47 protein-coding genes and 1 pseudogene (1 of these 48 running past the window's edge) are annotated in these 57671 nt (G+C 33.1%); 17 read left to right on the top strand and 31 right to left on the bottom strand.

All coding sequences use genetic code 11. The annotated features are described in order from the left end of the window. Window positions 1–75: 75 nt before the first annotated feature. The gene (locus B3I31_RS04890) at window positions 76–2055 is read left to right on the top strand and encodes a urocanate hydratase (RefSeq protein WP_291049617.1); all 1980 of its coding nucleotides are present in this window, start codon (window positions 76–78) and stop codon (window positions 2053–2055) included. 50 nt (window positions 2056–2105) lie between these two features. On the opposite strand, the gene B3I31_RS04895 is transcribed toward B3I31_RS04890, so the two are convergent. Then, a complete protein-coding gene (locus tag B3I31_RS04895) occupies window positions 2106–2831 on the bottom strand; it encodes a hypothetical protein (RefSeq protein ID WP_219033831.1) in 726 nt (241 codons plus the stop codon). A 241-nt stretch (window positions 2832–3072) separates the two neighbouring features. Between B3I31_RS04895 and B3I31_RS04900 the strand changes: the two genes are divergently transcribed. Together B3I31_RS04900 and B3I31_RS04905 are read left to right on the top strand one after the other, a co-directional pair. Continuing rightward, entirely contained in the window at window positions 3073–3945 is an 873-nt protein-coding gene (locus B3I31_RS04900) for a pirin family protein (protein WP_291059691.1), read from the top strand. A 24-nt stretch (window positions 3946–3969) separates the two neighbouring features. After that, window positions 3970–4251: a GNAT family N-acetyltransferase gene (locus B3I31_RS04905; RefSeq protein ID WP_286495294.1), complete on the top strand. Its 282-nt coding sequence runs from the start codon at window positions 3970–3972 to the stop codon at window positions 4249–4251. A gap of 53 nt (window positions 4252–4304) precedes the next feature. Here the strand turns inward: B3I31_RS04905 and ggt are convergent, their stop codons facing one another. From ggt to B3I31_RS04935, 6 genes are all read right to left on the bottom strand, one after another. Beyond that, window positions 4305–5972, bottom strand: coding sequence for a gamma-glutamyltransferase (ggt, locus tag B3I31_RS04910; RefSeq protein WP_286495295.1), 1668 nt, complete (start codon window positions 5970–5972; stop codon window positions 4305–4307). A 75-nt stretch (window positions 5973–6047) separates the two neighbouring features. Next, complete coding sequence (locus tag B3I31_RS04915) at window positions 6048–8849, bottom strand: TonB-dependent receptor (protein WP_291072429.1); 2802 nt, start codon at window positions 8847–8849, stop codon at window positions 6048–6050. Window positions 8850–9087: 238 nt separating this feature from the next. Then, window positions 9088–12141 (bottom strand): translation initiation factor IF-2, encoded by a 3054-nt coding sequence (gene infB / locus B3I31_RS04920; protein ID WP_291059686.1) that lies wholly within the window; start codon window positions 12139–12141, stop codon window positions 9088–9090. A gap of 63 nt (window positions 12142–12204) precedes the next feature. After that, entirely contained in the window at window positions 12205–13440 is a 1236-nt protein-coding gene (gene nusA, locus B3I31_RS04925; protein ID WP_280037281.1) for a transcription termination factor NusA, read from the bottom strand. Between the two features lie 15 nt (window positions 13441–13455). Beyond that, window positions 13456–13917 (bottom strand): ribosome assembly cofactor RimP, encoded by a 462-nt coding sequence (gene rimP / locus B3I31_RS04930; RefSeq protein ID WP_291049648.1) that lies wholly within the window; start codon window positions 13915–13917, stop codon window positions 13456–13458. 110 nt (window positions 13918–14027) lie between these two features. Further along, window positions 14028–14513, bottom strand: a complete 486-nt coding sequence (locus B3I31_RS04935; RefSeq protein WP_125350498.1) for a DUF456 domain-containing protein — start codon at window positions 14511–14513, stop codon at window positions 14028–14030. A gap of 65 nt (window positions 14514–14578) precedes the next feature. Here B3I31_RS04935 and B3I31_RS04940 point away from each other — a divergent pair, with 65 nt between their 5' ends. From B3I31_RS04940 to B3I31_RS04950, 3 genes are read left to right on the top strand one after another with little or no spacing between them, the layout of a single operon-like run. Continuing rightward, window positions 14579–15838, top strand: a complete 1260-nt coding sequence (locus B3I31_RS04940; RefSeq protein ID WP_291049651.1) for a mechanosensitive ion channel family protein — start codon at window positions 14579–14581, stop codon at window positions 15836–15838. A 9-nt stretch (window positions 15839–15847) separates the two neighbouring features. After that, complete coding sequence (locus B3I31_RS04945; protein ID WP_291049654.1) at window positions 15848–16573, top strand: pyridoxine 5'-phosphate synthase; 726 nt, start codon at window positions 15848–15850, stop codon at window positions 16571–16573. Between the two features lie 3 nt (window positions 16574–16576). Then, window positions 16577–17353, top strand: coding sequence for an alpha/beta fold hydrolase (locus B3I31_RS04950; RefSeq protein ID WP_291059685.1), 777 nt, complete (start codon window positions 16577–16579; stop codon window positions 17351–17353). Between the two features lie 83 nt (window positions 17354–17436). Here B3I31_RS04950 and B3I31_RS04955 read toward each other — a convergent pair whose 3' ends face one another. Together B3I31_RS04955 and B3I31_RS04960 are read right to left on the bottom strand one after the other, a co-directional pair. Continuing rightward, a complete protein-coding gene (locus tag B3I31_RS04955) occupies window positions 17437–17976 on the bottom strand; it encodes a GNAT family N-acetyltransferase (protein WP_180905287.1) in 540 nt (179 codons plus the stop codon). Further along, on the bottom strand, window positions 17967–18980 hold the full coding sequence (locus B3I31_RS04960; RefSeq protein ID WP_291087677.1) for an ABC transporter ATP-binding protein: 1014 nt from the start codon (window positions 18978–18980) through the stop codon (window positions 17967–17969). Before B3I31_RS04960 ends, B3I31_RS04955 begins: the two co-directional genes overlap by 10 nt. Before the next feature lie 100 nt (window positions 18981–19080). Here B3I31_RS04960 and B3I31_RS04965 point away from each other — a divergent pair, with 100 nt between their 5' ends. From B3I31_RS04965 to B3I31_RS04975, 3 genes are all read left to right on the top strand, one after another. Next, entirely contained in the window at window positions 19081–19767 is a 687-nt protein-coding gene (locus tag B3I31_RS04965; protein ID WP_291059683.1) for a YceI family protein, read from the top strand. Between the two features lie 161 nt (window positions 19768–19928). Then, on the top strand, window positions 19929–20429 hold the full coding sequence (locus B3I31_RS04970) for a hypothetical protein (RefSeq protein ID WP_038335039.1): 501 nt from the start codon (window positions 19929–19931) through the stop codon (window positions 20427–20429). Window positions 20430–20485: 56 nt separating this feature from the next. Next, window positions 20486–21046, top strand: coding sequence for a cytochrome b/b6 domain-containing protein (locus B3I31_RS04975; protein ID WP_221854255.1), 561 nt, complete (start codon window positions 20486–20488; stop codon window positions 21044–21046). Window positions 21047–21079: 33 nt separating this feature from the next. Here the strand turns inward: B3I31_RS04975 and B3I31_RS04980 are convergent, their stop codons facing one another. From B3I31_RS04980 to B3I31_RS05010, 7 genes are all read right to left on the bottom strand, one after another. Beyond that, complete coding sequence (locus B3I31_RS04980; protein WP_286495306.1) at window positions 21080–21601, bottom strand: hypothetical protein; 522 nt, start codon at window positions 21599–21601, stop codon at window positions 21080–21082. A 35-nt stretch (window positions 21602–21636) separates the two neighbouring features. Then, window positions 21637–22020 (bottom strand): DUF423 domain-containing protein, encoded by a 384-nt coding sequence (locus B3I31_RS04985; RefSeq protein ID WP_286495307.1) that lies wholly within the window; start codon window positions 22018–22020, stop codon window positions 21637–21639. A gap of 18 nt (window positions 22021–22038) precedes the next feature. Beyond that, a complete protein-coding gene (tsaB, locus tag B3I31_RS04990) occupies window positions 22039–22710 on the bottom strand; it encodes a tRNA (adenosine(37)-N6)-threonylcarbamoyltransferase complex dimerization subunit type 1 TsaB (protein ID WP_221854258.1) in 672 nt (223 codons plus the stop codon). Window positions 22711–22779: 69 nt separating this feature from the next. Then, window positions 22780–23349 carry a hypothetical protein gene (locus B3I31_RS04995; protein ID WP_291059682.1) on the bottom strand — a complete coding sequence of 190 codons (570 nt, stop codon included), beginning with the start codon at window positions 23347–23349 and terminating at the stop codon, window positions 22780–22782. Window positions 23350–23365: 16 nt separating this feature from the next. Beyond that, window positions 23366–24688, bottom strand: coding sequence for a TolC family protein (locus B3I31_RS05000; RefSeq protein ID WP_219033844.1), 1323 nt, complete (start codon window positions 24686–24688; stop codon window positions 23366–23368). A gap of 97 nt (window positions 24689–24785) precedes the next feature. Further along, on the bottom strand, window positions 24786–25112 hold the full coding sequence (gene gldC, locus B3I31_RS05005; protein WP_038335027.1) for a gliding motility protein GldC: 327 nt from the start codon (window positions 25110–25112) through the stop codon (window positions 24786–24788). A 17-nt stretch (window positions 25113–25129) separates the two neighbouring features. Next, window positions 25130–26179 carry a gliding motility protein, GldB gene (locus tag B3I31_RS05010; protein ID WP_219033845.1) on the bottom strand — a complete coding sequence of 350 codons (1050 nt, stop codon included), beginning with the start codon at window positions 26177–26179 and terminating at the stop codon, window positions 25130–25132. 100 nt (window positions 26180–26279) lie between these two features. On the opposite strand from B3I31_RS05010, the gene nadE reads away from it, so the two are divergent. Then, window positions 26280–27074 (top strand): NAD(+) synthase, encoded by a 795-nt coding sequence (gene nadE / locus B3I31_RS05015; protein WP_286495309.1) that lies wholly within the window; start codon window positions 26280–26282, stop codon window positions 27072–27074. Between the two features lie 228 nt (window positions 27075–27302). Here the strand turns inward: nadE and B3I31_RS05020 are convergent, their stop codons facing one another. From B3I31_RS05020 to B3I31_RS05080, 13 genes are all read right to left on the bottom strand, one after another. Next, the gene (locus B3I31_RS05020; protein WP_291059681.1) at window positions 27303–27683 is read right to left on the bottom strand and encodes a VanZ family protein; all 381 of its coding nucleotides are present in this window, start codon (window positions 27681–27683) and stop codon (window positions 27303–27305) included. After that, window positions 27676–28056 (bottom strand): glycine cleavage system protein GcvH, encoded by a 381-nt coding sequence (gene gcvH / locus B3I31_RS05025; RefSeq protein WP_038335019.1) that lies wholly within the window; start codon window positions 28054–28056, stop codon window positions 27676–27678. The genes B3I31_RS05020 and gcvH overlap by 8 nt, the downstream gene beginning before the upstream one ends. A gap of 21 nt (window positions 28057–28077) precedes the next feature. Beyond that, on the bottom strand, window positions 28078–35271 hold the full coding sequence (sprA, locus tag B3I31_RS05030; RefSeq protein ID WP_286495311.1) for a cell surface protein SprA: 7194 nt from the start codon (window positions 35269–35271) through the stop codon (window positions 28078–28080). Continuing rightward, on the bottom strand, window positions 35271–35852 hold the full coding sequence (gene ruvA / locus B3I31_RS05035) for a Holliday junction branch migration protein RuvA (RefSeq protein WP_219033851.1): 582 nt from the start codon (window positions 35850–35852) through the stop codon (window positions 35271–35273). Before ruvA ends, sprA begins: the two co-directional genes overlap by 1 nt. A 158-nt stretch (window positions 35853–36010) precedes the next feature. Next, window positions 36011–37273 carry a serine hydrolase gene (locus B3I31_RS05040; RefSeq protein WP_291049691.1) on the bottom strand — a complete coding sequence of 421 codons (1263 nt, stop codon included), beginning with the start codon at window positions 37271–37273 and terminating at the stop codon, window positions 36011–36013. Window positions 37274–37513: 240 nt separating this feature from the next. After that, window positions 37514–38650 (bottom strand): helix-turn-helix domain-containing protein, encoded by a 1137-nt coding sequence (locus B3I31_RS05045; RefSeq protein WP_286495313.1) that lies wholly within the window; start codon window positions 38648–38650, stop codon window positions 37514–37516. A 145-nt stretch (window positions 38651–38795) separates the two neighbouring features. Continuing rightward, a complete protein-coding gene (locus B3I31_RS05050; RefSeq protein WP_280051212.1) occupies window positions 38796–39512 on the bottom strand; it encodes a sulfite exporter TauE/SafE family protein in 717 nt (238 codons plus the stop codon). Then, window positions 39497–39940 carry a FixH family protein gene (locus tag B3I31_RS05055; protein ID WP_286495315.1) on the bottom strand — a complete coding sequence of 148 codons (444 nt, stop codon included), beginning with the start codon at window positions 39938–39940 and terminating at the stop codon, window positions 39497–39499. The genes B3I31_RS05050 and B3I31_RS05055 overlap by 16 nt, the downstream gene beginning before the upstream one ends. A 4-nt stretch (window positions 39941–39944) precedes the next feature. Next, window positions 39945–41426, bottom strand: a complete 1482-nt coding sequence (gene ccoG, locus B3I31_RS05060; RefSeq protein WP_221854265.1) for a cytochrome c oxidase accessory protein CcoG — start codon at window positions 41424–41426, stop codon at window positions 39945–39947. A gap of 103 nt (window positions 41427–41529) precedes the next feature. Next, window positions 41530–42477 carry a cbb3-type cytochrome c oxidase N-terminal domain-containing protein gene (locus B3I31_RS05065; protein ID WP_286495316.1) on the bottom strand — a complete coding sequence of 316 codons (948 nt, stop codon included), beginning with the start codon at window positions 42475–42477 and terminating at the stop codon, window positions 41530–41532. A 196-nt stretch (window positions 42478–42673) separates the two neighbouring features. Further along, entirely contained in the window at window positions 42674–44941 is a 2268-nt protein-coding gene (gene ccoO, locus B3I31_RS05070; RefSeq protein ID WP_221854267.1) for a cytochrome-c oxidase, cbb3-type subunit II, read from the bottom strand. Then, window positions 44941–45105: a cbb3-type cytochrome oxidase assembly protein CcoS gene (gene ccoS, locus B3I31_RS05075; protein WP_019974626.1), complete on the bottom strand. Its 165-nt coding sequence runs from the start codon at window positions 45103–45105 to the stop codon at window positions 44941–44943. Before ccoS ends, ccoO begins: the two co-directional genes overlap by 1 nt. Window positions 45106–45184: 79 nt before the next feature. Then, on the bottom strand, window positions 45185–47581 hold the full coding sequence (locus tag B3I31_RS05080; RefSeq protein ID WP_286495317.1) for a heavy metal translocating P-type ATPase: 2397 nt from the start codon (window positions 47579–47581) through the stop codon (window positions 45185–45187). A gap of 75 nt (window positions 47582–47656) precedes the next feature. Here B3I31_RS05080 and B3I31_RS05085 point away from each other — a divergent pair, with 75 nt between their 5' ends. Then, window positions 47657–48364 (top strand): Crp/Fnr family transcriptional regulator, encoded by a 708-nt coding sequence (locus B3I31_RS05085; protein WP_125349884.1) that lies wholly within the window; start codon window positions 47657–47659, stop codon window positions 48362–48364. Window positions 48365–48422: 58 nt separating this feature from the next. Here B3I31_RS05085 and B3I31_RS14610 read toward each other — a convergent pair. Then, window positions 48423–49129: pseudogene (locus tag B3I31_RS14610) on the bottom strand (DNA alkylation repair protein). Window positions 49130–49422: 293 nt separating this feature from the next. Continuing rightward, complete coding sequence (hflX, locus tag B3I31_RS05095; protein ID WP_221854272.1) at window positions 49423–50646, bottom strand: GTPase HflX; 1224 nt, start codon at window positions 50644–50646, stop codon at window positions 49423–49425. A gap of 404 nt (window positions 50647–51050) precedes the next feature. On the opposite strand from hflX, the gene hisG reads away from it, so the two are divergent. The 6 genes from hisG to B3I31_RS05125 form a co-directional block, all read left to right on the top strand. Further along, a complete protein-coding gene (gene hisG / locus B3I31_RS05100; RefSeq protein WP_291059680.1) occupies window positions 51051–51908 on the top strand; it encodes an ATP phosphoribosyltransferase in 858 nt (285 codons plus the stop codon). A 71-nt stretch (window positions 51909–51979) separates the two neighbouring features. Beyond that, window positions 51980–53266 carry a histidinol dehydrogenase gene (hisD, locus tag B3I31_RS05105; RefSeq protein ID WP_291059679.1) on the top strand — a complete coding sequence of 429 codons (1287 nt, stop codon included), beginning with the start codon at window positions 51980–51982 and terminating at the stop codon, window positions 53264–53266. 14 nt (window positions 53267–53280) lie between these two features. Beyond that, a complete protein-coding gene (gene hisC, locus B3I31_RS05110) occupies window positions 53281–54327 on the top strand; it encodes a histidinol-phosphate transaminase (RefSeq protein WP_291059677.1) in 1047 nt (348 codons plus the stop codon). An 84-nt stretch (window positions 54328–54411) separates the two neighbouring features. Beyond that, window positions 54412–55545, top strand: coding sequence for a bifunctional histidinol-phosphatase/imidazoleglycerol-phosphate dehydratase HisB (gene hisB, locus B3I31_RS05115; protein WP_286495321.1), 1134 nt, complete (start codon window positions 54412–54414; stop codon window positions 55543–55545). A gap of 61 nt (window positions 55546–55606) precedes the next feature. Further along, window positions 55607–56185 (top strand): imidazole glycerol phosphate synthase subunit HisH, encoded by a 579-nt coding sequence (gene hisH, locus B3I31_RS05120; RefSeq protein WP_286495322.1) that lies wholly within the window; start codon window positions 55607–55609, stop codon window positions 56183–56185. Window positions 56186–56204: 19 nt separating this feature from the next. Then, window positions 56205–57671: the start of a S41 family peptidase gene (locus B3I31_RS05125; protein ID WP_291059675.1), read on the top strand. The gene runs 1653 nt beyond the window's last position; the window shows 1467 of its 3120 coding nt (coding positions 1–1467); the start codon lies at window positions 56205–56207; the stop codon falls past the right edge of the window.

Here is a 57671-nt window from a genome sequence, read left to right on the forward strand (position 1 = left end):
TGTCATAGAAATCAGTATGACAACAAAAAATCGTAAAACTTATAACGTTTAACCTAAAACATAAAACACAAAAAAATGACTTTTCAAGAACAAATAAAACAAGGTATTCCTTCTGTTTTGCCTCAAAAAAAAGACAGAGATCCTAACGTAAGTCACGCACCAAAACGTAAAGAAATATTATCGGAAGACGAAAAAAAGTTAGCATTGAAAAATGCATTGCGTTATTTCGAGCCAAAAGATCATGCTGAATTAATTCCAGAATTTAAACAAGAATTGGAAAATTTTGGACGTATTTACATGTATCGTTTGATGCCTGATTATAAAATTTTCGCTCGACCAATTACAGATTACCCAGGAAATTCAGAACAAGCAAAAGCAATTCAGTTAATGATTCAAAATAACTTGGATCACGCAGTTGCACAACATCCTGAAGAGTTGATTACTTACGGAGGAAATGGCGCAGTTTTCCAGAACTGGGCGCAATATTTATTAACAATGAAATATTTGTCTGAAATGACAGACGAACAAACATTGGTGATGTATTCTGGTCATCCGATGGGTTTATTTCCTTCTCACAAAAACGCTCCACGTGTTGTTGTAACGAATGGAATGGTAATTCCGAATTATTCGAAACCAGATGATTGGGAAAAAATGAATGCTTTAGGCGTTTCTCAATACGGACAAATGACAGCTGGAAGTTATATGTACATTGGTCCGCAAGGAATTGTACATGGAACTACTATCACAGTTTTAAACGGATCTCGTAAAATAGATGATAACGGAACAGCAGGAAAATTATTTGTTACGGCTGGTTTAGGCGGAATGTCAGGTGCGCAACCAAAAGCGGGAAATATAGCAGGTGTTGTTTCTGTTACTGCCGAAGTGAATCCTGCTGCGACATACAAACGTCATGAACAAGGTTGGGTGGACGAAGTAATTACAGATTTAGATAAATTGGTTGCTCGTGTTCGCGAAGCCAAAGAAAATAAAGAAGTTGTTTCCATTGCTTATGATGGAAATGTAGTGGATGTTTGGGAAAAATTTGATCAAGAAAATGTTTACGTTGACTTAGGATCAGATCAAACCTCTTTGCATAATCCATGGGCTGGCGGTTATTATCCTGTTGGATTATCATTTGATGAAGCCAACGATATGATGGCAAACAATCCTGAATTATTCAAAGAAAAAGTTCAAGAATCGCTGCGTCGTCATGCAGATTCTGTAAATAAACACACAGCAAAAGGAACGTATTTCTTCGATTATGGAAATGCCTTTTTATTAGAAGCTTCTCGAGCTGGTGCAGATGTAATGGCAGAAAACGAAATTGATTTCAAATATCCATCTTATGTACAAGATATTATGGGACCAATGTGTTTCGATTTTGGATTTGGACCTTTCCGTTGGGTTTGTACTTCAGGAAAACCAGAAGATTTACAAACAACAGATGAAATTGCTTGTCAAGTTTTAGAAGAAATCATGCAACATTCTCCAAAGGAAATTCAGCAACAAATGCAAGATAATATCACATGGATAAAAGGTGCACAAGAAAACAAATTAGTTGTAGGTTCGCAAGCTCGTATTTTATATGCAGATGCAGAAGGACGAATTAAAATTGCGAAAGCGTTTAACGATGCAATTGCGAAAGGTGAAATCGGACCAGTTGTTTTAGGTCGTGATCATCATGATGTTTCTGGAACAGATTCTCCATTCCGCGAAACTTCTAATATTTACGATGGTTCAAAATTCACAGCAGATATGGCGATTCACAATGTTATTGGAGATAGTTTCCGTGGCGCAACTTGGGTTTCTATTCACAACGGTGGCGGCGTTGGTTGGGGAGAAGTTATTAACGGTGGATTCGGAATGTTATTAGATGGATCTTCCGATGCTGAAAATCGTTTAAAATCAATGTTACATTGGGATGTGAACAACGGAATTGCTCGTAGATCTTGGGCAAGAAACGAAGAAGCTATTTTTGCTATAAAACGTGCAATGGAAGATGAACCTTTGTTAAAGGTTACATTACCAAATATAGTGGATGAAGAATTATTGTAAATAATATATCAAATTAAAAAAGCATCTCAATTGAGATGCTTTTTTAATTATTATTTCTCTACTTCATTATTTTGACTCATCTGATTAATTTTATCAATTTTCTCTTGAAGTTCTTTTGGAGTAAGTACTTTTTTAGGAATTAATTTAATAAAATCTGTAGACTTTTTCTCTTGACTAATCTCTTTCAAAAAATATCTTTTTTCCATCTTTCCACCACCCTCTTCAACTTTTTTAAACTTCTTAAATAATTCTACTACAACAAAGTTTTTGAACTGAAAATAATAAGGGCTTACCGTAATTCCATTCATTTTTGCTAACCAGATTTCGTAGTAAAACTCATCATTTTCGAAGATAAATTTCTTAGCTTGTAAACCTAAAATTTCTTTCATTTCCTTTGTAGGTTTCAAACCTTCTATCTTAATAGAATCCACCACATACGTATCACCATATTCAGCAAACTCATATGATTTATTATGTTCAAAATCGTTTAGTAACCAATTTGGTTCTGGATAAATTCGAACCGCATCATTCTGAGAGTTCTTTACTTTCTCTATTAATTTGACAAAAGAATAATTTTTAGAAGCTAACACTTCAAACTCATAAGATTCATTAAACGCGTTTACTATTTCTGGCAAAAAGTCTTTTGGTGTATTTTTCTTCATTTCATCATTGAAAATTGTTTCTTGGTGGATATCATACAAAAAACGATACGTATTTTCTTGTCCAAATAAATAAAAACTAATTCCAAAAAGAATGATGAATAAATGTTTTCTCATATTACTATTAATTTCCAAACAATTATATAAATAATAAGTATTTAACTCTTATAACAAAATCACAACTATGTATTAAAGTTTTAAATATAAATTTAACATTCAATCAATAATAAAAATTTACAAAACATTATTAATCTATGTTAATTAATACGTTACCAACTTCTTAACCTACATCAATATAATCAACTATTTAGCTTCGTAAATTTGTATAACAAAAATAAAAACATATAAAAAAATCATTATGAATACAAAAAATATAGAAATAGTTATCGCTCCAAGAGAACCTCACTTCGTTGGAGATGGGTTTAGAGTTCACAATTTTATTCCAAGTGGTTATCATTTAGATATGAGAAGAATGGATCCATTTATTATGTTAGATTACAATTCAAAATTTCATTTTCCAGCAACAGACAAACCAAAAGGTGTTGGTGTGCATCCACACCGTGGTTTCGAAACGGTTACTATTGCTTATCAAGGAAGCGTTTCTCATCATGATAGTTCTGGTGGAGGAGGAACAATTCATCAAGGAGATGTACAATGGATGACAGCAGCTTCTGGTGTTTTACACAAAGAATATCATGCAGAAGAATTTTATAAACAAGGTGGAATTTTTCAAATGGTTCAATTATGGGTAAACCTTCCTGCAAAGGATAAAATGAGCACTCCAAAATATCAGGCGATCGAACATAAAGATATTCCTACTGTAGAAGTTGAAAATGGTTTTATCGAAGTTATTGCTGGGGAATACAACCAAACAAAAGGTGCTGCATCTACCTTTTCTCCTGTTAATATGCTGAATGCAAAATTGAATGAAGGCGGAAAAGCGAATTTTAGTTTTCCTGCAAATTACAATACCGTTTTATTGGTTATTGAAGGTGAGGTGAAAGTAAATGAACAAGAAATTGTTCCAACAGATCATTTATTATTATTTACTAACGAAGGAGAAGATTTTACAATCGAAGCAACTGAAAATAGCATTGTACTAATTTTGAGTGGAGAACCTCTAAATGAACCAATCGCTTCTTATGGTCCTTTTGTGATGAATACACAAGAGCAAATTCGCGAAGCTTTTGAGGATTTTAATAACGGAAAATTTGGTACTTTAGAAGATTAATAAACAACTTCAAAAATAAAACTGATGGAAATTAAACAAATTGATGATAAAAAAAATGGAGCTTTTGTCGTTTTAGATGGCGATAAAAAAGCTGGAGAAATGACATATGTTTGGGCTGGTGATGATAAAATTATTATCGATCATACAGAAGTTGACGAAGCTTATGGCGGACAAGGTTTAGGAAAAAAAGCTTTATTAGCCTTGGTTGAATGGACAAGAAATAATAATATAAAAGTAATTCCTTTATGTCCTTTCGCAAAAGCGCAGTTTGATAAAAATCCAGAAATTAAAGACGTTTTATCATAAAGTTTTCTCTTAAAAATACAAAAGGAACTCGAATCGAGTTCCTTTTGTATTTCTTAATATCCCACTGCTTTGTCATCTCCTCTTGGATCTGCACCAGCTTGATATGTTCCGTTAGTGTTGACCAAAATTCCTTCCACACGCCCGTAAGGTTTACGTTCTTTCAATGTATAACCTTTTTGTTTTAACGATTCACGAACGTTTTCTGAAATTGCATTTGGCTCATAATCGATTTGGTCTGGCAACCATTGATGATGAAATCTTGGTGCTGCAACAGCTTCTTGCATCGTCATTCCGAAATCAACAACATTCAAGATGGCTTGAAAAACTGACGTTATAATTGTAGAGCCACCTGGCGTTCCCACAACCATAAACAATTTACCATCTTTCTCTAAAATAGAAGGCGTCATCGAACTTAACATTCTTTTCGAAGGTTCAATCGCATTAGCTTTTCCTCCAACTAAACCATATAAATTTGGTGTACCTGGTTTTACAGAAAAATCATCCATTTCATCATTCAACAAAAATCCTGCACCTTCTACTACAACCAAAGATCCATAGGAATTATTCAAAGTAGTCGTTACAGAAGCCGCATTTCCATCTTTGTCAACAATTACATAATGCGTTGTTTCCATTGACTCTTTACCAATTATTTCTCCCGCTTTAATTGCTGAACTTGGTGTTGCTTTATCAAACGAAAAATCTTTCATTCGATTTACATTATAACTTTTATCCAACAATTGTTTTTGCGGAACTTTTATAAAATCTGGATCACCTAAATGCTCTGCGCGATCAGCATAAACGCGACGCTCTGCTTCTACCATCACTTGAATTGTAGAATCTGCTTGAAATCCCCATTTGTTGATTGGATAATCTTCGATTGATTGAAATAACGAAACCAATGCAATTCCTCCACTTGAAGGCGGCGGCATCGAAATTACTTTAAGACCTTTATAATTTCCCGAAACTGGCGTTCTCCAAACCGATTGATATTGTTTTAAATCTTCGTGCGAAATAATTCCGTTTCCGCGTTTCATTTCTTTCACTATTAAATCAGCCGTTTTTCCTTCATAAAAACCAGCACGACCTTTTTGTTGAATTAATTTTAATGTATTTGCTAATTCTTTTTGAACCAACAAATCTCCTTCTTTCCAAGATGATTTAGACGTTAAAGCATTCGTTTTTGAATTATATTTTACAAAATCATTATGCTTATTTGTCAGTTCGCTCGCTTGTTGTTTTGTTATTTTAAATCCTTTTTGAGCTAAACTAATAGCCGGCTGAACTAATTCTTTCCAATTTAATTTCCCATATTTTTCGTGCGCTTTCACCATTCCATCTACAGTTCCAGGTACTCCTGCAGCAAATTGTCCATACAAACTAAGATCAGTAATTGCATTGCCATTTTTGTCCCAATACATATCTTCACTTGCTTTTAAAGGTGCTTTTTCACGATAATCTAACGCATCTGTTTTTCCTTTTGCATCACGATAAACCAAAAATCCACCGCCACCAATATTTCCTGCATTTGGATAAACAACCGCCAACGCAAACTGAACTGCAATAGCAGCATCAATCGCATTTCCACCTTTTTTCAGAATTTCAACTCCAACTTTTGAAGCTTCGGGATGAGCTGTTACAACAGCTCCATTTTTGTAAGATTCTTGCGCATTCAACTGAATAATCGCGAAGAATGAAACTATAATAAATGATATTTTTTTCATAAAATCGATTTAAACAAAATACCAAACCTTCATCAATTACGACAAAGATTTGGTAAAACATATAAACTATTTAAATTATAAACTTAATGATAAACGAGCGAAAGCAAAACGTCCTCCAGTTCCGAATTGTTGTCCAGTACGTGAATACACGAAATATCCTGCTCCTCTATTTCCTCCAATTTTCGTTTCATCAGGATAGATATCAAACAAATTATTTGCACCAATTGTTAACGAAATATTTTTGTTGAAAGCATAACCAAAACTCAAATCTGTTACAACTTTTCCGCTAAATGTTTGCGAATCTGCCACCGTATTTGTCGCTGCATCAACTTCTCCAAAATACACGTTTCTTAAGTAAACATTCCATTTATCCAATGAATAATTCAAGGATAAATTAATTTTTGTACGAGGTATAGCCGATTCTAAATAAATACGACTTGAACGATCAAAATAAGTAGACTCTTTTCCTTTTAATAAATCCGAAGCATGAACGTCGCCCACAACATTTGTTTTACTAAAAGTCGCCGATAAATCTCCACGTAATTTCCCTGCTCCCAAACGATCTTGATACGTCAAAACTACATCTATTCCTTTGGTTTCAGTATCAATTGCATTTGCGAAGAAACGCGCCGAAGTTGCATTTGCTTGTTGCAATAATTCGTAAATCTCTTTGTCTTGAGCTGATGCATTTGCTGCATTGCTTCCTGTGAAAGATCCTGTGTAAATGATTCGGTCATCAATTCTGATAAAATATCCATCAACACTCAATTTGAATTTTCCCCAATTTGCCGTTGCTCCAGCCGAAACTGATTTCGATTTTTCTTCGTTCAATTGTGGAATTCCTAATAATTTTGCAGCACGACTATCATTTGTAAAAGTTCCTGAATTAGAAATTGCTCCATCTAAGAATAAACTTGAAGTTGCGCTAAAGTATAATTGATGCAAAGATGGTGCTCTAAATCCTGTACTTGCAGCGGCTCTCAACACATAGTTTCCTAATTTGTATCGAGTCGAAATTTTTCCATTTAACGTTGATCCAAAATCTGAATAATCTTCGTAACGTAACGCAGCAGCTACTAAGAAATCTTTCGTAAAATTGAATTCAGTATCTAAATACCCCGCAACAGAATGACGATTTGCATTGACTTCGTTCGCTGGTAAAAATCCAGGAAAAGCTTGCGCTCCGCCTGCTAAAGCAGTACCATTTGCAGCAAATAAAGTATTGATATTTCCGTTAAAATCTTGAACATAAATTGGCTTTCCATTTCCGTCTACGCCAATTTGACGAACTTTACCATAATTCGCATAAGATGATTCTTCACCTCCTACAATTTGATAATTCTCATAACGAAATTCTGCACCAAACGCGACATTAATTCCAGCTAAAACATCATCAAAAAAACGCGTAAAATCTAGGTTGGTTGTATTCTGCGTAAAACGATATCCACCAGCTTCAAAAGATGTTGGCGAAGATTCTTTCATCGATGCGTTAACTGTATTTTTGACTCCAAAATCGATGGTATTATTTCCGTATGTGTTCGAAAAATCAACTTTCCAACCATTAATTTCACTACGAATTCCCGCTGCTAAAGAGCGATCGTAATTATTAGTTTGAATTAATGGTAAAAATCCATTTGGATAAATTGACGCTACTGTTTGATGTAACTGAGCAGGCTGACGACGAAAAGCCGCCGATTCACCCAAACGATAATTTAATCCTCCAAATGCATAAATTTCGGTTTTATCTGAAACTGGAAAAAGTGAATTAATAAAAATTGATCCTCCTTCATTTTTTGATTGTCCAATGCGCGAAACATAATCAGCACGCGTTTCTCCACGACGCGCTAATTCTTCCTCTGTAATATCTTTTCCAGTTGGATTTGGGTATAAATCTGGTCGATTATAATCTGAGAAAATTGTTCCTGTAAATTCTTTTTGACGATTGAATGGTTGACGCTTGTCGTAAGAACCTGCAACATTTACAAATCCTCCTTTTTCACCCACTTTTACACCATAATTTACATTCGCTTGAAAAGTTTCACCATCAAAATTATCTTCTGCATTTTTCGAAAGATTTCCTCCATACGAAATTGACGCACGTAGTTTATCTGTCGAATCTTCCAAGACAATATTAATCACACCTGCAATCGCATCAGAACCATATTGAGCAGCTGCTCCATCTCGAAGAATTTCAATTCTTTTAATTGCAGAAGTTGGAATTGCATTCAAATCTGTACCAACAGAACCTTTACCAAACGAACCATTAATATTAACCAATGATGTTGTATGACGACGCTTTCCGTTAATCAAAACCAATACTTGATCTGGTCCTAAACCACGCAAAGAAGCAGGATCTATATGATCTGTTCCGTCAGAAATAACTTGCGTATTCGAGCTAAAAGATGGCGCAACATAATTTAAGATTTGATTCAACGAAACTTGTCCTACATCTTTTGTCACCTCTTTAATATCTATCACATCAACTGGTGTTGAAGAATCTAATTGTGTACGTCCAACTGCACGTGAACCAATCAAAACGACTTCGCTAAGATCAGTATCCGAATTGATTGATTGCAAAAAGAAATCTAAAGAAATTTCATTTTCATCAAGTACATTAATCGTTTGCGTCGTTGTTGGCTCACCTATTTTTGAAACAATAATTTCATACTTCCCAGGCTCTAACGTTAATTGATATAAACCATCTGCATCTGTTGTCGTCGTTATATTCGTTCCTTTTACATTAACCGTTGCTTGATCGATTGGTCCATTTACATCTTCAACCGTACCTGTGACTTTAGTTTGAGCGAATAAAAATGTTCCGCCGAAAAGAGCAGTGAGAAAAAATATTTTTTTGAGTGAGTATAATTTCTTATTCATATTTACAATTTTAAAGTCTAGCAAATTTATAGATTTTATAGAATATAAAACAATCGTTTTTAAATAAAATAAAAGAAAAATTTAAATTAATGTTAAATAAAGATTCTATTCTAAAAATAAGATGAACAATAGAATATAGTTCTATATAACAAGTAGAGTATTGATTTTTATTAAATAAAATTTCATAAAAAAAGGAGCTCAAATTGAGCTCCTTTTTAAAATATTTGTTGAGAATTGATTATTTCAATTTCTTTTTAACCTCTACAGTTTCGTAAGCTTCGATAATATCACCTACTTGAATATCGTTGAAGTTTTTGATATTAAGACCACATTCGTAACCTTTACTAACTTCTTTCACGTCATCTTTGAAACGTTTCAATGAAGCTAATTCACCATCGTGGATCACAACTCCGTCTCGAATGATACGAATACTAGAGTTTCTGTAAACTTTACCGTCTAAGACCATACATCCAGCAATAGTACCAACTTTCGTTACTTTGAATGTTTCACGAACTTCAATATTACCTGTTACTTGCTCTTTCAACTCTGGAGATAACATACCTTCCATCGCTTCTTTAATCTCTTCGATCGCAGCATAGATAATTGAGTAAGTTCTAATTTCAACTTCTTCTTTTTCTGCAATATCACGAGCAGATCCACCAGGACGAACATTAAATCCGATAATAATCGCATCTGAAGCAGAAGCTAATAATACGTCAGATTCTGTAATTTGTCCAACTCCTTTGTGTAAGATGTTAACAATAATTTCTTCTGTCGAAAGTTTTTGTAAAGAGTCTGTTAATGCTTCTACAGAACCATCCACGTCCCCTTTCAAGATAATATTCAACTCTTTGAAATCTCCTAAAGCGATACGACGTCCAATCTCATCAAGTGTGATGTGTTTTTGTGTACGAATAGTTTGCTCACGTTGTAATTGATCTCTACGAGTTGCAATTTGTTTCGCTTCGCGTTCGTCTTCGTAAACTTTGAACTTATCACCTGCAGTTGGCGCGCCTGCTAATCCTAATATTGTAACTGGTGTTGATGGTCCAGCAACTTTGATATTGTTACCACGCTCATCTAACATTGCACGAACTTTACCATGATGAGATCCTGCTAATACATAATCTCCGATGTGTAATGTACCTGTTTGTACAATAATTGTCGAAACATATCCGCGTCCTTTGTCTAATGCAGCTTCTACAACTGTACCAGATGCTTTACGTTTTGGATTTGCTTTAAGGTCTAATACCTCAGCTTCTAATAATACTTTTTCTAATAAATCTTCTACTCCTAAACCAGATTTAGCCGAGATTTCTTGAGATTGGTAAGTCCCACCCCAGTCTTCAACTAATAAGTTCATTTGAGCTAATTGCTCTTTTACTTTTTCTGGATTAGCTGCTGGTTTATCAACTTTGTTGATTGCGAATACCATTGGTACTCCAGCTGCTTGAGCGTGAGAAATTGCTTCACGCGTTTGTGGCATGATTTGGTCATCGGCTGCAATCACAATAATTGCAATATCCGTTACCTGAGCACCACGAGCACGCATCGCTGTAAAAGCCTCGTGACCTGGTGTATCTAAGAATGCTACACGTTTACCACTAGGCAATGTTACGTTGTACGCACCAATATGTTGTGTAATACCTCCAGACTCACCAGCAATTACATTTGCTTTACGAATATAATCTAATAAAGATGTTTTACCGTGGTCAACGTGTCCCATTACAGTTACAATTGGCGCACGAGTTACTAAATCTTCTTCGTTATCGATTTCTTCTTCTTCAGTTGAGATTTCTTCTTCAGCATTAGCAAATACTGCTTCGAATCCAAAATCATCTGCAACTAATTGAATTGTATCCGCTTCAAGACGTTGGTTCATGGTAACCATGATTCCTAATGACATACATGCAGAGATAACTTCTGTAACAGAAACATCCATTAACGAAGCTAATTCGTTAACCGTTACAAATTCTGTTACGTGTAAAGTTTTGTCCATGTCCATTGCTTCTTGCTCTTGCTCAGCAAACTCACGTCTTTCTTTACGTTTATCTCTTCTGTGTTTAGCCCCTTTAGATCCTTTACCTTTGTTCGTAAGTTTATCTAAAGTGTCTTTAATTTGTTTTTTAACATCTTCGTCAGAAAGTTCTACTTGAGGAACTCTTGGCCCACGGTTGTTTCCACCTCTAAAGTTTCCACCACCTTGACGATTACCACCTTGGCGATTTCCACCTTGTCCTTGACCTCCTTGACGGTTGTTATTATTTCCTCCTCCGTGGTTGTTATTACCACCTTGGCGGTTATTATTATTTCCTCCTCCGTGATTGTTGTTACCACCTTGACGGTTGTTATTGTTTCCTCCGTTTTCTCCAGCTTTTGCTACATCTTCTGGTTTAACGTTTTTCTGGATACGTTTGCGCTTTTTCTTGTCAGCAGCGTTATTAGCACCTTTTTGATTCCCTTTTTTATCGTCAGTTTTTTTCTTATCAAATTTAGATAAGTCAATCTTTGCACCTGTAAAATTAGGTCCATCTAATTTTGTGTAGACAGTTTCAATTTTTTGAGGTTCAACTGCTGCTACTTCTTCAATTTCTTCTTTCTTCACTTCAGGCTTCGCTTCCGTTTTTATTTCAGGCTTTCTAACCTCTTCCACCTTTTTAGGTTCTTCTTTCTTCACCTCTTTTTTAACTTCCGCCTTCGGTGCTTCCGCCTTTTTAGGTTCTGCTTGCTCTTTTTTAGGAGCTGGAGAATCTTGCTTTTTAGGTTTACCTGTATTATTTATTTTATCAAGATCAATAACTTTTATCACTTTCGGTCCTTTCGGTTCCTCTTTTGATTCAGTTTTAGGTTCAGCTTTTGGTGCCTCCTCTTTCTTGATTTCTTCTTTCTTCACCTCTTCTTTTGCCGCAGATTTTTCTACTTTGGCTTTAGGTTTCAAAGCATCTAAGTCTATTTTTCCAACAGTCTTTGGTCCTTCCAATTCAACTTTCGTCGTTTCAATGATTTCAGGTTTCTTTTCTACTGGTTTTTCAGTTGCAGCTTTTGCCTCTGCTTCTTTTTTCTCAGCGGCTTTGATATCTGAAATTTTGTTAATGACTACTTCACCGGAAGCTTGCTTTTGTTTAGCATCAGATCGGAACTCATTAACTAAAATATCGTAAGTTGGCACGTCGATTTTAGAGTTCGGATTTTTTTCTACTGTTGTACCCTTCCCTTCTAAAAAATCAACAGCTCTATCTATTGATATATTTAATTCTTTTAATACTTTACTTAATCTTATTGTTTCCGACATATGAAGCTAATCTCTTATTTTAATGTTTGCAAATGTATGAATTGTTTATGACTTGAGTATGAATTAATCTTCAAACTCTTCTTTTAACACACGGATTACGTCTAAGATCGTCTCTTCTTCTAAATCCGTACGTTTAATTAAATCATCAACATCTTGTTCTAAAATACTTTTGGCAGTATCTAACCCGATAGCACTAAATGCATCGATTACCCATGCATCGATTTCGTCTGAGAATTCTGATAATTCTACGTCTTCGTCTTGGGCTCCTTCTCTGAAGATATCAATTTCCATTCCAACTAATTTAGAAGCTAAACGAACATTGTAACCTCCTTTACCAATTGCTTTCGAAACTTCGTCTGCATTTACGTAAACTAAGGCTTTGTTTTCTTCTTCATTAATTTCGATATTCGAAATTTTAGCTGGGCTTAAAGCACGTTGAATAAACAAACTCATGTTATTTGTGTAGTTAATTACGTCGATATTCTCGTTACGTAATTCGCGTACAATTGAATGGATACGAGATCCTTTCATTCCGACACAAGCTCCTACTGGATCGATACGATCATCGTAAGATTCTACTGCAACTTTTGCTTTGTCTCCAGGGATACGAACTACATTTTTGATTGTAATTAATCCGTCTAAAATTTCTGGAATTTCTTGTTCAAATAATTTCTCTAAGAATTTTGGTGATGTTCTAGATAAAATAATTTGAGGTTTTGCTCCTCTTAATTTTACGTCATCTACAACTGCACGTAATGTATCTCCTTTTCTGAAAAAATCTGATGGTATTTGATTTTCTTTTGGTAAAATCATTTCGTTTTGTTCATCATCCATAATAATCACTTGTTTGTGACGTACATAGTGGATTTCTCCCGAAACTACTTCTCCAATTAAACCTTTAAATTTCTCGTATAAATTAGAGTTATCATGCTCCATTACTTTAGAAACCAATGTTTGGCGTAATGTTAAAATCGCACGACGACCTAATGCTTCGATCGGAATTTTTTCCGATACTTCTTCACCTACTTCAAAATCTGGCTCAATTTTACGTGCTTCAGATAATTCGATATCTGTTGCGTCGTCTTCTGAGAAACCGTCTTCTACAACGATACGGTTGTGCCAAATCTCTAAGTCTCCTTTATCAGGATTTACAATAATATCAAAGTTATCATCTGTACCATATTTCTTTTTCAAAACACTTTTCAGGGTTTCTTCTAAGATTGCCATCAGCGTAATACGGTCGATGTTCTTATCGTCTTTAAAATCTCCAAAAGATTCAATTAATGCAAGATTGTCCATTAAACTTTAATTTTTTTAAAAGGTGACTTTTATAATCGCTTTCTTAATGTCAGCGTAATTTATTTTTTCTTCGTGTTCTACTGTAATTTTTCCTTTTCCTACAGGTTTTGGTTCGCGTGCTTCCCAAAAAATTGTAACACCTTCTTCATCGGCTTCTACAATTTCGCCTTCCATCACTTTGTCATTTAATGTAGCTTCTAAAGTTCTTCCTACATTTTTAGCAAATTGACGTGGCATGGTTAGGTTACTTCCTACACCAGGAGAGTAAACCTCTAATGCAAAATCACATTCTTCTCTATCAAGATTATGCTCTACATGTCGGCTTATTCTTACAATTTCTTCGACTGAAAGACCTTCGTCTCCATCTGCTAAAATTACAATTTTATCATCTGGAGTGATTTTCCAATCGATAAGAAACAATGACGGATTTTCCGCAATTGCTTCGTCTATCAGCTGTTTTACTTTACTTGAATCCATATACAACGAAAAAGAGAGCTATAACCAGCCCTCCTCCATTTATTCCTTTAAATTCTTTGCAAATATAGGTCATTTTTTTTTATTGACCTAATTTCAACCATTTAATCTGATTAATTCATCAATTGATATACAAATATTCCGATAAATATTAACGTTAATATAATGTCGTAACCTGTTGTTAAAATAAATCCTACAAAAGATCCGAAAGCAGATTTTAATGCAACTTTAGGCGAAGCCGCAGTAAAAATTAATTCGCCTAATAATGCTCCCAAAAAAGGACCTACGATAAAACCAATTGGTGGAAAAAATAATCCGATAATTAATCCGATAATAGATCCCCAAATTCCATATTTTGTTCCACCTAATTTTTTGGTCATGTAAGCTGGTAATAAATAATCTAAAAGCGCACCTAATAACACAAAAAGTCCTGCAATAATTATCGTTCCCCAATTGTAACTACAATCCCCACTGAATTTGAAAACCAATAATCCGACCAATGCCAAAGGTGCTCCTGGTAAAACTGGCAAAACAGTTCCGACCAAACCAACAACCAATAAAATTCCACTAATAAGATTTAGTATACTATCGTTATCCATTATTTTAGTATTTTTAAAACTGTAACTTTGCACAAACAAATCTATTTAAACTCAATTAACAGCTTATGCAAGATAAATCTTTTTATGAAGAATTTTCTGATGGTGTAAAATTTTTTTTCAATCAATATTTCAAAATTGATTTGTCTGAAAATCTTTTTAATTTCTTAGAAATTGTCTCTTGGATAGCTATTCTTTTTGTGTTAGATTTTGTGCTAAGAGCTATTATTCTTCCGCTTCTAAAAAAACTGAAAAATTTCACCGAAAACGATTGGTTGAAGTTTTTGTACAAAAACAAAGTCTTTGTTTCAGCTATTCATCTCATTCCAATCAGTTTTGCATTAAGCATGAATGTTATTTTGTTCAAGAATGAAGGAAATATTTTTCATGTTGTTCAACGCATTACACAACTTATTTCATTAATCGTTTTTACGCAACTTATTTTCCGAGTTATCAATACAATTATTGATGTGTACAACGAAGAAAATAGTTATACAACAATTGGAGTGCGAACTTTTGGACAAATGTTGAAGTTTATTATCACATTTTTTGCGATTATTTCTGGAATAATGATTTTGTTTACGGTTGATAAAAACACAATTATTACCGTTCTCGGAGCTTTAACCGCAGCTGTTTTATTGATTTTTCGTGATGCAATTTTCGGATTTGTTTCTGGTTTGCAAATCTCCTATTCTAAAATTGTAAAAGTTGGCGATTGGATTACCGTTTCCAAAGGCGATATTGAAGGAACAGTAAAAGAAATTAACATCAATTTGGTGAAAATTGAGAAGTTTGATAAATCTATTGCAACGGTTCCAACTGTAGATTTGGTATCGTCTCAGGTAACCAATCATATGGCGATGTTGGCAACTGAAACACGTCAAATAAAACGTTCTGTTTCGTTTAATGTAAATTCGTTTCAGTTTTGTAACGAAGAAATGTTAAATCGTTTCAAAAATATTACTTTAATTCATCATTATATTCAACAAAAACGTCACGAAATCTCTATCTATAATCAAAACATTGAAAATTCTGATTTAGATATTAATGGTAAAAACTTAACCAATATTGGTGTTTTTAGAATTTATGTTGAACATTATTTAAAAAGTTTGAAAACAGTTTCGCAAAATGATCCAATTATCGTAAAACAATTACCTGTTTCTCCGCTTGGAATGCCCTTAGAAATTGGATGTTTTACAACTTCGGCAAGCAATTTGGAGTTTGAAAGAATTCAGTCTGATATTTTCGATCATTTGTTAACAGCTTGTCGTAAATTTGACTTAGAAATTATGCAAAGCATTTCGCTTTCTGATATAAAAAAATTATAATATAAAATCATGACTAAATTAAGTGTTAATATAAATAAAATTGCTACAATTCGTAATGCGCGTGGTGGAAATACGCCAAATCTTGTAGAAGCGGCAATCAAAATTCAGGAATTCGGAGGACAAGGAATTACGATTCATCCGCGTCCAGACGAACGTCATATTCGTTACCAAGATGTCTACGATTTGAAACCTGTTGTAACAACTGAATTTAATATTGAAGGAAAACCGATTGATAGTTTTATGGAATTGGTTTTAAACTCAAAACCAGAACAAGTTACCTTGGTTCCTGATGCAGAAGATGCGATTACATCAAACGCTGGTTGGGATACAATCAAACATTTTGATTATTTAACAGATGTGATTAAAACGTTTAAAGATGCTGGAATCAGAACTTCTATTTTCTTAGATCCAAATCCTGCTTTAATTGAAAGTGCTGCGAAAACTGGTGCTAATCGAATCGAGTTGTACACAGAAGAATTTGCGACGCAATACGGTTTAGGAAATCTTGACGCAATTCTTCCTTATAAAGAAACGGCAAAATTAGCAATCGAAAATGGATTGGCTGTAAATGCTGGACACGATTTGAGTTTAGATAATATTGAATATTTTATTCGCGAAATTCCAACAATTGCAGAAGTTTCTATTGGTCACGCGTTAATTTCTGAAGCTCTATATTTAGGTTTAGAAAATACGATACAAGCGTATTTACGTAAAATTGAATTAGCAAATTTGTAAAAAATGGCAGAAATCTTACATAGTAAAATTGTTGGTTCTGGTGAAAAACATTTATTGGTTTTTCATGGATTATTCGGGCAATTGGATAATTGGAGCACATTAGGAAAACATTTTGGTGAATATTTTACGACACATTTGATTGATTTGCGCAATCATGGACGTAGCTTTCATAGCGAAGATTCTTCTTTGGAAGCGATGACGCAAGATATCGTGAATTATATGGATGCAAATTCTATCGAAAAAGCACATTTGTTGGGACATTCTCTTGGCGGAAGAATTGTGATTGATTTTGCAATGACTCATCAAAATAGATTAGATCATTTGATTGTTGCGGATATGGCGCCTAAAGCTTATCAACCTCATCATAATGCAATTTTCAAAGCATTGAAATCTGTCAATTTTGATCAAGTTGAAACTCGAAAAGATGTAGAAACGACTTTAGAACAATATATTCCTGAAATTGGTGTGCGACAATTTTTGTTGAAAAACGTGTATCATGCCGAGAATGGAAAATATGCTTTTCGATTCAATTTAGCTATTTTGGAGAAATTTTACCAAGAGATGATTGGTTCTGAATTGTTAAAAGGCAAATTTGATGGTCCAACTTTATTTTTGGGTGGTGCAAATTCTAATTACATTATGCCAGAAGATGAAATGATTATCAAAGAGCGTTTTCCAAATGCGGAAATCAAGAAAATTGCAAATGCAGGACATTGGTTACATGCCGAAAATCCGAAAGATTTTACAGCAGAAGTTTTAGATTTCTTGTTGAATAAATAAAAACAAAAAAGCGAAATTCTAAATTTGAATTTCGCTTTTTTTATATCAGATTATCATTCCAAGTTTATCGAGAAATCTATTCTTTAAATCAATTTATTTTCTCTCAACAACGACCAATAAATCATAGTTGAATCTCGACTCAATTCAGTGAAATTTAGTTTTGTCAAAAGTTTCGTTGAACCAATATTTTCTATCAAACAACAAGCGGTTACTTCTTCCAAAGTTTCTTTTGTAAATGCCCAATTTATCAATTCCGCAGCTGCTTCAACGGCAAAACCTTGTTTTCTTTCTGCTTCGATAATTCCATAACCAATATCACAACTTCTTCCAACAAAATTATAACCTTTAAAACCAATGTCACCAATTATTTCTCGTGTTGATTTCTTGATAATCATCCACGATTCGAAACCTGTTGGTGCGTCAACTTTAGACAAGTTTACAATAATTCGAGGCAATGTTTCGATTACATCTGCATCTGGCCAACCTTTTCCTCTAACTAAATTTAATTGCTCTAATTCGGTATAATTATTCTGTAATATATTTTCGCAAATGGAAATCGTGAACGGCATCAAAATTAATCGTTCGCTACACAATTCCGTTACTTGTAAACTTTCTAAATGCATAATTGATGAAATTTTATAACTTCAAAATGTATCAACTCATCTTTCATTAATTTTTGAGAAGAATAAATCAACAATTCAATGTTTTTGAATGTAAATCTTACCAAATAATCTCTTCCCTGAAATTTTGATGAAATTACTTTTCCTTCAAATTTTCCATTTTCAGAAATTGTAATTTCTTCTGGATAAATCACAATTTTAGACGAATCAATTCCTAAATCTTGCGAATCATCCAACACATTTACATAACCAAAAAGTTTGGCCACATAAGCTGTTGCAGGAGAATTTCGCACATTCTCGACCTCATCAAACTGAATCATTTTTCCGTTTTGCAAAACTAAAATTTTATCCGAAGTATAAAAAGCATCATTCAAATCATGCGTTGTAAAAATCACTGTAATTTGATGCACCTTGCACCAATCCATAATTTTTTCTCGAATGGTTAATTTTAATGTTTGATCTAAATTAGAAAAAGGTTCATCCAACAACAAAATTTCGGGTTGTTGTGCCAAAGCTCGCGCAATAGACACACGCTGTCGTTGACCTCCACTCAGTTTATTTGGAAAAATATGTTTAAAGTCTAACATTTCAACCACCATTAACGCTTCGTCAATTTGTTGTTGCTTAAGTTCTAAATCAAAATTGCTTAAGAATTTTCCGACATTTTCACCAACAGTCACAAAATCTAACAAATCATAATCTTGCGCTACGTATTTCATCATTTTATGACCTGGAATCAAATTATAAGCAGGACCACGTAATATCTTAGTATGATAGTAAATTTCTCCTTCTTTAAAATCTAGCAAACCATAAATCAATTTCAGTAAAGTTGATTTTCCACTTCCACTTTCCCCAATAATACTTATCACTTCGCCTTTGTTAACTGCAAAATTGATGTTATCGAGTACTTTTTCTTCGAAATCTGGATAATTATAACTGAGTTGTTTTACGTTTAGCACGATTGAATAATTTTTCTTATGTTTGGCTAAGGTATTAGATTTATTCAATATGAAATAATTGTTTAATTATTTCATTTATTGATATAAATCAATATCAACTATTAATTTATATTATAGTTTTGTAAAAGAAAAAATTAAAAAAAGCAATATGAAAAAATTATTCTTAGGATTGGCTGTTGTTTCTGCTGTTACATTAACTTCTTGTGGAGGAAAAACTGAAACTAAAGCTGCAACTGAAGCTCAAGAAGGAGCAACATCAACTGAAGGAGCTGCAGAATATGCTGTTGATACGACTGCATCTGTTGTAAATTGGAAAGGTGGAAAAACTTTTGACGATATCAACAAACCAGAAGAAGGTCACTACGGAGTTGTAAAATTAAAAGAAGGTTCTGTAAAAGTACACGATGGAGTTTTAGAATCAGGGAAATTTGTTGCTGATTTTGCTTCTTTCGAATCTAAAGATTTAGATGCTGATGCAGAAAGCAAAGGAAAATTAGACGGACACTTAAAATCTGCTGATTTCTTAGACGTTGAAAAATTCCCAACTGCAACTTTCGAAATTACAGGAGTTAAAGCTTTAGAAGGTGGAGATTACAATTCAGAAATTTCTGGAAACTTAGATTTCCGTGGAGTTCCTAAAAATGTTACTTTCAAAGCTAATGTAACTGTTGATGCGAATGGTGTAACAATCAAATCTGAAGAATTCGGAATTAACCGTAAAGATTTCGGAATTGCATTCGTAGGTGCTGGAGGTTCTATCATAAAAGACGAAGTTTTATTACAAGTAGATTTATCAGCTAAACCAGCTGCTGCAACTGAAGAAGCTGCAAAATAATCGAATTGAATATTCATAAAATAATAGAAGCCATTTATCTTAGATAGATGGCTTTTTTGTTTTAGAGGCGAAAAAATATAATTTCTCTCATTTTTTTTGTGATAATTAATTGAACTTAATTATATTCGTACTCATAATTAATAACATACATTAACAAAACAATGAAAACAATTAAGTTCTTCCATCCGGATGAAACATTTAATTATAATATTGAAAAATCGTTATGCAAAGTCGTTTTTCAAGGAAATAAAAAATGTTTGTTGGTCGAAATACATTCGACTGATGACTTAGAACACGTAGAAGGCGATTCGTTACAAAACGATTTTCCTCAACTTTCTTTATTTATTGATGATTTTCCTTTGGACGTAGAATCTGTAGAAGAATTAAACGGTAAAAAAGTTTCTATTCCTTACGGTTTTGCCGAGGAAGAAGACGAAGAAGGTGAAACTGTGGAAGTATATTACACAACGTTGAATGTTTCGGAAGAAGATTACGAAACAGTAAACAACGAATTAACTTTTAGTGTAAACGATAAAGGAATTTTGACCTTGAACTGGAAAGGTGAAGTGCAAGATTTTGTAGAAGAATCTGAAAAAGATATTCCTTTCGAAATAGAATGTACATTTGAAGAATTCGAATTCACAGAAGACGATTTTGAATAAAAAAAATACAACAAAAACCTCTCAATTTAGAGAGGTTTTTTTAATCACTATAAATTATGAAAAAGTTTACTTTAACTCATCGATTATTACATTGGACAATCGGAATATCGATGATAATGCTTTTCTTAACTGGTTTTTTGAGAATGGAATGGATGAGCAAGAAAAATCTTTCTGCTTTAATTACCAATGAAGTTTCAAAAGAAGGTTTAAACATTTCTGACGCTACTTTAAAAACAATTGGAAGAAGTTCTTTAGAACCAATGTGGCAATGGCACGAAATATTTGCTTATATCGCTTTAGGTCTTTTTGCTGCCCGAATTGTTTATATGCTGATAAAGGGAATCCGATTTCCTAATCCCTTGAAAAGTCATTCAACATCCGAAAAGTTTCAGGGAATAATTTATATGATTTTCTATTTATTAATGCTAATTAATATTGTGACAGGATTTTATTTAATGTGGGGAAATGGAACTTACAAAGACCCAATGGAAGAACTGCATAAAACTGCAATTTATTGGTTTCCTATCTTTTTTCTTATTCATCTCATTGGAGTTATTATCGATGAAGTCAATAAAAATTCTGGAATTGTTTCTAAAATGATAAATGGTAAAGATTAAAAATAGAAAAAGACACTTTATAAAGTGTCTTTTTTATTTAAACATTTGATATATTTTATCTTTTTCGTAACCTTCGATAGTTACTTTTTGATCAGTACTATAAAATGTATATTCTCTACGATTATCCGTATCTATAATATAATTCGGAAAAGATTTATTTGGTCTTTGCATTCTTGCTTCTTTGAGATTTTTTCGATCTTTGTTAGAAATCAAAAAAGTCTTTTTATCAAGAATCAAAAAGTAATATTCTTTTTCTAAGGAATAATAGCTGCTTGATGATTTTACAGTTAAGATTAATTTATTATCCATTACTTGATAAGTTCCTTCAGCAAAATCATAATTAGCATTATTGATTTCTTTACCGTTTTTATCTAACTCTACAATACAGTTATAAAAAACCGACTTGTATTTGAATTGTTGATTATTAAACAATTTCAATTCAAAGTTGCTATGTTTAAAGATTAAAGGAGTGGTCAATACTAATTTATCTTGCGCTTTTGTACTAATTGCAAGGAAAAATAATAATCCAACCAATAATTTATTCCACAAATTCATATAACTGATTAACAATTATATAAATTTAAAGAAAATTATCTTCCTTTCATAAAAATCCAAGCTAATAAACCCCAACCGATAATCATGAATAATCCTCCAAGTGGCGTAATTGGTCCTAAAAATTTAAGGTTTGCATTCCAATGTTCTGCGAATGACAACAAATAGATACTTACAGAAAAAACAAATGTTCCGGCAATTAAACACCAAGCAGCAGAACGTTCTAATAAATTATTAAATTGAAAATACATTCCAACAGCTAACAAAACAATTGCGTGATACATTTGGTAACGTACCCCAACTTCAAAACTTGCTAATTTTTCTGCAGGCAAAATTTTCTTGAACGCATGAGCTCCGAAAGCACCTAATATAACCGCCGTCATTCCGTATAATGAAGCGATTGTCAACACAAGATTTTTCATAAATTATCTCTTTTTATTTTATTCAGATTTCTTTTTTCCTGCCACAAAATCTTTCAAATAATATGGCTCGAAATACGCAACATCTTCAAATGATTTTTGATTAAACTTTTCTTCCGCAACACGAATCATATCTTTTGCCGATGGAAAAGTTTGTATAAACGTAGCATCTAAATGCGCTAAAACTTCTTGACATTTTTCTGCTCCATCACCCACAAAAATAATTTTATTTCCTTTCAATTCTTCAAAAGAAGTTTCATCGATTACTTTAGCTTCTGTTTCTGTTAACTGATTTCCTTGCTTATCAAACAAAGCTGTATAGACTTCCATTCGTCTTGCATCAATCATCGGAATGATATAATCGACCTCTTGATTCAATTGTGATTCCGCCAAAATTTGCAACGAATTAATCGCCATCAATGGAATATCAGAACCATATGCAAAACCTTTAGCAGACGAAACGCCAATACGCAAACCTGTGTAAGAACCTGGACCTTTTGAAACACAAACCGCCTCGATATCTTTCCAATTTATTTGCGCACCTTCCACACACCAATCCACAAACTGATTCAGTTTTTCGCCATGTGCATAATTTTCATCACTTTCTTCAACCAAACATAGTTGAACGCCATCTTTAGCAATCGAAACCGAACAATTTTTTGTTGAAGTTTCTAAATTTAAGATTGTTGCCATGCTGCAAAGATACATCACGAAAGTTAGATGATTTATGTTTGATAAGATGATTTTCTATCGGAAATGGAGTTAATCCTGATAATTTTCTACGAAATGATAAAAAGTATTATTTGATTTATCGTATATAAGGATATTATAATGAGGATATTTCGCAATTTGATAATATTCTAATTCTCCTATATTATTAAATTCTGTAAAAAAATCAAGTTTATTATATATTTCAGGAAATTTACTCTTGATAAAATTTATTTTCTCTAAAATTGTAACTTCATTTGTTTTCATTAATTCATTATCCGAAATGTCAGCTTTATCTGTTTTCAAATCATTTAAAAATTTGAATAAATCATTTTTATCTGATTGATATTTAAAAAAGCATTGATAAAAACCTCCTAAAAAATCCATTTTAACCCCTTTTTGATTTTTAATTTCAAATATTAAACCTTTACCATAAACATCTCCTAATTTAATGGAATTAATAGCTGTAGTATTTTGAAATAGTTTGTCAATACCTTTTTTCCACACAACTTCAGTCGTAGTTGATGCTTTATTTTTTACTTTCTGAATAGTATTATCTTTAACCTCATCTATTTTTGAACACGATAAAAAACTGAATAAGAACAATAAAAATATATTTTTCATAAGCTTTATTTAACTTTTATTTCCCTTCCAACGTAATAGGAACGCCAGCATAGAAATCTAATACTTTTTGTTTGAAAATGTAGTTGTATTTCGCTTGCAACATTTGCGATTCTGCAACCATCATGTCATTACGCGAACGGTTAAAATCATATTGATTAATAACTCCAGCATTGTAAGATTTTTGCGCAAAATCGTATGAAATTTTCGCATATTTTACCGCTTCTTTCGATGATTCATATGACGCAAACGAACTATTTAATTCGAAATAAGCCGACTGAACGTTTTTCAACACATCTTGTTTCGATTGTAAAAGATCAACTTTTGCTAAATCCTCGTTGATTAATGCTTTCTGAATATTAATTTTATAGGAATATTGATTCCAAATTGGAATACTCACACCAACTCCAAAAACGCCTGTTACATTATGTCCTAATTGCTCTAATAATGCATCTTGACGTAATCTTTTATTGAAATATTGTAGATAATTCGTTCCGAAATTGAAACTTCCTGTCACTTTTGGAAATAATGAAGTTCGCGCGATTTGAGTTTCTTTCGCAGCAACATCAATTTGCAATTCGGCATGTTTTACAGAAGGCTGATTTTGATAAGCCGTTTCTACCACATCATCCAAATTATACAATTGAGACGTTACATTATCTGGAATTTTGACATCAGTTACAGCAAAATTTCGGTAATCATTTAATTGCAACAACATCGCTAAATTGAACAATGCACGCTCTATTTCGATTTGTGCATTTACCACTTCACGTGTATTTGTCGCGACTTCAGATTCAGATTGAGCAACAACAGATTGAGCTACTGAACCAGCTTTGAATTTCTTTTGATTTTGATCCAATAATTGTTTCGAAATAGTTAGATTTCCTACTGCAACTTGTTTCAATTCTTTGTTCAATAAAACCGCCAAATAATAATTTGCAACTTGTAACGAAATATCATTTATCGTCATCGCAGTTTGTACTTTCGACGCTTCTAATTCCAAAGCAGCTTTGTCTTTATTCAATTGAACAACTCCACCATTGTAAATATTGATGCTAGATTGTACGCCAAATGAATGCGCAAATTGATAATATCCCTTTTCTATTGTTGGATTATAAGTTCCGATAGTAAAGTTAGTATCTACATAACCCGAAACCGTTGGCAACCAAGCGTTATAGGTTAATTCTAAATTTTTATTAAAAATTTCTTGGTTGATGGTATTCTGTTGAACAGTCAAATTATTTTTCGAAGCATATTCAATACATTTTTCAATTGTCCATCCTTCTTGGGCAAACGAAGGAAGAGAAGTAATAAATAGTAAAGTAAAAAATAATTGTTTCATAGACTATTCTTGTCAGAAAATTAAAGATATAAAATAAGTCGAATTTCTAACCAAAATGTTACGAAATTCGACTTAAAGTTTTTATTTGGTTAAAATCTTAACCTTTAATTTTTGAAGCAATTGCGAATTCTTCTGCAAAAGCAGCGATTCTTTCTGCAACTTCTTTTTCCTCTGTTGCTCTTTCGTAAGAACTAGACATTGAAATTAAAATTTGGTGAAAGAAACGTTTCATATCATCTTGTGTCATTTCTTTTGTCCACAAATCGATACGCAAAGCCTCTTTTGCTTTATCATCCCAAACAGAAAGTAACATTGCTTTTGTTTCTTCGTGACTAATTCCACCGTCTGGTGCATTCCAAGTCATTTTTTCTGGTACGTGATTTTCGTCCAATTCAATCTCTACCGTAATATTTGTTGTTCTCATAACTTCTAATTATTAGTTTATTTCACAAAATGGTAAACTTTACCATCAATTGTTTTTGTTGTATAATTTGTTGAATTATTACTTTCTAAAGCTGGCTTATATTTAGAATCTTTGAAGATTTTTTGACCATCCATATCATCTAACAAAGCTTTCAATTCTACCTTCGGATTCTCTTTCATGTATTGGCGAATAATTTGCAAACCAATCCAAGCCGCAATTCTTCCTGGAGAATCTTGTTCTATTTCATTATTAAATTTTGAAAATGGACTAACTGCTAAAAAGCGTTTATCCAAAGAAGCATCTGAACTGAATACATAATTTTGCTCCACAAAAAAGTTCCAAATTTGACCTTCGTTCTCAATACACCACTGAATTTGTTCTGGCGTGTAACCAACTTTATATTCGTCTGGTGTATCTGTTAACAATGCATCTTGCAAAATCAATTTCTTCCCTTCATAAATCATTTTATCAATAAATAATTGATTTCTTGGGCTAAATGTTACCACATCATTCGCAATTGCATCAACAGCTTGAGAAGGCAAACGATTAAAATCTAAATTTGTGCGTAAATAACGTTCTACGCCAATGCTATCATATAATTTATTCTTTGACCCCAAATACGCATCCATCGCAATAAACATCAAGCCAGATTGCTGACTAAACATCACAGGATAATCTATATTTTGTAAACCTGATGAATAGGTATAAACCGTCGGAATTTTATATTCTGGAAAATAAAATTGGTAACGTTGAAACATCGGAGTTAACGATTCATTTAAGTTTTTAAAATCTCCAAAAACCTTTCGAGATTGTCCATAAATACTCAATTCTTCTTTATTACGACGTTGACTTTCCCATACATCATCCGCAGTTTTTGCATCAAAAAAGAAAGGATAATCTTTTCGTAAAGTCGCTAAAGGAATCGAATCGTTAAAAAAATCTTGGCTGATATCATGAATATTCAACTGAACATTTTGTTCTTTGACATCCACTTCCCACGATTTTTCTTTTTTGCACGCAGTAAATAAAATTAAACTCGCAAAAGCTAAGCCATATACAAATTTCATTGCTTGGTTATTTAGCTAACAAAAATAGTAAAATAATCTGTAGTATTTTCAACCCTAATTTTTTTCATAATCTGCTATCTTTGAAATAAATTATTAAACTATGCAAACTGAAAAAGTTGTAGAATATATTGTTTCTTGGTTGAAAGATTATTTGGAAACAGCGCACCAAAAAGGCTTTGTGATTGGAATTTCGGGCGGAATTGATTCGGCTGTAACCTCAACACTTTGTGCGATGACAGGCTCCCCTTTACTTAATTTGGAAATGCCAATTCATCAAGAAAAAAATCAAGCGGATAGAGCAAAACGTCATATTGAATGGTTAAAAAATAAGTTTTCGTCGCCAATCGATTCGATAGAAGTTGATTTAACCTCAACTTTTGATGCAATGGTTTTGGCTTTACCAGAAACGGAAACAACGGATAAAGTGAATTTAGCCTTGGCCAATACACGCTCTCGTTTGCGTATGACAACACTTTATTATTTTGCTGGTTTACACAATTATTTGGTTGCAGGAACAGGAAATAAAGTCGAAGATTTTGGCGTTGGTTTTTATACGAAATATGGTGATGGCGGTGTAGATCTTAGTCCAATTGCTGATTTGATGAAATCGGAAGTGTATAAAATTGCTGAGTTTTTAGGAGTTAATACAGATATTCAAAAAGCAAAACCAACAGATGGTTTGTTTGGTGATGATCGTTCGGATGAAGATCAATTAGGTGCAAATTACGATGAATTAGAATGGGCAATGAAAGCGAAAGAAGCTGGAAAAACTGCAAATGAATTTGAAGGTAGAGAAAAAGAAGTATTCGAGATTTATTCCAGATTAAATCGTATTAACCAACATAAAATGGTTCCAATTCCGATATGTGATATTCCTGAGGAGTTGATGAACTAAGCGGTAAGCACAATTAATTTTTTCAATATAAAAGCAAGCGAAAGGTTGCTTTTTTTTATTTTGATGTGATGTTGAAACGAGTTCAATATGACTTACGTATAAATGTCATTCTGAATAAAACGTTAGTAGAATGAAGAATCGAAGATTCCTCCTAACGTCGGAATGACATTTTCTTAGTTTACACTTGAATAAGTCAAAAAGATAAGAAAAACAAAAAACTCAGTAATACTACTGAGTTTTTTTATGTTGTAAATAATATGCTATTGCGATATATGCGAGGGAGATTCCGGATAAGTTTGCCATTAAATCGACAAAATCAAAACTACGATAAAGTGATGTTAAAATACCTTGCAAAATTTCGATAAGAAAACTTACCAAAAACGGAATTATCATCAAGCGCAGAGTTGTTATTTTGTATGCGACAAATAACAAAATCGTCATCATCCCAAACATTCCACAATGTACAATTTTATCTAAATTATCAATCTCCAAAAAGATTTCTAATTCTTTGATTGTGCTTAATTTCGAGAAATTTTCTTGTGGAAGTAGCGTCAGATAAAACACCAACGCTACATATGCAAAGAATATTATTTTTTTTGTCTTATGCACCAATTAATTCTCCGTAAGCAGCTGCGTCTAATAAAGCATCTAATTGAGAAGCATCTTCAATTTTTACTTTGATAATCCACCCTTTTCCGTAAGGATCAGTGTTGATTAATTCTGGCTCACCTTCTAATTCAGTGTTAAATTCTACAACTTCACCGCTAATTGGCATAAATAAGTCAGAAACTGTTTTTACTGCTTCTACTGTTCCAAATACTTCTTCTTGACCTAAAGTTTCTCCTTCTGTTTCTACGTCAACATAAACAATATCTCCTAACTCTCCTTGTGCGAAAGCTGTAATACCGATTGTTGCTACATCTCCTTCTACAGAAATCCACTCGTGATCTTTACTGTACTTTAAATTGTTTGGAATGCTCATAATGTTTGTTTTATTGTTTTTTTAATTTCCGAATGTAAAGGTAGCACTAAATCCGGCACGAATTTGAGAAATTGGAAAAGCTGTTGAAATTTTATATTTACTCATCATCTGATCCCAATAGAATCTCAAGTTCAAATTCTTACTTACGTTATAATCTGCCGTTATCTTAAACGTCATAATTCGCTGTCCACCTGTAATTTGCGAATCTCCATAAATACTTGTTGGTACGTTTGGATTTTGTACGTCATCAAAGTTATAAATTACTTTTCGAATTGTTGTTTGATTATCTCTTAATGAGAAATCTCCACGAATATTTAAGTCACCTTTGATTGTTTTCTGATTTCCTTGGTAACGAATCTTCATTTTGAAATCTTTGAAAATATACCCAAATCCAATAATATATTCAGATCCATAATCTTCTGTATACGTATAATTTGTTGTACTTAATGATAATAAACGATCTCTGTTATATTGTGCACGTAATTGCATACTGTTACGGAATGTTAAATCCACTCCCAATAATGGTGAAAATGATTCGATCATCGTAACCGCTCCATATAAATTCTGTGTATAGAAGTTTCCGTTTTCATCTTTACCAGTCACTTGTCCACCACCCATAATTCCTGTATCTAACATAAAGTTTGGATTGGACTGAATACCAGTTGTTGTATATGTCGAATTATATGAACTCGAAACCTCAACATTATCAAAATATTTATTAATAATTGGAACAGATTTCAATCCTGTGTACGTTACGCGCCAATTCGGAACTGGAATAGAACGATTGTACCCTAACTTAGACGAACCTGCATCTTTTCCTTGGACTGCCGCTAAAAAGGCTGGTAAAAGTACATCAGAACTTCTTGCATTAAATCCTTCATAATAACCCAATCCATCAACATTTCCACTACCTCTTTTCTGTGCTAAACGTCCAGAAATAGTTTTAGTATTTGTTAGGAATTGCTCAAAAATTGCATCTCCATCTTTGAAAGCTGTTTTGATATTAACAGTTGAAATATTAAGATTTGCTAATTCATCGATGTAAAGATTTTCGACTGCTAAATTAAATCCTGAATGATAAATACGACGATCTTTTGTGCGTTTTGCATTCAAATCAATTCGTAAATCTGGAATAGGCTCAATTAAAGCAGTTCCATTAAAATCAGAACCTTTTGTAATTTGATACGCATCTGTCATCAATTCATCACCAACAATCAATCCTCTTTCGACTAATTGTCGTTTGATATCGAATTGCGTTCCATAAACAAAACCTAAAGTTGGTCCATTTTTACCATCAACACCAAAGAAACCTGGCTCATACAATAATCCTGGAATTACAGCTCCATTTGTCTGATTATACGTAAAATTAGCACGCTTTAGTGATGATAAAACCATCCAACCATAATCTTTTGCTGTAAATTTATGTTTGAATTTATAAGCTGATTTCTTATTTGTACGACGTTTTTTAGCAAATAAATTTGTATAAACTGTATTCAACGAATCTATTTCTGCTCGACGTCCTTTTAAGATCGAATCGTAACGTTTATATCCTTTAAATTCTGGATAAAATTTTGCAAAATCTAAATCTCCCATCAAGTTGATCGAATTCGAGTTTTGAGCTGTACCTCTACCTAAATTCGCAATTCGTGTTGATGTAGAACCATCAGGATTTGTAACTTCTGTCTCAAAATTTCTGTAAGCTGTAGAAGTTGCAATCCAGTTATAATTCGAAGTAAATCCAGCTTCAACATTCATCCAATTTAAATATGGGAAGAATTTTAAAGGTAATTTATAATTCACCTGAAATTGTTGATCATACTGAACTGGACGTCCAATTGTGAACATATTTTGCCAAATCATATCTTGATCTGCACGCTGGAAAGTTGTTCCATCATTCAATGTCATTGTCGAAGATGTTAAATCTAAACGCAACGATTTTGTCAAATCAAAACCTAAATTATATTGCCAATTGAACAAGAAATTGTTACTATATGTCGGACGAATTAAACTCGATGAGCTTCCTCCACCTAAATATTGACTGATATCTCGATATTGTCTTTCACTGTAGGTACGCGCAATCTCTGTACGGAAAGAGAAACGTGTTGGCAAAGGATTCACATTAAATTCACGAATAAATTGTAAATATTTTCCTGATTCCTCTTTTGGTTGAACCGCACGCCATTTTTTGAAAGGCTCGTACGATTTTCCTCTAAATCCGTAATTATAATTAATCGACGCTCTTAATTGTTGGTTGATGTTATATTGCGTGTAAATATCACGGTAATAATTATCCGAATACATCATCGAAACTGAAAAGTTAGATGGATCATAGAAACGAACAGGGTTGTTGTTATTTGTTGATCTAACTTTTCGAATATTATTAAAAGCAAAACTTTTGAACTGCGTATAAGTACGAACAACTTTTTCTAATTCAGCTTTATTAGGCGCTTCATCAAAAATAATATCATTGTCTAATGGATTATATTTTGGATCGACAAAACTTTCCTGAATTGTAAAATCGAACGGAATTTCCATTCCCCATTTCTTTGGTAAGAATTTGTCTAATTTTACTTGTGCATTCAACGCATATTGTAATGATTCGTCCTGATTACGATTTGCAGGACCTTGATCTATCGCACCAAAACCTACAGAACTTGTGCTTCCAGAAACTTGTACATTCGCAAAATCACCTAAATTGAACTGCACATTTGCTGAAGCTGCATAACCACCTTGGTTATCAATTTCGCTTAAACGAAGTTCATTTACCCAAAGTAAAACTTCTTTATCAGACGGTCCAGAAGTGTTACGAACCCCAATCATAATTGAAGAGACATTACCCAATGTTGGACGACCTTTTACATAAACCGTTTTGTTTGGATTCTCTTGATCAAAAGCAAAATTGAAACGTTGCAATGTACTGAAACCATCAGCATCCCTTTGTTTTTTAGCATCTGTAAACAAATCTGTATTCAGATCGATAAAGTTTTCATCTGGCCAAACTGTGCTTTCTGTTGCAGAACTTTGTGGCGTATATTTCAACGGCATTTCATATTCATAGTAATTATCTGTATAATCACTACCTACACGAATAAATAATTTTGTACCATTATCAATCGCATTTGACGCTCTATCTAATAAGTTTTGAGCAGATACAAACATTTGCAACTTTTTGTATCGACGCAAATCTAAATTTGTATTCTTAAAAATAGCTTTTGAAGTACTTCCTGGTTTAAACTTCGCCTTCAATGTCATCGAAGCTTCGTTCTGAGATTGATATCCCGTTGTTCCTTGAGTTTGTTCACGATAAACTCCAGGAGGAATCATATAACGAGGACGATCTGTACCATTTCGTTCGATACTTACCTCACCAATTTCTAAATCATCAATATTTTTATCCTCCTCATAACCTTCTTGATTACTAATGATATAAGGATAAATGTTTTTTGTATAACGACGCCATTCAGAACGAACTAAATCAAAAGTACCAAAACGTAGAGTTGTTTCTTCCTCGAAACCTCGCATCACCATACGCATAAAACGAGCAGCTGTTAACACACTTTCTGCTTGTGCAATAGACGCATCATTGTTTAACTCTTCTACTCCATCTCCGTCAAGATCTAAATCAAAGTTATCAACAGGAATACGAACTTGATACCATTTTACATCATGTTTCGTTTTGTCAGGAAATTCTCCCTGAACCGTTTTTCTTGCAACAATAAATTTATTGTTTGGATCTTCTAACGTTTGACGGTTAATTTTTAATGTATACTGATTATAGTTTTCTGTCTGATCTAAATTGAAATCACCATTAATATCTTCTGTATCTGGCGTTAAAGATGATGCATGTAAAGGATTATCAGTTGAATTATTTCCTTGTGGATTTCTGAAATAACGGTAACGATCTTGAACCGTATTCCCGATTGATGCACCTCTAAAGCGATCATCTAAGAAGAATAAATAATTATCATTTGCAGGATCTAATTCTCCTGTCACTAAATTATTACTCGTAATTCCATAACGTTGCGCTTCTTCCTCATCTGTTAATCCATTATAACCCAAATCTTGTTGTTTTCGGGCAGCTCCATCCGTATCAAAAGCATATAAAATTGGATTTAACTGAGGTGTTAATCCCCATTTAGAAGCAACAGTCGCCGCACCATTTCCAGAATGAGGCAATCCATTTTCGTACATCATTTCGCCGTCTTTTAAGACGTCTTCTGAAACATTTCCTAAATGTACCAATAACTCTCCTTCTCCACCTTTTCCATCTGCATAAGGATCCATCATCCAAAACTCGATGTATTCCACATTCGAATCTTTGAAGTTAGAAACTGAAATAGGACGCATAATTGCTCCCCAGTTTTTCGTATCTACTGCATTTGGATTAACATTATAAGGTCCACGTTCTTGCGGATAGAATGTCATATCAAATGTGCTGATGTACGAATTTGTACCAGCCATTACATCACGTTGATCAAAAAGCTCTTTTAACTTAATGCGACGTGCCATGTGTGTTGACATTTGTTGATCTGTTAAAGGCGAACTTCCTCCCATACCATAAAAACGCGGATCAATAGAATACCATGATAACATACGACGACCATTGTTGAATGATAAATCGTCATTTTTCATTCCATTTGGGAAGAACGGGTGGTAACCAGAAGCAGAATATCCAGCAGGTTTTCCTGGTGTTGATCCAAATTTCCATGAACCAACATCTAATAAACTAATGCGCGATTGTGCATCTTCGAAATCGTCTATATAAGAATAACCTCCTGTCACTTTGTTCATTCCTGGCATCAAATAAGCCGCCTCTGCCTGAACACTAATGTTCGACATTTGGTCCGTTTTGATTCCCGGAATTTTATTTGTTAAACGAGTTAACCACTCAGCTTCTGAGTTATATTGTGTATTAAGTCCAACAATTGTGTTATTCACAGGTTCTGAACCAAATTGTGTTTTTTGCGTAACTGGACGTTCTTGGTAATTAATTAAAGTTCCGCCTAACATAAACTTATCACTAAATTTATGCTCGACATTAATTCCCATGAAACGTTTTTTCTGTAAATTAAATGTAGATTGATTTTCTAAAGAAACATTAATTGGTGCTCCAGAATTTTTCAATTGTTCATTAATGATTTTTACACGCCCCAACTGATAATCTACCGTATAATCTACGCCTTCCGTCAACGTTGCTCCACCAGAAGTTACTTTAACAGAACCTTGCGGCACATTGAAAGCGCCCAACGGAATACCATCTGTCACCGTTCCTTTGTAACGACCTTCTAACGTATAACGATTAGCTAATTTTTCGCCAGAAAGTGTATTTGGTAATTGACGATAAATTTGATTAAAAACATATTCTTCATTTTGACCTTTTAATTTATTGCTCAAATATTTACCAAAAGGTTCAACAGAAGTGAAAATAATATTTCCTCTTTCTGTATCAATTGTTAACCCTGGTTGAAAATCAAATAAACCATCACCTTTACTTCCGTCAGGATTTTGTTGTAATTGTCCGTTCGAATTTAATCTATCCATGTTCAGAACTTGAATTAACGATTGTTCTGAAACAGCAGAATTTGGTAAGTAATTTAATTTTCCAGAAGATTGTTCACCATTATCCTTGAAATTAATATTCATCAAAAAATCTTCACTCGAAACACCATAAGCATTTAACGAATAAATATTTTTCATCATCAAATCCCACATTGGCGAAGCCACATTAACTGCAGAATTTGGTTTGATTAATTTCGCAATAATTGGTTTATCTGTCTCGCTCGACATTTGTCCAACTTTGTATAATTTTGTCGGATCAGAGCTTAACGAATATTGAAACGAAACCGCTAATAAATCTTCACCATCAACCAAAGGCGTATTCAAGGAAATGTATCCTAATTTTGGATAGAAAGTGAATTCGGAAGCATCAAGTTTACGAACATTTTCGTTGACGATAAAGTTTTCTCCATCCTGAAATTGTTCTCCATTGAAAGAATATCCGTTCAAATAACTTCTTGCATCACTAATCTTAGTAAAACCTTGAGAATTAATCTCATTAAATAAGGCATTACTACTATTTTGAGGCGCTGTATCACCTTCTGCAATATCTCGCAAAGCGATAATAGAACGTCTATTCTGTTGATTCCCTCCAGATTTATCAACTTTCCAAACCTCAATATTACTGATATTGATATTACTGTTAACTGCAGGATAATTTGCTAACGCTCTATCGTAACTATTTCTAAAAAATTGACCTAAGAAAAAGTGTCTATTGTATTCATATTTTTCGGCAGCGACTTTAAAATCAGTCATCACACCGCCACCTTGAACCACAATATTTTTAGATTCCGAACGTTGTTCTGAAAAGACAGCCGATACATTTGTACGACCGAATTTAAGATCTGTTCTAACTCCAAAAAGTGATTGCGCACCTGTAATCAACGAAGTACTAAGCGGCATCGAAATATTACCAACCTCTATATTTTGTAGAATATCATCTTCTCCTCCAAATGGATCCAATTTATTCCCCAAAGCCTTTCTCCACTGAAGTTTCATTTGATTTTCGAAGCCAAAACCAGCTTGCGTATCATAATTCACTTTCATCTGAAGATTTTCTCCGACTTTACCCAAAATACTCAATTGCATACGTTGATTAAGATCCATTGTAAGCGTTTGACGGTTTTGTGGCAACAACATTGGGTTATCTATCTTTTGCAAGAAAACACCCAATTCTAAATTTGCATAACCTTGCGGAATCAATGAGATTTCTGATCCACCAAAAATAGTTTCGAAAGCTTTCGATTTCACCTTAAAACTTGGTAAAATACTTCCTTCTTTTTTTCCTTCCTTATCTCCAAAACGTTCTTCACGATAAAATTGATCGTTGGTTTGAGATTTTGTACGGAAATAATTTTTCATGTCTTGATTCTGAACCAAAGTCAGGTATTCTTGACGTGTCAAATAGATAGGTTCGGAAACTAAACTTGTTCCAATTTGAGGATATAAAATATACTGACGCTTTATCGCATCATATTGTACATCGTATTTTATTTGATTATCTAAAAACAATCCACCTTTTTGATCTCGGATAGGAAACTTAAGCGTATCACTTTCCTGAGCCATAACATCGCTCATAGTTCCCATTGCAAAAAGGAAACACAAAGCTGCTATAGTAGAGCCTTTACGAATAGTTTTTGGTTCGTTATGAATCTTCATTAAATTTTCTTCAAGGTTTCTTTTACTAAGAATTCCACGTCTGCATCTGGCTGATCTTGTAGGATTTTGTCCATAATTTTCTCTGCAGATTTTTTAGGAATTCCTAAAACTTCTAAAGCAGATAACGCTTCATTCTTAGATTTATTTTTAACCGAAGTAGAATTAACATCTAATATTAAATTTTGATCCAATTTATCTTTCAAGTCAATGATAATTCTTTGCGCTGTTTTAGCTCCAATTCCTTTTACACTTTGCAATAATCTGGCATCTTCTTGAGCGATTGCAGTTGCAATTTCTTTGGAAGAAAGTGTCGAAATAATCATCATTCCAGAAGCTGGACCAACACCGTTAACACTAATTAATTTCTGAAAAATTTCTCGTTCTAGTTTTGTTGCAAATCCATAAAGTATATGCGCATCTTCGCGAACGATCAAATGTGTAAAAATTGTAACCAATTCTTCGTGTTCTAAAGTAGAATATGTATTTAGTGAAATATTGACCCAATATCCGACCCCATTGCAATCTATTACAGCATTTGTTGGATAAATCTCGATTAATTTACCTCTTAATTGTGTTATCATTTTGACGTTTATTTAGTTACACTACATATAGTGATAACGTCAAAAATACGATTTATTTTGTAAGGATGAAAGTATTGATTTTAATGAAAGCCTTGTCAAGATTTAAATCTTAACAAGGCTTCAATTGATTTGAATTAAATATTTTGAGAAATCAATTTTTAGTTTTTTAACGCTTTAATTTTCTCAATCATTCTTTCGGCATTACCGTTGGTTCCGCCAAGGCTGATGGCTTTGTTGTACCATTCTAATGCCAAATCGTATTGCTTGTTAGTTAGATAAGCTTCGCCCAAACTATCAGCAACACTTGAGTTATTTGGAAACTCTTTTACAACCAATTGAAATATTTTTATCGACTCATTTATTTTGCCCGCTCGTAGAAATTCATAACCCAAAGTATTAAGTTCGATTGGATTTTCAAAACTATATTCTTTTTCGGAAGTATTTTTCAGTTGATAATAATTTTCAATCGCTTTATTGACGTCGGTTTGTGCTTCTTTTCTTAAAGCTTGGTAAACCGATTTTTTAGGAATTTCGAATGTTTTTCCTAGCATAATATCTCGAATGACATGTCCCAAATCCCAAACTTTATTCCGACTGTTGGATGCTAAAATGATAACGACATCGTTCTTCATATCATTTAACACCAAAGATTCAAATTTATAGGAAACACCGTTATGACGCTGCAACTCTTCATCTCTAAAATAATCTCCAAATGATCCACCTTGATGGTCTTTTGTGTAGGGATTATTCAATAATGTTTCAAAAGATTTTCTAGAAATTAAACGATTATGATTCATCGCATCAATCCATTTGTACATGTCATTAGTATCCAACCAAAGCCAACCGCTGACAAATTCCATTTCTGGACACCGAACATTATCCATATCATAGCAAGACGTTCGATTTTTATAACCAAATTTCGGATCAAACACGGAATTGTTCATTTTCAAAGGTTTTATAATATTTTTCGTAACAAAATCTTGGAAAGTCATTCTTGTTATCTTTTCAATAATTCTTCTTTGTAAAAAAACATTGCCGTTATCGTATCGGTAATCCTTTCCAGGTTCAAATAACAATGTATCTGTTTTTCTCAAAATCTTCCACGCTTCTTCATCGTTTTTCGGGACAATTAATCCATTTTCTATTCTGGGAATTCCGCTAGCATAATTAATCAAATGTCTGGTTGTTACTTTTTCCGACCATTTCGGCAAATCCAAATTATATTTCGAAATCGGGTCATCAAGCTTAAGTTGACCACGTTCTACCAACATCAAAATCGCAACTGCATTAAACTCCTTTGCAATAGAACCAAAATTGAAAATTGAATTTTTCGTTAAAGATTTTTTCTTCATTTCATCAATAAAGCCAAAGGGATTTTTGATAGATAATTTTTCCTTTTTTGGCAACCAAAACATTTCCATTGAACAAATCTTTTTCGTAGGATTTAGTCATTAGTTCATTAATTTGATTGATTTCTGTTTTTTGTTCAACCGGCTTTTGAGCTGAAAGAAAATTGGAGAATAAAATACTTCATGATATTAAGACAATTATTTTTTTCATTGTAATTATATTTTAAAAACTTTCTGCAAAGCTGATCTAAAAAGCGTTGATACACGACCGATTAAAAAAAATCGAACGCATTTTCAGCAAATAATTTTATTTTACAAAGCTTCCTTTCTGTAATCGGTTGGTGTTTTTCCTGTATATTTTTTGAAGGATGTATTAAACGAAGATTTGGAATTAAATCCAACTTGATACAAAATTTCCAAAACGGTCAACTCTTTTTGAGTGCAATCTTTTAGAATTTGTATGGCTTTTTTAATTCGATATTCATTTACAAAATCAAAAAAATGTTTGTCCATGTACAAATTAATCAAAGCCGATAAATCTTTCACAGGCATATTTAATTGCTCTGCCAAATTCTGAATCGTTAAAGATGAATCGAGATAAGGTTCATTTTTAACCATAAAATCTTTTAATGATTCTATTTGATTATTTTTTTCGACGTCGATTTCTAGTGTAGATTTTTGCTTTGGAATAGCTTCCTTAATCGGTTGCAAATTTTCATTAACTCCTCGGAAAAAATCAGGATTATTTAATGCGACAAATAGATACCAACAAGTACAAACAAAAAAAGAAAAACCATCTAGCATCACAATCCATTCCCTCAATTCGCCGAAACCGTAAGTGAAAGTAATCACCCATCTTATCAATACTAAAAAATGTACAACGTAATATAGAATGGTGATTTTGTAAAGCGCATTAAACTTAGAAATATCAGGATTTGCATAATTTTCGAAATAGACTGTTTTCGATTTTCGAATTACCAAAAATGAAGCAATAAAATAGATTTGAAAAAGAACTTCGAACAGAATATAAAAAAAATTCATTATCGGCGAATCATTCAACTCATTTATGAAACTAATTTTTCCAGCCCTATCTTGAAAATAAATTCCATATGCCATATACAAATTGAACGCAACGAATGGAATAGTGTGCCACAAATACTTCGGTTTTAAACGGAATTTGTTAAAACTAACCGACAAAACATAGAAATAAAATGTTGCTGGAGCCAAATAATTAAAACTCCAACGGAAAGCTTCTAGGTTGATGTAATTCACAGGAAAATCACGCATCAAAAACTTCAATCCATCTGCAGCAGTTGTAAAAAGAAAAAAAGCAAGTAAGCAATTTGAAAGTTTGTGCTTACTTTTTACAGTTACCAAAAACAAGGCAAGCACAAGAACAAGGAAAACTCCTATAAAAGCAGCGATTTCTTTAAAAGTAAATTGGTCCATTTTTGTAAAACAAAATTCAAAAATACTAACGCAATGATTCTTTAATTTTTATGCAATAAAGGTATTAATATTAGATTTAAAAACTTAAAATGTGAAATAAAAAACTCTTTTTCTTGTTGCGAATTATTTGAATAAAAAATGATAATCACATACAATGCTCATCCATTCCATTTAGCTGAAGTGCTTCTTTGGCTGGTGAAATGAAAGGAATGTTTAATTCTAATCCGCGAAGGATAAATAATACACCCAAAATAAGTGTGATAATTGGTAAGATTTTTAAGATAGTTTGACGTTGTTTCACTGATAAAAAATTACCAAATAAAACGGTGGCAAACATTAAAGGCAAGGTTCCAAGTCCGAAGAAGAACATGAATAGTGCACTTTTGTAAACTGATCCTAAACCAATGGCTGCTGTAAGTGAAGCGTAAACCATTCCGCAAGGTAAAAGTCCGTTTAATAGACCAACTATATAAAGAGAGGAAGAATCTTTCTTGATTAAGAATTTACCAAGAGAGAGTTTTACTTTTACCATCAAGGCGTTTACAGGACGAAGTTGCGTAGCACCATTTTCGTAAAATTTTGGAATCATGACCATAATAATCATCAAAACTCCAATCAAAATACTTAGATAATTTTGTAATCCAACAAATGAAAATGATTCGCCAATCAATCCTAAAATTGCACCTAAAATTGTATAAGTGGTTACACGTCCTAATTGATAAGTCAAATTACGAAGTGTAAATTTTAGTTTGTTTTGAGATTCTAATCCCAAAGATAAAGCAATAGGTCCGCACATCCCCACGCAATGCAGGGACGATGTAAGACCTATGGATAATGCTATGATAACTATTGTGAAATCCATCGAATGGACTTTTTAATCAAATAAGTTTGATTATTTTCTTTCCAGCTTAAAGTTAATTCGTATTCTCCATCAATTAACTTAACAGATGGTACTAAAAAATTCTTTTTATCAGATAATTTAATCGGCATTTTGACATCTTTTGTTTCGTCATCATTACGCATCAAAAAAATATCTCCTTTAAAATCGGAAGCAGTAGTTGCTGGAAATTTAAATAAAAATCCATTTGCTTGTACAATAACTTCTGGTTTCTCGGTCAAAGCATTTGCTCGTTTTTCTGCATTTATTTCATCCTGAAAATGAATTTCTTTTTCGTAATAATCCTCGGTTACCATTCCGCCTGTATCTCCTGCAAAATATAACAACGATAGAATGAATATCATAAAACATCCCAAAGCAATTGCTACATAATGTCCCCAATTTAACTTCATATGATTAATATTTGAATGGAGCTGAGAAGCTCGTTTCGTATTTATCGATTACTTTTCCTTTTTGATTGACTAATCCAATCACTACTTTTTCTTTGTACGATTTAACTTCATCCATTGGAATTTTCAAGAAGAATTTTCCTTGGATGATTTGACCTTTTTCCATGTTCAATTTATTCTCGCCTTCGTACATTTCTACTTTTGAGTTTTTGTGTGATAGCAATTGAACTGTTACAATTTGGTCTGCATTTGTTTTATTGTACAATGTATACTCGAATTGATTAACGTAATATTTACCTTCTACCTTGTAATCTGTTCCAGGAACTTTAAGGTATTTAGATTCTACATCAGACCGAGAGAACAAGAAAGCTGTCATTGCTCCAATTAATAATAATAAAGCAAATGTATAAGCAGCTAATCGTTTTGTGAATTTGAATTTTTCGCCACGTTTGATATCATCTTCCGAAGCATAACGAATCAATCCTGTTGGTAAACCGACTTTTTCCATTACTTCGTCGCATGCATCAATACAAGCTGTACAGTTAACACATTCTAATTGGATTCCGTTACGAATATCAATTCCAGTAGGACAAACAACAACACATTGACCACAGTCAATACAATCCCCTTTTCCTTTTGCTTTACGATCTTCGTTCTTTTTGAATTTTGCTCGACCAGCTGTTCCTTCACCACGTTTAAAATCGTATGTTACATTGATTGTATGCGAATCAATTAATACACCTTGGAAACGTCCGTAAGGACAAACCAATGTACACGCTTGTTCGCGGAACCATGCGAATACGAAATAAAACATTGCTGAGAAGAAAACTAATCCAACCAATGTTCCTACATTTTCGGCTGGTCCTTCTTTTATAACTGCGTATAAAGCATCAGCTCCAATAATATACGCTAAGAAAACATTAGCAATAATAAATGAAATGATAGCGAAGATGGTCCATTTCAATAATTTTTTACGAATTTTTTCTTCGTCCCAATCTTGTTTATCTAATCTAATTTGTTTTGCTCTATCTCCTTCTATGGCGTATTCTATTTTTCGAAAAACCATTTCCAAGAAAATTGTTTGCGGACATACCCATCCGCAGAACAAACGACCATAAGCCATGGTAAATAATACGATGAAAATAATTGTCGTGATCATTCCTAAAGCTAAAAGGAAGAAGTCTGATGTAAAAAATGGAAAACCAAATAAAATGAATTGGCTGTGCAAAACATCAAATTTGAACAATGGATTTCCATTAGGTAATTTAAAGAAAGGCGCTAAGATTAATATTGCTAACAATACATAACTTACATACGTCCTATAGTTTGTAAACTTACCTTTTGGTTTTTTAGGATAAACCCATTTACGTTCTCCGGTTCGCTCCATGGTTCCAATGGAACTACGAACATCTTCGTTCATTTGGCTGTTTTCATCCAAATAATCGTCTAAATTAAATTCATCTTTTGGGTCAGAATTTTGAACACTCATTATAGTGAATTTTAAATATATACAAATTTACGACTAAAAAAGAAAAGAGAGCTTATAAATAAGCTCTCTTTCAATATGATATTTGTTGTAATTATTCAATCAATTACTTTTGTTTCCATGCTTCCATTAAGTCACCTTGAGGAGCAGCTGCACCTTCTGCAACTGTTTTCGTAGGTTCTTTTTGGTTGATGTAATATACGTAAGAAGCTACTTTCTCAATTGCTAATCCAGATAACTCTTTACGTTGTCCAAATGCACGCATTTGAGGATTGTGAGGAGATCCATTGTAAACAATGTGATAAATATTTTTGAATAAACTATCTTCTACATGATTCACCCAGTAATCATCCGTTAAGTTTGGTCCAATACCTCCTTTACCACCTTCCATGTGACATTGTGTACAATTTTGCTCAAAGATTTTTTTACCTTGTTCTACGATTGCAGGATCGTTAGATTTGTTTACAGCTCCTGTGATATCAATATCATTTGCAACTGCCCAAATACTATCTTGCGCATCTTTGTAAACCATTTCTTCTTCGTATTCTTTGTCCATGTGAGCAAAGTCTGTGAAGCTATATGCCATTACGTAAACTACCATAAATACTACACCAAAGTAGAATAATGATAACCACCATTGTGGTAAAGCATTGTCTAACTCTTTGATTCCGTCAAAACCGTGATCTAAGATAATAGATTCTTCTTCTTCGTCTGATTGTTTTTTACCAGCACTACTGAACAATCTTTTGAAGTAACCTATTTTACCATCTTCTAAATATTTAGCTTGTTCTTCTTCAGATAATCTTTTAAATTTCTCTGCTTCAACAACTTTGTTTAAAGCATTGATGATTAAAAGCATCACGATTGCAACTGCTAATACTGCCCAGAAAATTCCTTGCGCAAACACATGTTTCAAGTGCACCAATAAATTGTGAATCATTCCTTGAAAACCTGGTTCTGGCACCACATCTACTGGCGTCACCATTGTAAACGCTAAGATTACTGCTAATAGCGTTAATGGGATAAATATATAAGCCGGGGTACGTTGTCTCATTTTGTATTATTTTTTTCGTTCTCTTCTGGTTCTAAATCTAAAGCTGCTGACTCGTTGTCTTTGTAATACTCTTTTGGTTTTTTCATAACCTTAACAAAAATCGTCACAAAGACTGCTATAAATCCTATTAGGATTAATGTCTGCAACAAAGATGCATACTCATACTGAGAAAGGAATTCTTTATAATATTTTAACATTAGTTACTTGCTGTCTCTACTTGTTCAGCTTTTATATCTGTTCCTAAACGTTGTAAATATGCGATTAACGCTGTAATCTCACGATCTCTTAACGGAACAAACTCTTTACCTTGTTGTTTAGCTTCTGCTTCTTTTTTCGCATATAACTCTTTCAAGTCAGATGCATCTTTAAAGATAGTTTGCTCAATTGCTAAAGCTTGTTTGTTCATAGAAACTTGCATACTGTCAAAATCTTCTTGTTGATAAGGAACACCTAATGCAACCATTGATTTCATTTTATCACGCGTCAACTCACGGTCTAATTTATTATCAATTAACCAAGGGTAACGAGGCATGATAGAACCATCTGATGTAGAACGTGGATTCCACATGTGTTTGTAATGCCAAGCATCTGGGTTTTTACCTCCTTCGCGGTGTAAGTCTGGACCAGTTCTTTTAGACCCCCATAAGAATGGGTGATCGTAAACAAATTCTCCTGCTTTAGAGTATTCACCATAACGTTTTACTTCGTCACGGAATGGACGAACCATTTGCGTATGACAAGCATTACATCCTTCACGAATATATAAATCACGTCCTTCTAATTCTAACGGAGTATAAGGTTTGATACTTGCGATTGTAGGTACGTTTGATTTTACTACGATTGTAGGAACAATCTCTACTAAACCACCAACTGCTAAAGTTAATACTGCTCCAATTGTCATTACCAATGGAGTTCTCTCAATCCAAGAGTGAACACCTTCTCCTTGTGCACGTGTAGAAGCTTTTGGTGCTAATGCTGGTGCCTCTGCTTCTTCATTTGCAACAAAGTGTCCAGATTTTACAGTTCTCCAAACATTGATAATCATTAAGATTGCTCCTATTAAGTATAATGTTCCACCGAATGCACGTAATGGATATAACCATTGTTTAAGAATTGTAACTGTTTGTAAGAAGTTACCATATTCTAATGTTCCGTCTGCTGCGAATTGTTTCCACATTAAACCTTGTGTCCATCCTGCAACATACATAGGAATTACCCAGAATAAGACACCGAAAGTACCAATCCAGAAGTGAGCATTAGCCATCTTAACAGATGCTAATTTTGTGTTGAATAATTTTGGAGCTAAGTAATAGATCATACCAAAAGCGATAAATCCATTCCATCCTAAAGTACCTACGTGTACGTGAGCAGGAACCCAGTCTGTAAAGTGACCAATTTTATTTAATGTTTTTGTTGCTAACATTGGACCTTCGAAAGTAGCCATACCATAACAAGTTAAGGCAACTACGAAGAATTTCAAAATAGGATTTTCTCGTACTTTATCCCATGCACCACGTAATGTTAATAAACCATTTAACATACCTCCCCAAGATGGAGCGATTAACATGATAGAGAAACCTGTTCCTAAAGCTTGTGCCCAACCTGGTAATGCTGTATAAAGCAAGTGGTGAGGACCAGCCCAAATATAAATAAAGATTAATGACCAAAAGTGGATAATAGATAATTTGTATGAGAATACAGGTCTATTAGCTGCTTTTGGTACAAAGTAATACATTAATCCTAAGATAGGTGTAGTTAAGAAGAATGCTACCGCATTGTGTCCGTACCACCATTGTACTAACGCATCTTGAACTCCAGAATACAATGAATATGATTTCGGAGCCGTTAAGCTAAATGTTACAGGGATTTCTAAATTGTTAAACACGTGTAACATTGTAATTGCTGCCCAAGTTCCGATATAGAACCAAATTGCAACGTACAAGTGACGTACACGACGCTTAGCAATCGTTAAGAACATTTGTGCTCCAAACAATACCCAAACTAACGCGATTAAAATATCAATTGGCCATTCATGCTCAGCATACTCTTTAGAAGTGTTGTATCCTAAGATAAATGTTACAAATGATAATACAATAAATAATTGCCATCCCCAGAAAACGATCCAGCTTAAAACATCGCTGTACATTCTGGTTTTCAACAACCTTTGCATTGAATAATAAGCTCCAGTAAAGAACGAGTTTCCAACAAAGGCGAATACCGCAAATGTTGTGTGAATCATTCTTAATCTACCAAAACCAAGTTTTCCTTGCGAATTGATTAAGCCTTGGATGTTCCCTCCGATTGTACCATCATCCGATCCGAAGATGTATTCTGGTAACGTTGGAAAAAACAACAAAGTTGCAACCAATACTCCAAAGAAAAATGCCATAACTGCCCAAAACAATGTGGCATAAAGGAAATACTTTACGATCTTATTGTCGTAACTAAAAGTCTGCATTTGCATTATGAGTCGATTTTATCTTGTGTTTTTTTATCATCTTTTAACATTCTCACTGCTGGGGATTCATCCTCATCAAATTGTCCTTTCTTATACCCTAAAAAGAATAAAAGAAGGAAAATTGCCCCCAAAGAGACACTAACTAATATCATTAATAATAATATCCCCATAGCTCCACAAAATTACAAAGCCCTAAGTTCTTATCACAATGATTTTGGTCAGAGCAGTATGTATAACTCTAATTTAAAATCAATCTAAATTCCATTTTGTTAATTTATCTGCAATTCGGGTACTTGCCGTTGCAAAAATTAACACTGAAATAGAACTTATTGGCATCAATATAGCCGCTACAACTGGCTGTAAATAACCAGAAACAGCAAAACTAAGTCCAACAATATTATACAAGAAACTGATGAAAAAAGCAATTTTTACAAATTTCATCGTGGTCTTCGATAACTTCAAGAAATTTGGAATTGCCGAAAAACTTTTTGCATCCAAAATTCCATCACACGAAGGCGAAAAACTGTTAATATCCTCAGAAATAGAAATCCCTACTGTACTTTGTTTCAAAGCTCCAGCGTCATTCAATCCATCTCCAAGCATCATCACCTTCTTCCCTTCTTGTTCCAATTGTTTGATATATTCTAACTTATCAGTTGGCGATTGATTAAAAATCAATTTTGCATTGGCTGGAAAAATAGTTTCTAAATATTCTTTTTCAGAATCATTATCCCCAGACAAAACGTGTAACTGATATGTACCCAACTCTTTCAATAAACGATCTAAACCTTTTCGATATCGATTGGTATACACAAATTTACCAAAAACTTCTCCATCAATCGCTATAAAAACTTGAGATTGATTTAATCTATTTTCATTAAAAATAGCATTCGTAAAACTTCTCGAACCAACTTTTACTTGATGTCCATCTACATCAGCTTGCTGACCTTTTCCTACAATTTCTTCGTAATTAGAAATTGGCAAATGATCATCAACCGTCAACTTCTTATATAATGTACGGCTTAAAGGGTGATTAGAGTTTCTAATCAGTGCTTTCACCAATTGCTTTTGATACTCAGAAAGTTCTTTCCCCTCGTATTGCACTTGCGCTTCATCACTTTCCGTAATTGTACCCGTTTTATCAAAAACTACATCTGTAATTTTCTCCATTCTTTCGACTGTTGATGTATTTTTTACATAGAATTTCTTATTCCCGAAAATACGCATCATGTGTCCCAAAATAAACGGAGACGATAAACCTAACGCACAAGGACAAGCGATAATTAAGATTGATGTAACAACTTCTAATATTTTTGAAGAATCGTGGAAATACCAATAAACAGCAGAAATTGCTGTAATAATAAGGATGATTAATGTGAAATAATGACTGATTTTATTCGTCAAAGCATTCAACTCAGATTCTTCTTTCTGGAAAGCATCATTGTTCCATAATTGGGTTAAATAACTTTGATTAACATCCGAAATAATTTCCAGCTCAATTGCATGACCAGATTGTTTTCCACCCGCAAATATTTTATCTCCAGCTTTTTTCTGAATCAAGCGAGATTCTCCCGTTACAAACGAGTTATCAATCATCGCTTCACCTTTCATCAAAATGGCATCGGCTGGAATAATTTCTTCATTTCTAATTAAAATTCGATCACCTTTTTTCAAATCAGCCAACAAAATTGGTTGTTCATAACCATTTTCTAATTTCGCAACTGCAATTGGATAAAACGATTTGTAATCTCGATCAAATGCCAACGCTTGCATTGTTTGTTGCTGAAACCATTTACCTGTCAACATCAAAAATAAAAGCATCGCTAATGTATCAAAGTAACCTGGCGAAATATCAAAAATGATATCATAAGTCGATTTAAACATAATCACAATAATTCCTAACGCAATTGGCACATCGATATTGATATATTTATTTTTCAGACCTTGCCAAGCCGAAACAAAATAATCGGTAGATGAATAAAAGAAAACAGGCAACGATAACGCGAACATTGTCCAACGGAAATATCCTTTGTTTTGATCTAACCATTGTTCTTTTACATTACCAAAAACTTCGACATATTCTGGAAAAGATAAAAGCATAATATTCCCAAAACAGAATCCTGCTATTACCAATTTGCTCACCAAAGAACGATCGACTTTGCTTTTTTTCTTTTTGTCTAATGTTTTTAGATTAATCGAAGGTTTGTAGCCTAAATTTGTAATAAATCTTGCCAAATCACCTAATTTCAAATCCGCATCACGATACGTAATCTGAACAGTTTTTTGTGTAAAATTGACATTAGAAGATATAATATTTGGGTTAATCGTATCCAAACTTTCTAACAACCAAACACACGAAGTACAGTGCATTACAGGTACATAAAAGGACACAACTGTAACGCCGTCATCTGAAAAATCGACAACTTTATCAAAGATTTCTTTTGTGTTTAAGAAATCAAATTGATGATTACTTTTTTCATCAGGACGCAAACCTGCATTACGATTAAGGTCGTAATAATCTTTTAGATTATTTACGTTTAAAATCTCGTAAACCGTTTTACAACCCTGACAACAAAAATCCTTTTCATCGAACTGAATAACCTCTTCTTCAATTCGTTGACCACAGTGAAAACAATTCTCTTCCATACTATTTTACAAAATTACTTTCCTTTTATCAGAATTAACGTTAACTTTGTATGAATTAAGTCATAACAACAAGATATGTCAGAGTTTAATGAGAATGTAGTATCGATTAAAGCGATGTTTGATAACCCAGAGTCTTTCGGGGTTTTTAGTAAGGAAGAATTATTGGAGTTTGAGCAAGAAAAGAAAATCATCAACCTAAAAAAAGGAGACGAAATTATACAGGAAGGTCACACACCAAAAGGTATATATTGCGTAATGAAAGGAACTGCTAAGTTGTTCAAAATTGGCTTTAATGGAAAAGAGCAAATTCTACGTTTTATCAACGAAGGTGACATTATCGGTTATCGCTCAATTTTAAGTCAAGAAGTTTTTGGTGCATCTGCAACTGCAATGACGCCAGTTGAAATATATTATATTCCAGAAAAATTCTTCTTAAAATTATTAGAAGTTAATCCAAAATTAGCTTTCAATATTTTACAAAGAATTGCTAAAGATTTGGGAGAATACGCCAGAACAATCACTTATTTAGCACAAAAAACAGTTCGCGAACGTTTGGCTGAAGTTTTAATTTTATTAGAAGGAAAATTAGGAACAGACAAAGACGGATTTATCAACATTTCGTTGACACGCGAAGAAATGGCAAATTTGATTGGAACAGCGACAGAATCTGCAATTCGTTTGATTTCTGAATTCAAAACTGATGAATTAATCGAAGTTGAAGGAAGAAAAATAAAAGTTTTAGATCATCAAAAATTGACAAAATTAGGTCATGTTATTTTGTAAGAATTTATTCTTGATATAAAATCAAAAGTCGCTCACAGAGCGACTTTTTTTATGCAAATTATTTCAATTTCATATAATAATTTTTGAGAATTGGATCAATTTTTTCGAGCGCATATCTCAACGTTGTTCTTGGCATTTGCAACGTATATTCGTCCAAAAACTCAATCAACTTTTCTTCGTCCATTTTTCCCATTTCACGCAACATCCAACCATTTGCTTTGTGCATTAAATCGTGCGAATGATGAAGATTTTTCAACATAATTTCTGGAACAATTGAAAATGATTTTTGTTTGATAAAATATATCGTTGATACAATTGCGATTCGTTTTTCCCACAAATCTTCTGAATCCGCCAATTCAAAAAGTAATTCTTCTCGCTTTTGATGAAAACAATAATGGCCCAAAATTTTATAACAACTTATGTCAACCAAATCCAATTGTTGATTTGAGAAGTTTGAGCAAGATAAAAATCGATGATATCTTTTCTCACTTTTTCATCTTTTGATTTTTCGTACTTCGAAACCAACATCAACAAAGCAGTTAATCTGTATTCGTGAATATTAAAATTCAATAGATTTTCGATGTCATTTAACGAAACTTGTTGATAAAATTATTTCGCAATCAAACGCTGATTCGGAACAGAAATCCCGAGAAAAATATCTCCTTCGCCATATTCTCCTTTTCCAGTTTTGAAAAAACGCATCATAATCTTCGCTTTATCATCGTCCGCTAAATCTTGTAAAGTTGATTTTAATTGCTCTATCATATTTTATCAATTAGATGTTGATGTTAACAAAAAAAGAGTCCAAAAACTGAACTCTTATTTATTTTAAAATATTAAATATAAATTTCCTAACTTTAATACAAACTTACATTTATGAATTTCAAACACAAGCCTCTAATATTATTATTCTTCCTGATTATAATAATCAATGGTCTTATAAAGTTGTATAATAATTTTCGTGAAAATTCAATGGGTCTTTATATTCAAATTGGATTATTATTTATGGTTATATTAATTCTAATTTTTAATCTTAAAAAATCTAAAAATTAAAACTATTATTCTTCCGAATCATTTTCTTCCTCATCGTAATATTGAAAAAGGAAATTATTATAAGGAAAACGTTTCATGTGAATTTCTTTCACTTCTTCATAAACCGTTTTTCGCAAATCTTCTAAATTATCTTTTTCCGTTGCCGAAATAAACAATGTCGGATAATCTGTTTTCGCCATCCACGTACGTTTCCAATCTTCTAACGAATAATTTTCAAATTTCTTTTCAGACAAATCATCTTCATCTTGTTTAATATAAGAAAAATTATCAATTTTATTGAAAACCATAATCGTTGGTTTTTCTTTCGACTCTATTTCAGCTAAAATTTGATTCACAGAATTCACATGATCCTCAAAACTCGCATGCGAAATATCCACAACATGCACCAACAAATCCGCTTCACGAACCTCATCTAATGTAGATTTGAACGATTCTACCAATTGTGTTGGCAACTTGCGAATAAACCCAACCGTATCCGTTAATAAGAAAGGTAAATTACCAATTACCACTTTTCGAACCGTTGTATCTAATGTTGCAAATAATTTATTTTCGGCAAAAACTTCGGACTTCGATAAGACATTCATCAACGTTGATTTCCCAACATTTGTATACCCAACCAACGCAACGCGTACCAATGCTCCACGATTTTTACGTTGAGTAGCCATTTGCTTATCGATTCCTTTCAATTTCTCTTTCAATAACGTAATTCGATCACGAATAATACGTCTATCCGTTTCAATTTCCGTTTCACCAGGACCACGCATACCAATTCCACCACGCTGACGCTCTAAGTGCGTCCACATTCGTGTTAATCGCGGTAATAAATATTGGTATTGTGCCAATTCTACTTGCGTACGCGCATAAGAAGTTTGCGCACGTTGAGCAAAAATATCTAAAATCAATTGTGTACGGTCGATGATTTTTTTGTTGACAACTTTCTCAATATTCTTCAACTGAGAAGGCGTTAATTCATCATCAAAAATAACTGTATCAATATCATATTCTTCGACAAAAGCTGTGATTTCATCCAATTTCCCGCTTCCTACAAAGAATTTAGAATCAGGTTTGTCCATTCTTTGTGTAAAACGTTCTCCAACTGTCGCTCCAGCTGTATAAGCTAAGAACTCCAATTCATCCATATATTCCGTCAGTTTTTCTTCGGATTGTTCACGTGTAATCAATCCAACTAAAACTACTTTTTCGTATTGTGCTTCTTGTTTTTCTAACATATATTACTGCAAAAATAAAAGAAAGTTTTGGATGTAACCGAACTTTCTATAAAATATTGAGAATTAATCAAATCAATAAAACTTAATAAATATTTGAGTTCTTTTGGATAAAAATAGAAAAAAATAAGGTTTTCATAATTAATAACAAGTTTATTTACTAATTTTCAAAAAATCTATTGTCAATTAAAATTTCCTTTCTACATTTGTTCCAGCAAAAAAGTAAAATGTACCCAAATCAATTACATCATCATCACCATCATACTTGCACTCAAGCGAGCAGATAGTGGTATGTAATGATTTTATCACAATATCTAAATCCCGTTTGAGTAAATCGAACGGGATTTTTTGTTACTTCAAGATTTAATCATCGATTTACTCAAACTTTAAAATATAAAATATTAAAAATGAGTAAATTAAAAATAGCCATTCAGAAAAGCGGTCGATTAAGTGAAAAATCACTCGAATTATTGAAAGATTGCGGAATTAAAATCTCTACAAGTAATCGAAAATTAAGAACCGAATCTCCTAATTTCCCTATCGAAGTTTTATTCTTACGTGATGACGATATTCCGCAATATGTAGAACAAGGGGTTGCTGATATTGGTATTTTAGGTGAAAATGAAGTTTGGGAAAAAGATAAAAATGTCACTCAAATCCGTCAATTAGGATTCGCTGGCTGCAAACTTTGTTTAGCGATCCCGAAAGATGAAATTTATACAGATTTAAGTTATTTTCAAGATAAAAAAATTGCAACTTCTTATCCACGTATTTTAGTGAAATTCTTCCAAGAAAAAGGAATTAATGTCAAGATTGAAGAAATCGGAGGAAGCGTAGAAATTGCTCCAAGTATCGGTTTGGCAAATGCTATTTTTGATATCGTTTCTACAGGTTCTACTCTATTAACAAACGGTTTAAAACAAGTGGAAACGGTGGTTGAATCGCAAGCTGTTTTAATTTCTAATCAAAATCTCGATGCTGAAAAACAAGCTATTTTAGATCGTCTTTTATTTAGAATCGAAGCAGTAAAACAATCTTCTGAAAACAAATATATTTTATTAAACGCCCCAAACGAAAAGTTAGAAGAAATCATTGCTTTGTTACCCGGAATGAAATCTCCAACAGTTTTATCATTGGCCGAGAAAGGTTGGTCATCAATCCACACTGTCATTAAGGAAGATACTTTTTGGGACATCATCGAGCAATTGAAAGCTTTGGGTGCAGAAGGAATTTTAGTATTAGAAATTGAAAAAATGATTTTATAATTTTTGATTGACGATTTACAATTTACGATTCAATCGTAATTCGTAATTCTAAAATCGTAATTCGTAACAACATGCAAACATATATCAAACCTCAACTTTCAGACTGGTCTAAGTTAACAGCTCGACCAACGAAAGAAGCACAAGATTTACAAGAAATAGTTTTAGATATTTTTGGAAAAATTCAAAAAGAAAAAGATCAAGCATTAATTGATTTTACAGAAAAATTTGATCAAGTTAAGTTAACTTCTTTAGAAGTTTCTACTCAAGAAATTGAAGAAGCAAAAACTTTAATTTCTGAAGATTTAAAACAAGCAATTCAATTAGCAGCTTCTAATATTGAGAAGTTTCACGCTGAACAACCCGAAGAAATAAAAGTTATTGAAACAACAAGAGGTGTAAATTGTTGGAGAGAATCTCGCGGTATAGAAAATATTGGAATTTATATTCCTGGCGGAACAGCTCCGTTATTTTCTACGACATTAATGTTAGGAATTCCTGCTAAATTAGCTGGTTGCCAAAATATTATTTTATGTACACCTCCTAACAAAGAAGGAAAAATTCACCCAGCAATTTTGTATACTGCAAACTTAATCGGAATTGAAAAAATATATAAAGTTGGCGGAATCCAAGCGATTGGAGCTTTAACTTTTGGAACAGAAACAATCCAAAAAGTAGATAGAATTTTTGGACCGGGAAATCAATATGTAACAGCTGCGAAACAAGTGGCTCAAAACTTTGGTGTAGCTATTGATATGCCAGCTGGACCAAGTGAAGTTTTGGTGATTGCTGATGAAACTTCAGTTCCTAAATATGTCGCAGCCGATTTATTGTCACAAGCAGAACACGGAATCGATTCGCAAGTAATTTTATTAACAACGAATGAGCAAACATTAAACGAAACAATTGTTGAAATTAATGCTCAATTAGAAGTTCTTCCAAGAAAAGAATTAGCAACTAAAGCTCTAGAAAATTCAAGAGGAATTGTTCTAAATTCTATCGAAGAATGTGTAAATTTCTCGAATATTTACGCGCCAGAACATCTAATTTTTGCTTGCGAAACGGCTGACAATTACATCGAAAAAATTATTAATGCAGGTTCCGTTTTCTTAGGAAATTATTCGTGCGAATCAGCTGGTGATTATGCTTCAGGAACCAATCACACTTTGCCAACTAATGGTTATGCAAAAAATTATTCAGGAGTTTCGTTTGATAGTTTTATCAAGAAAATCACGTTTCAGAAATTATCAGCAGAAGGAATTCAAAACATTGGTCCAGCAATCGAATTAATGGCTGAAGCCGAAGAGTTATTTGCGCACAAAAATGCAGTAACCTTAAGACTAAATGATCTAAAATCGTAAATCAAAAATCGTACATGAATTCATTCAACATAAATAACATCATTCGTCCTAACGTAAAAACGCTGAAAGCTTATTCATCAGCTCGTGACGAATTTCAAGAAATAAATAACGATTTCGTTTTCTTGGATGCGAACGAAAATCCTTTCAATAATGGATTGAATCGTTATCCTGATCCTTTACAACGTAATGTAAAATCGATTTTAAGTGAAATCAAAAACTTTCCTGCAAATCAGATTCTATTAGGAAATGGAAGTGACGAAGTGTTAGATTTAATTTTCCGAGCATTTTGCGAACCGAATCAAGATAATGTTATTGCGATTTCACCTTCCTATGGAATGTATGGTGTTTTAGCGAATTTAAATGCTATTGAATACCGAAAATCGTTATTAAACAAAGAAGATTTTCAACCAAACATCGAAGATATTTTCTCAAAAGTAGATGAAAATACAAAAATGATTTTTTTATGCTCTCCTAATAATCCAACAGGAGAAATCATCAAAAGAGAAACTATTTTAGAAATTGTGAATCGTTTCAATGGCTTAATAATTATCGACGAAGCTTATATCGATTTCGCCACAGAACAGTCTTGGATAGAAGAAATCAAAAATTATCCAAACGTAATTGTTACCCAAACTTTGTCGAAAGCGGTTGGTTTAGCAGGAATTCGTTTAGGAATTTTGTATGCTTCACAAGAAATTGTGGATGTTTTAAATAAAATAAAACCACCTTATAACATCAATCAATTAACACAATTAAAAGCGATTGAAATTTTAAGCGATTACGATAAAGTGATAGCTATTACAAATACGATTATTCAACAAAAAGAAGTTCTAGAAAATGCTTTAACTGATATCTCATTTGTAGAAAAAATCTATCCAAGCGATTCGAATTTCATTTTGATTAAAGTTGATAAAGCAAACGAACGTTACAATCAATTGGTCGAAAAAGGAATTGTAATTCGTAACAGAAACAACGACGATTTATGCGAAAATTGTTTACGTATTACAGTTGGAACGGAAGTTGAAAATCAGAAATTAATACAAACACTTAAAATAATATAATTTGTCATTTCGAATGAAACGACAGTGAAATGAGAAATCTCTGAGATTCCTCCTAACATCGGAATGACATCAAAAACAACTAAAATGAAAAAAATACTATTCATAGATCGTGATGGAACAATGATTTTAGAGCCAGCTGACTACCAAGTTGACAGCTTTTCCAAATTAGAATTCTATCCAGAAGCCTTTACTTATTTAGGTAAAATTGCAAAAGAATTGGACTACGAATTAGTTATGGTGACCAACCAAGATGGTTTAGGAACGCCTTCTAATCCTGAGGAATTATTTTGGCCAATACAAAATTTCGTAGTGAAAGCATTCGAAAATGAAGGCGTGAAATTCGAGGATATTTACATTGATAAAACTTTTGCTCATGAAAATGCGCCAACGCGTAAACCTGGAACGGCTTTATTAACAGAGTATATCAATAACCCTGAATATGATTTAACAAATTCGTTTGTAATCGGTGATCGAATAACGGATGTTAAATTAGCTCAAAATCTTGGTGGAAAAGGAATTTTTATCGCGAATGATGAAGCTTTAGGCGCAGACGAAATCAATGATAACAAAGGATTAAATGATGCGATTGCTTTAAAAACAACTTCATGGAAAGAGATTTACGAGTTCTTAAAACTTCAAAATCGCACTGCTTCAATTGTTCGTAATACGAATGAAACAAAGATTAAAATTGATTTAAATCTTGACGGAACAGGAAAATCGGATATTTCGACAGGAATTCACTTTTTCGATCATATGTTAGATCAAATCGCTCGTCATGGACAAATGGATTTAGTGATAAAAGTGGATGGAGATCTAGAAGTGGACGAACACCACACGATTGAAGATACAGCAATTGCTTTAGGTGAAGTTTTTGCGCAAGCATTAGGAAATAAATTAGGTATCGAACGTTACGGATTTACTTTACCGATGGACGATTGCTTAGCACAAGCAGCAATTGATTTTGGCGGAAGAAACTGGTTAGTTTGGGAAGCTGATTTTAAACGCGAAATGATTGGTCAAATGCCAACTGAGATGTTTTATCACTTTTTCAAATCATTTACAGACGGAGCAAAAGCAAACTTAAATATCAAAGCGGAAGGAACAAACGAGCACCACAAAATCGAAGCTATTTTCAAAGCGTTTGCAAAAACCATTAAAGTAGCTGTAAAACGCGATCCTGAAAAAATGATTTTACCCTCAACAAAAGGACTTTTATAATTGACGAATGAAGATTTAAGATTAATATCAATCGTAAATCAAAAGTCGTAAATCAAAGAATATGGTAGCAATAGTAAAATACAATGCAGGAAATGTAAAATCGGTATATAATGCAGTAACTCGTTTGGGGTTCGAAGCTATAATTACAGACGATTTTGAAACTTTGCAAAATGCTGACAAAGTAATTTTTCCAGGAGTTGGAGAAGCAAGTTCCGCAATGACTTATTTAAAAGTAAAAGGATTAGATAAAGTCATTAAAAACTTAAAACAACCAACCTTAGGCATTTGCTTGGGACAACAATTAATGTGCGCTTATTCGGAAGAAGGAAATACCGATTGTTTAGGAATTTTCCCTATTCAAGTCAAGTTATTTCCATCAACCGAAATCGTTCCTCACATGGGCTGGAATACGATTTATGACTTAAAAACACCTTTGTTTAACGAAGTAGAAGAGAACTCCGACTTTTATTATGTACATAGTTTTTATTGCGAAAATTCAGAATATACGATCGCGAAAACAGACTATATTTTAGAATATTCAGCAGCTTTACATAAAGATAATTTTTACGCAACTCAATTTCACCCAGAGAAATCTGCAAGAATAGGAGAACAAATACTAAAAAACTTTCTAAGTTTATAGTAATTATAAATTCACACACATGAAAAAAATAGTTTTTACTATACTTAGTGCTTTTGCAATTTCGCAGGTTTCTGCTCAAGAAAAAGTGTACTTCACTTCTACTCCTTCTTTAAGTCCTGATGCTAAAACGGTTTATTTTAGTTACGATGGCGACATCTGGTCAACCGATATAAATGGCGGGAATGCTGCAAGAATAACAGCTTTAGAAGGAGAAGAAATCAATCCTCGTGTTTCACCAGACGGAAAATGGCTGGCATTCAGCTCTAATCAATATGGAAATTACGATATTTATATAATGCCTATAAATGGTGGACAAATTAAGCAATTGACTTTTCATCAAGCCAAAGATGAAGTCGAGAGTTGGAGTTGGGACAGTAAATCGATCTATTTTACATCAAATCAAAATAATGGATTTGGAAGTTTTAAAATTGATTTAGATGGAAAAACACCAGAAGCGCTTTTTACAAATTATTTTAATACAACAAATGGTTTAGTAGAAACTCCTCAAGGCGAATATATTTTCACTAACTCGTCTGAAAGTGCAAGTCAAGTTACACGAAAAAGATACAAAGGCGAAAATAATCCAGATTTATTAGGATATAATCCAACCACAAAAAGTTATAAACAATATACCGATTATAACGGAAAAGATTTTAATCCTACGGTTGATAAAAACGGAATTATTTATTTTATTTCGGACGAAAATAATGGCGAATACAACTTATATCAATTAGCAAATGGTAAAAAAGAAGCGTTAACAAAATTTGAAACTTCGATTAAAAAACCTTTTGTTTCAGCTGATGGTTCAAAAGTTGTTTTCGAAAAAGATTATCAATTATTTGTTTACAATGTAAAAACTAAAACGTCGAAACCTCTTACAATTAATGTTAATTCGAATAAATCTTTAGAAAAAGAGCAAAATTTTGAAGTTGATAATAACATCGATTATTTTGACATTTCTCCTGATGGAAAGAAAATGGCCTTTGTAAGCAGAGGAATTATTTTTGTTTCGGATAATGAAGGAAAGTTTGTCAATCAAATTTCTGATGGAAAAGAGCGTGTTTTAGAAGTAAAATGGTTAAAAGACAACAAAAATTTAATCTTCAACCAAACGTATAAAGGTTACCAAAATTGGTTTAAAATTTCGGCTGACGGAAAAGGAAAAGTTGAACAATTAACTTCTGATTTAAGAAATAATCGAGACATTACATTCAACAACGATTTATCACAAGCTGTTTATTTAAGCGGACGCGATGAAGTAAGATTATTAGATTTGAAATCACTTAAATCATCAACAATTGTTAAAGATGAAATTTGGGCTTTCCAAAATTCGAAACCATCTTTTTCTCCAAATGATGAATATGTGTTATTCTCTGCAAAACGTAATTTCGAGTTAGATATTTTTATTCACAACATCAAGAAAAATACAACGGTTAATTTAACAAATACTGGTGTTTCAGAAGCTGACCCTACTTGGTCACCAGAC

The sequence above is a fragment of the Empedobacter sp. UBA3475 genome, from assembly GCF_002378465.1.
GTDB lineage: Bacteria > Bacteroidota > Bacteroidia > Flavobacteriales > Weeksellaceae > Empedobacter > Empedobacter falsenii_B.

Bases quoted from the DNA above. Each gene is read 5' to 3' on its own strand.
- B3I31_RS04890 (WP_291049617.1), top strand. From the start codon at position 76: ATGACTTTTCAAGAACAAATAAAACAAGGTATTCCTTCTGTTTTGCCT.
- B3I31_RS04895 (WP_219033831.1), bottom strand. From the start codon at position 2,831: ATGAGAAAACATTTATTCATCATTCTTTTTGGAATTAGTTTTTATTTA.
- B3I31_RS04900 (WP_291059691.1), top strand. From the start codon at position 3,073: ATGAATACAAAAAATATAGAAATAGTTATCGCTCCAAGAGAACCTCAC.
- B3I31_RS04905 (WP_286495294.1), top strand. From the start codon at position 3,970: ATGGAAATTAAACAAATTGATGATAAAAAAAATGGAGCTTTTGTCGTT.
- ggt (WP_286495295.1), bottom strand. From the start codon at position 5,972: ATGAAAAAAATATCATTTATTATAGTTTCATTCTTCGCGATTATTCAG.
- B3I31_RS04915 (WP_291072429.1), bottom strand. From the start codon at position 8,849: ATGAATAAGAAATTATACTCACTCAAAAAAATATTTTTTCTCACTGCT.
- infB (WP_291059686.1), bottom strand. From the start codon at position 12,141: ATGTCGGAAACAATAAGATTAAGTAAAGTATTAAAAGAATTAAATATA.
- nusA (WP_280037281.1), bottom strand. From the start codon at position 13,440: ATGGACAATCTTGCATTAATTGAATCTTTTGGAGATTTTAAAGACGAT.
- rimP (WP_291049648.1), bottom strand. From the start codon at position 13,917: ATGGATTCAAGTAAAGTAAAACAGCTGATAGACGAAGCAATTGCGGAA.
- B3I31_RS04935 (WP_125350498.1), bottom strand. From the start codon at position 14,513: ATGGATAACGATAGTATACTAAATCTTATTAGTGGAATTTTATTGGTT.
- B3I31_RS04940 (WP_291049651.1), top strand. From the start codon at position 14,579: ATGCAAGATAAATCTTTTTATGAAGAATTTTCTGATGGTGTAAAATTT.
- B3I31_RS04945 (WP_291049654.1), top strand. From the start codon at position 15,848: ATGACTAAATTAAGTGTTAATATAAATAAAATTGCTACAATTCGTAAT.
- B3I31_RS04950 (WP_291059685.1), top strand. From the start codon at position 16,577: ATGGCAGAAATCTTACATAGTAAAATTGTTGGTTCTGGTGAAAAACAT.
- B3I31_RS04955 (WP_180905287.1), bottom strand. From the start codon at position 17,976: ATGCATTTAGAAAGTTTACAAGTAACGGAATTGTGTAGCGAACGATTA.
- B3I31_RS04965 (WP_291059683.1), top strand. From the start codon at position 19,081: ATGAAAAAATTATTCTTAGGATTGGCTGTTGTTTCTGCTGTTACATTA.
- B3I31_RS04970 (WP_038335039.1), top strand. From the start codon at position 19,929: ATGAAAACAATTAAGTTCTTCCATCCGGATGAAACATTTAATTATAAT.
- B3I31_RS04975 (WP_221854255.1), top strand. From the start codon at position 20,486: ATGAAAAAGTTTACTTTAACTCATCGATTATTACATTGGACAATCGGA.
- B3I31_RS04980 (WP_286495306.1), bottom strand. From the start codon at position 21,601: ATGAATTTGTGGAATAAATTATTGGTTGGATTATTATTTTTCCTTGCA.
- B3I31_RS04985 (WP_286495307.1), bottom strand. From the start codon at position 22,020: ATGAAAAATCTTGTGTTGACAATCGCTTCATTATACGGAATGACGGCG.
- tsaB (WP_221854258.1), bottom strand. From the start codon at position 22,710: ATGGCAACAATCTTAAATTTAGAAACTTCAACAAAAAATTGTTCGGTT.
- B3I31_RS04995 (WP_291059682.1), bottom strand. From the start codon at position 23,349: ATGAAAAATATATTTTTATTGTTCTTATTCAGTTTTTTATCGTGTTCA.
- B3I31_RS05000 (WP_219033844.1), bottom strand. From the start codon at position 24,688: ATGAAACAATTATTTTTTACTTTACTATTTATTACTTCTCTTCCTTCG.
- gldC (WP_038335027.1), bottom strand. From the start codon at position 25,112: ATGAGAACAACAAATATTACGGTAGAGATTGAATTGGACGAAAATCAC.
- B3I31_RS05010 (WP_219033845.1), bottom strand. From the start codon at position 26,179: ATGAAATTTGTATATGGCTTAGCTTTTGCGAGTTTAATTTTATTTACT.
- nadE (WP_286495309.1), top strand. From the start codon at position 26,280: ATGCAAACTGAAAAAGTTGTAGAATATATTGTTTCTTGGTTGAAAGAT.
- gcvH (WP_038335019.1), bottom strand. From the start codon at position 28,056: ATGAGCATTCCAAACAATTTAAAGTACAGTAAAGATCACGAGTGGATT.
- sprA (WP_286495311.1), bottom strand. From the start codon at position 35,271: ATGAAGATTCATAACGAACCAAAAACTATTCGTAAAGGCTCTACTATA.
- ruvA (WP_219033851.1), bottom strand. From the start codon at position 35,852: ATGATAACACAATTAAGAGGTAAATTAATCGAGATTTATCCAACAAAT.
- B3I31_RS05040 (WP_291049691.1), bottom strand. From the start codon at position 37,273: ATGGAAATGTTTTGGTTGCCAAAAAAGGAAAAATTATCTATCAAAAAT.
- B3I31_RS05045 (WP_286495313.1), bottom strand. From the start codon at position 38,650: ATGGACCAATTTACTTTTAAAGAAATCGCTGCTTTTATAGGAGTTTTC.
- B3I31_RS05050 (WP_280051212.1), bottom strand. From the start codon at position 39,512: ATGGATTTCACAATAGTTATCATAGCATTATCCATAGGTCTTACATCG.
- B3I31_RS05055 (WP_286495315.1), bottom strand. From the start codon at position 39,940: ATGAAGTTAAATTGGGGACATTATGTAGCAATTGCTTTGGGATGTTTT.
- ccoG (WP_221854265.1), bottom strand. From the start codon at position 41,426: ATGAGTGTTCAAAATTCTGACCCAAAAGATGAATTTAATTTAGACGAT.
- B3I31_RS05065 (WP_286495316.1), bottom strand. From the start codon at position 42,477: ATGAGACAACGTACCCCGGCTTATATATTTATCCCATTAACGCTATTA.
- ccoO (WP_221854267.1), bottom strand. From the start codon at position 44,941: ATGCAAATGCAGACTTTTAGTTACGACAATAAGATCGTAAAGTATTTC.
- ccoS (WP_019974626.1), bottom strand. From the start codon at position 45,105: ATGGGGATATTATTATTAATGATATTAGTTAGTGTCTCTTTGGGGGCA.
- B3I31_RS05080 (WP_286495317.1), bottom strand. From the start codon at position 47,581: ATGGAAGAGAATTGTTTTCACTGTGGTCAACGAATTGAAGAAGAGGTT.
- B3I31_RS05085 (WP_125349884.1), top strand. From the start codon at position 47,657: ATGTCAGAGTTTAATGAGAATGTAGTATCGATTAAAGCGATGTTTGAT.
- hflX (WP_221854272.1), bottom strand. From the start codon at position 50,646: ATGTTAGAAAAACAAGAAGCACAATACGAAAAAGTAGTTTTAGTTGGA.
- hisG (WP_291059680.1), top strand. From the start codon at position 51,051: ATGAGTAAATTAAAAATAGCCATTCAGAAAAGCGGTCGATTAAGTGAA.
- hisD (WP_291059679.1), top strand. From the start codon at position 51,980: ATGCAAACATATATCAAACCTCAACTTTCAGACTGGTCTAAGTTAACA.
- hisC (WP_291059677.1), top strand. From the start codon at position 53,281: ATGAATTCATTCAACATAAATAACATCATTCGTCCTAACGTAAAAACG.
- hisB (WP_286495321.1), top strand. From the start codon at position 54,412: ATGAAAAAAATACTATTCATAGATCGTGATGGAACAATGATTTTAGAG.
- hisH (WP_286495322.1), top strand. From the start codon at position 55,607: ATGGTAGCAATAGTAAAATACAATGCAGGAAATGTAAAATCGGTATAT.